Below are 45,845 nucleotides of genomic sequence, written 5' to 3' on the forward strand. Positions count from 1 at the left end.
TTGGTCCCGGTCAGCGTCAGCGTGCTGGCCGTCCCGGCCGCACTCTTGGTCAGTGCACCGGTGCCGGAGATGTTGTTGGCGATCGTGATCGCGGCGTCCGAGCGGTCGATCAGCAGCGTGGCGTTGTTGACGACGGCGCCGGTGCCCAGCGTGCCGGCCGTGCCGCCCGCACCGATGCTGAGCGTACCTGCCGAGATGGTCGTGGTGCCGGTGTAGGTGTTCGTGCCGGTCAAGGTCGCGACGTTGGCCTGGAGCTTGGTCAGCCCGCCCGTGCCCGAGATGTCGTTGGCGACGGTAACGACAGTCGAGCGGCTGATCTGCAAGGTGCCGTTGTTGATCACCGCACCGCTGCCCAGGGATCCGGTCGTCGTGTTGTTGCCGATGCTGAGCGTGCCGGCCGAGATCGTCGTCGTGCCGCTGTAGGTGTGGGCGCCTGTCAGGTTCGTCGTCCCTGCGCCATCCTTGGTGAGGGAACCGGTGGTCGTGCCGATGACACCCGCAAGGGTGAGGGTGCCGGCGCCGCCGACCGTCAGGTCCTGTGCCGCCCCGCCGATCACGCCGTTCAGCGTCAGCGTGCCGGCATCGGAATTGATTCGGGTCGCGCCCGCCAAGGTGATCGCGCCGCCATAGGTATTGGCGCCGGAGATGTTGCGCAGGGCGCCAGCGGCGGAAACGCCGGTCCCATTGAGCGTCAGGGCTTCGGCGCCGACCGTGATGTTGTTCTGCAGCTCGAGCGCGGCGCCGTTCGCCACCGTCACCCCGCCCGCCACGGTACCGAGCGCGGTGGCGTTGCGGATGTTGAGCACGCCCTCCGAGATCGTGGTCGCGCCGGTGTAGGTACTCGCACCCGACAACGTGACCGTGCCCGCCCCATCCTTGGTGAAGGTGCCCGTCGTCGTGCCGATGACGCCGGACATGGTCGTGTTGCCGGCGCCGCCGACCGTGAGATTCTGCGTGGCGCCGCCGACCGCGCCGCTCAAAGTGAGGGTGCCGGCATCGGAGTTGATGCGGGTCGCACCGGCCAGGGTAACGGCGCCGGCCAGGCTGTTGGTGCCCGAGATGTTGCGCAGCGCGCCGCCGGCGGAGATGCCGCTGCCGGCGAGCGACAGCGCCTCGGCCCCGACCGTGATGTTGTTCTGGACCTCCAGCGCCGCACCGCTGGAAACGGTCGTGCCGGCGGCCGTGGTGCCGAGCGCCGTGTTGCGCTGGATGTTGAGCGCGCCGGTCGTGATCGTGGTCGCGCCGGTGTAGCTGTTGGCGCCGCTCAAGGTCGTCGTGCCGGCGCCGAACTGGCTCACCGTGCCGGTCCCGGAGATCACGCCCGAGACCGAAAGCGCGTCGGAGCGGTTGAAGCGCAGGGTACCGCCGGTGGTGACGACGCCGTCCGTGCCCAGCGTGCCGGTCGTGCCGCCCGCGCCGACCTGCAGGATGCCCTCGGTGATCGTCGTGGTGCCGCTGTAGCTGTTGGTCCCGGTCAGCGTCAGCGTGGTGGCGGTTCCCGCCGCGCTCTTGGTCAGCGCGCCCGTCCCGGAGATGTTGTTGGCGACGGTGACCGCGGCATCCGTCCTGTTGAACAGGAGCGTGCCATTGTTGATCACATCGCCCGTTCCCAGGGTGCCGCTCGTACCGCCGCCGCCGACGCTCAGCGTTCCCGCCGAGATCGTGGTCGTGCCCGAGTAGGTGTTGTTGCCGGTGAAGGTGAGGCTTGTTCCGCTGGCGACCGTCGCGCCGGCTCCCGAAATCACCGGCGCGACGGTCGACGTCCCAGTGGCGGTGAGCGTCGACCCGGCCTCCAGCTGCAGGGTGCCGCTGCCCAGGACGGAGGCATTGGCGAGGTTGAAGGCGGATTGAACCGTGTACGTCTGTCCGCCGCCGATCGTAAGTGACCCCGCTGTCAGATCGACCGTGCCGATGGTGAAATTGCCGCCGATGGCCGGCTGGCTGCCCCCGGCGGTGCCAAAAACCGCCGTATCGCCGGCGCTTGGCACGCCATTGTTCCAGTTGGCGGGGGTGCCGTAGTCGGTCGTCCCGCCGGTCTGCCACGTCGAAGTCGACTGGGCACGCGCGATTCCGACGTCCCCGGGGAGGACGCTGAGTACGGCAGCAACACACGCTGCCCGACGCTTCCCGATCGAACGGACCGCCCTGCTGATTGCACTTTTTTTCATTCGAGAGATGCAGATTTGCATACTACAGGAATGACACTTTATTGAATAGCTACTGCGGAATTATTGATATGGATCAGGCGGTTCCGATGAGAATCTAGTTTCTACAGTAAAATCATGGACTTATCCGAAATTTCTCAGCTCGGCTGAACGCCAAGGAGGCAAAATTGTGACCACGCAACCAGCCCTTCCAGGCCCAACCTTCGGTAGAAGAACGGCTGTCACCCTGTGCCTCGGCGTGTTCGTCGGTCCCGCGCTGGCGCAGCAAACCTCGCCTCAAATGTTTCTCGAGGCGATCTATAAGCCTTATCTCGCGAAGGATTTCCCGGGACAGCCGTATCAGGAGGCGAGCCGCTTCTTCGTGCCCGCCCTCGCGCGCACCATGACGGCCGACTTCGCCGCCGCCCGGCGGCGCGGCGATGTCCCGACCCTCAACGGCGACCCGTTCGTCGACGCGCAGGATTGGGAAATCACGAAGCTCGCCATCGCCGTCGTCCCCAAGGGCACGACGGCGGCGACCGGCACGGTCACCTTCGCCAACCTCGGCCAGGCGAAAAAGCTGCTCATCGATCTGGAACAGACCCCTGCCGGCTGGCGCATCGCCGACATCAGGGGTCCGAATGGCGCCCTCAGCGCCCTCTACACCAGGCGCTGAACGGAGAGGCGCTGAACGCCGGCCGGACGGTCAGTGCCGCCAGCTCGTGTCGGTCTTGTCGAGTTTGCGTATGAGGGCGGCGAATTCGAGATCGCCGATGGCGCCGCCACCCTTTTCGGAGAAGCCGTCGACATCGGCGCCCGACTTGGCGGCGAGATTGTCGCCCAGGATGTTGAGCGTGCCGGCGGCGCCTGCATCGAGCTGGATCTGGCACGCCCGCTCCAGGCGATAGAGTCGTATGAACGCCTCCGGCACGGTGCGGCCGGTGGTCAGGATGCCGTGGTTGCGCAGCATCATGGCCTGGTTGTCGCCCAGGTTCTCCAGCAGGCGGCCGCGCTCGTCGAGGTCGAGGCTCGGGCCCTCGTAGTCGTGATACGAGAGCTTGCCGTGGAAGGTCGTGGCCGCCATCGAGATCGGCAGCAGTCCTTCCTTGAGCGCGCACACCGCCATACCGGCGCGGGTGTGGGTGTGCATCACCACCTTGTGGCGCGCAGCGTGGGCCATGTGGACGGCCGAATGGATGACGAAGCCCGCGTAGTTCACGGGATAGTCGGACTTGCCGATGATGTTGCCGTCGAGGTCGATCTTCACCAGGTTCGAGGCCGTGACCTCGTCGTAGTTGAGGCCGAACGGATTGATCAGGAAGTGCGGCTGCTCGCCCGGCACGCGCGCCGTGAGATGGCCGTAGATCAGCTCGGTCCAACCGAAATGGTCGACCAGCCGGTAGGCCGCGGCGAGCTGGCGGCGCAGCACCGCCTCGCCTTCAGCCGGCGGCAGCGAGCCAATGTCGATACCGGTCAGCGGCATGTCCTGGGCGATGTGCATGTCCATGGGCGGTTCCTCCCGGCGGAAACAGGCGAGGGGCAAGCTTAGGCCCGCGCGGTATGCTCCGGCAACAAAAGAGGAAACACCAGATGGCCGAAAAACCGCGCCTCGATACGACACGCCTGCAGAAGATGGCGCAGGCCTATTGGGAAAGTGCGGCCCTGATGGCCGCGGTCGAGCTCGAAGTGTTCACTGCCATCGCCCATGGCCAGGACACGATCGCCGCTGTCGCCAAGGCGGTGGGCATCAGCGAACGCAACGCCGAGCGCCTGCTGACCGTCCTGGTCGCCATGACGCTGCTTGGCCGCGAGGGTGACCGCTTCGCCAACGCGCCCGATGTGGAACGCTTCCTGGTGAAGGGCGCCGACCGCTACGCCGGCCCCTGGATCCTGTTCACCAAGCCGCGCTGGTCGGCCTTCGGCGAACTCTCCAAGCGCCTGCGCAATCCCGAGGAGAACCGGCTCGGCGCCTATGTCGACTTCACGGTCGAGGATGCCCGGCGTTATCACGCCGCCACCTATTCCATCGGCATGGGCGCGGCCCGCCTGTTCAGCCGCAGCGTCGATCTGAACGGCCGCAAGCGCCTGCTCGACCTCGGCGGCGGCTCGGGCGCCTACAGCATCGTGGCGACGCAAACCTTCCCGGGCCTGAAGGCGATCGTGCTCGACCTGCCGCCGGTCACGGTGGTGGCCGACGAATACATCGCGGCCAACAACGCCGCGGACCGCGTCACCACGCTCCCCGGCGATTTCACACGTACCGAGTTCCCCCAGAACATCGACGTCGTGGTGATGGCCAGCAACCTGCCGCAATACGAGCCCGACCTGATCCGCCTCGTGGTCGGCAAGGCCTTCGCCTCGCTCGTCCCCGGCGGCGAGATGCATCTCGTGGGCGAAACCCTGCACGACGACCGGCGCGGGCCGCTCTCCGCCGCCCTGTGGGGCCTCAATGAGGCGATCCAGCACAGCACAGGCCGCGCCCACACCGAATCGGAGGTGAAGTCCTATCTGCAGGGCGCGGGGTTCGTGGACGTCGCCGTCCACCCCTTCGTGCCCGGCGTGCTGTCGCGCATTGCCGGCCGCAAACCCGGCTGATTTGCCCGGGGGTTGCACCGGCCGGGCCATTCGACTATCTGTCGCGTCCGGCCCTTAGCTCCCTTCGTCTAGAGGCCTAGGACGTGGCCCTCTCAAGGCTAAAACACGGGTTCGAATCCCGTAGGGAGCGCCAGCCGGAAACTCAAAAAATTTGGCTGGTATCATGCTTTCCGTGCTGGTGGCGGCGCGAAGATGGGGAAGTGGCATGCAGCATTCACTCATTGCACTCTTGATCTTCCTGGGCTCGCTAGGCGCGGCACAGGCCCAGACGGTCGCCGAGGTCGCGTCGAAATGGGGCCTGCTGGGGACATGGCAAATCGATTGCCGTGCTCCCGTCAGCCGGAGCAACGGCGCCATTACGTATTTGGTGACAGGCGGGAAGCTTCAAATGCAACGCGACTTCGGTGGCGACAAGAACGCCGGCAACGATACCAACACGATCGTCGCGGCGGCGAGAAAGCCGGACGGGACGCTCGAATACACCACGGTCTTTCCATCACTCGGTCAAACCCGCCAGCAGACGGACACGAAAGGGAGCGATGGCCGCAGGCGAGCCCTCTCCAACCGAAACGTGGACACCAACGAATATACGATCAAAGACGGCAAGCTCGTCAGCAACGGCACCGACAGCCTGTGGCAAACCCGCTGCCGTTGAGGAAAGCCGAAAGCGCCTCGACCCGGCGAACCGGGCAATGGTACAAGGACGCGTTCAAACTGAGCTGGTTTGACCTCGGCGCGAACGGCAAGAAGCACCGCGGTCATTGAGTTTTTCCACTTGAGCGCTCAGTCCTGTCGGAAGCGCCAAGCCGGGACGCAAGCAGGCATTCCCTTGGTCTTCGTTACCAGCTCCACCAGATCATCACCCCAGGGCGGCTACGCCGCCGACCTCGCCCTGCTGGCGATCGGCGGCAGCGCGCTCCTGATCGCGATCATCCTGTGGTTCGACAACGCCCAGGGCGGGCTCACCGGCAACGGCGTGTTCAAGAGCCTCGAGCTGAAGGCCTGGGTGGTCGATCCCGCCTCGGCGCCGCTCTATCCCGCGAACTATCTCTTCTATCCGGTCTATGGCGCGCTCTGCCGGGTGCTCGACCTGCTGGGTGTCTTCGCGGGCGACCCGCGGCGGCAGATCACCATCCTGAACGCGGTGAGCTGCAGCCTCTGCCTCTGCGCGGTCTATCTGCTGGTGCGCGCGCTGACGGGCGACCGGCTGGTGGCGCTGCTCGCCGCCCTGTTCCACATCTCGTCCAGCTTCGTGATGTTCCTCGCCATCGTGAACGAGGACATCCTTCCGAGCTACACGCTGCTGTTCGCGTCGATGGCGCTGGGCGCCGTCTGGTTCGCCCGGCCGACGACGGCGCGGGTGGTGGCGGTGGCGGCGCTGTTCAGCCTCGCCTGGCTGTTCGAATGGCGTCTGATGTTCCCCACCCTGCCCGCGATGCTGGTGGCGCTCTGGCTTGGCGAGAAGCATCCGGCGCTGCGCGTCGGCCGGAGCGCGCTGTTCCTCGCCACCATGGCCGCGATGGCGAGCGTGGCGGCGCTCGCCTCGCACGGACACAACGGCGCCGTCGGGCCGCTCGATCTCCTGTGGACGGGCAAGGCCGTGAACTCGGTGTGGGCGGGCTTCACCTGGCCCAAGGTCGGCTACCTGTGGGACGGCATGGTGGCCTATCTGCTGGGCGCCGGGGTGGCGGCGATCCCCGGCATCCCGGGCTGGGACATCTGGCGCTACACCGCCACCGTCTGGATGCTGGCGATCGCCGCTGTGGCGGTGCCGATGCTGTGGCGCGCCCGTCACGACAGCCGCGCCGTGGCGCTCGCCGCCGTGTTCGGCGTCACCTTCGTTGCGGGCTCGGTGTTCAACCTCTATTCCCAGCCGCAGGATCCGCAGATGCAGATCAACGTCATGGCCTGGCTGACGCCGGCCTGGGCGCTGGTCCTGGTGGCGGCCCAGCGGCGTTGGGGCGCCCGGGGACTGGCGGCGCTCGGCGCCCTTACCATCACCCTGCTCGCCTACAACGTCTGGAGCCTGGCGCCGCTGCGCGGCCTCGACGGCAAATGGCAGCAGGCGGTCGAGCGCCTGGAAAAGGAATCCGACCCGGCGCGCACGGTGTTCGTGCTGCATGATTTCGACTGGTCGATGATCTACGCCTCGCTGCACTGGGGAACCGCCGAGCCCGGCGTCGAGGCGCTGGGTCCGGCGCCGCAGGCCCTGCCGAAGTTCAAGTGGATCGGCTTCACGGGCCAGGTGCTGCGCCATCCGGAGTGGACCACCGAGGCCCATGTCGCCGACCTCCGGCGCCAGATCGATCGTGCGCTTGAGCTCGGGTACGACGTGCTGGTGGCCCGGCTGTGGTCGATGGAGCAGAAGCAACTCGAGACCGAGACCGGCATGGTCGCCGACAGCGCCCGCCTGGCCGCGCTCCACCGCCTGCTGCGCACCGACTATGCGGCGACACTCGCCTTCGACGATCCGGTGGCAGGGCCATTCCACCGCTTGCGGCGCGCACCAGGGCGATAGGATCACCCTCTCCTCCCCTTCGCGGAGTCCGCGAAGGGGAGGTGTCGGCCGCATAGGCCGACGGAGGGGTCGGAAGCACCAGTCGCGTCGCTCATGACCCCTCCGTCGGCGTAAGACGCCGACACCTCCCCAGCGTAGCTGGGGAGGAGAAGAGGCGCGGCCGTCCTTACATCGTGGCTTGTTGAATCCGTCGCTCGTCGAGGCCGACCGAGCGCGCCGTCTCGACGATGGCGGCCCAGGTATCGTCGGGCAGCGGCACGCCCTCGGCCAGCCGCTTGGCGCGGGTGCGGGATTCAGGCTCGCCCGGCACCAGCACTTCGCCGCCGGCGCCGGCAGGCTTCGAACTCTTCACGAAGGCCACGTATTTGGCGATGTCGGCCGGGAAGAATCCCGCGGGATCGAACACCCTGGGATCGACGTAGAACGACAGCATGCCGTTGGCGAAGCGGCCGCGCTTGGGGTCGGTGGCGCCGTTGCCGCTGAGCGACCCGCCCAGCATCTCGCACATGAAGGCAAGGCCCGAGCCCTTGTGGTCGCCGAAGGCCTGGATGGCGCCGGTGCCCTTGGCATGCTCGCGCGGGCCGGTCGGGGTGTAGTCACCGTAGAGCAGGTGCGGATCGGCGCTGGGCTTGCCGTCGGGGCCGATCAAGGCGCCGTCGGGCACCTTCTTGCCGCCCTGGCTCGCCACCAGCACCTTGCCTTCGGCCACGATCGAAGTGGCGAAGTCGAGGACCAGCGGGTCCTGGCCGGGCCGCGGGATGCCAACGCAATAGGGCGCCGTCGAGAAGCGCCGCTCGACGCCGCCGTAAGGCGCCACGAGCACGCTGCCCGAGGCGTTGACGAAGTGGATGGAGACGAGTCCCGCCTCGGCCGCCATCTCGGCCCAGTCGCCGACGCGGCCGACATGGCCCGCATTGCGCAGGGTCACGGCGGAGAGGCCGTTCTTGAGGCATTTCTCGATGCCTATGCGAACCGCCTGCGGCGTCACCGTCTGGCCGAAGCCGTACTTGCCGTCGACGACGGCGATCACCGGCGTGTCGATCACGACCTCGACGGTGACATCGGACACCACCGTGCCGTTCTTCTTCTGGACGGCGTAGCGCGGCACGCGCACGACGCCGTGGCTGTCGTGGCCCGAGAGATTGGCGCTGACGAGATAGCGGCCGATGCGGCCGCCCTCCTCCTTGGAGCAGCCGGCCGAGGCAAAGATGTCCGCGACGAAGGCTTCGAGCGCCTCCGCCTTGAGGGTGACCGTCATGTCAGGCCTTGCCGCGCTGGAGGTTGGCGACGTAGCCGCGGTTCCAGGTCGGCGTGATCCAGACCTCGTTGATGCAGATGTGCGCCGGCAGGCAGGCGACGTAGCGGATCAGGTCGCCGACATCCTCGGACTGCGCCATCTTCGCCCGCTCCCCCTTGGTCACCGGCACCGGCCGTTTGTCGAGGATCGGCGTTGCCACCTCGCCCGGCAGGACCACGCTCGAGCGGATGCCGTTGACGCACTCTTCCATGTTGATCGTATGGCTCATGGCCACCACGCCGTGCTTGGCCGCCGAGTAGGCCGGCCCGCTCAGCAGGCTGGCATGACGGCCGGCCATCGAAGAGGTGTGGATCAGGATGCCGTCCTTCTTCTTGCGCATCATCGGCAGCACCGCCGTCGTGCAGTAGAAGGCGCTGGAGAGATTGCCGTCGATCACCTGCTTGGCACTAGCCGGCGTGAGTTTCGCCCATTGGCGCTCGAGGATATTGAGGCCGGCGTTGTTCACCAGGATGTCGCAGCGGCCATATTTCTTCTCGATCGCCTTGGCGATCCTGGTGACGGACGCCGCCTTCATCAGGTCGCCTGCCTGGATGTCGGCCTTGCCGCCCGCCTTCTTGATCGTGGCCACCGTCTCCTGCAGCGGCGCCTTGCGGCGGCCGGTCAGGACCACGGTCGCGCCCTCTTTTGCGAGTGCCACTGCCGCAGCCTGGCCAATACCCGAGCCAGCACCGGTCACCCAGGCGACCTTGCCCGTCAACGAACCCATTACTCTCTCCCCAATCCTGGAAAACGACGACTAGAGCACTTTCCCGGTGCCGTCGTCGATAAGGTGCATGTTGCTGAGGTCGGCTCTCAGCTTCATGGACTGGCCCGCCGTCGCGCCGGCATTGGGGTTGACCCGGCCGCAGATACCGGCGCCGGCAATCGTGAAGTAGACCAGCGTTTCCATGCCCATCGGCTCGTCGACGTCGATCATCATGTCGAAATCGTGCTGGTTGGGCTCGGTGTGCGGGCGCGTCTCGGCGATGTGCTCGGGTCTGAGGCCGAGCACCAAGCCGGCCTTCCCAGCATGGCTGGTGTAGCGCGCTGTGCGGTCGGCGGGCACCGGGAACGAGAGCTTGTCGCTGAGGCGGAGACGGAGCGCACCGGCCGCCTGCTCGAGCTGGCAGGGGATGAAGTTCATCGCAGGCGAGCCGATAAAGCCGGCCACGAACTTGGTGGCCGGGGAATGATAGAGGTCGTTGGGCGTGCCGACCTGCTCGATGACGCCGTGGTTCATCACCACCACGCGATCGGCCAGCGTCATCGCCTCGACCTGGTCGTGGGTGACATAGACGGTGGTGGTGGGGACGAGCTGGTGCACTTTCTTGATCTCGGTGCGCATCTGCACACGCAGCTTGGCGTCGAGGTTGCTGAGCGGCTCGTCGAACAGGAACACCTTGGGATTGCGCACAATGGCGCGACCCATGGCGACACGCTGACGCTGGCCGCCCGACAGCGCTTTTGGCTTACGGTCCAGCAGCATCTCGATGTCGAGCATTCTGGCGGCGTCGTCGACACGGCGCTTGATTTCGTCCTTGGGGAGTTTGCGCAGCTTCAGGCCGAAAGCCATGTTCTCGAACACGCTCATGTGCGGATACAGCGCATAGTTCTGGAACACCATGGCGATGTCCCTGTCCTTGGGCGGCACGTCGTTCACCACGTCGCCGTCGATCCAGATCTCACCGGAGGTGATTTCCTCAAGTCCGGCGATCATGCGCAACGTCGTGGATTTTCCGCAGCCGGAGGGGCCGACGAGCACGACGAACTCGTGATCATCGATCTCCAGGTCGATACCCTTTACCGCCTGGACGTCGCCCTCATACTCCTTGACGATCTTGCGGATCGAAACCTGCGACATGCCGTCTATCCCTTCGTTGCGCCTGCCGTCAGGCCGGCGACATAGTAATCCATCAGGAACGTGTAGATGATGATGGGCGGAGCCGCCCCCATGACGCATGCAGCCATGATCGTGCCCCAGGCGAACACGTCGCCCCGGATCAATTCGCGGACGATGCCGACCGTCAGCACCGCCTGATCCGCGCTGTAGAGATAGGCCAGCGGATACAGAAACGCCCCCCAGCCCACGGTGAAGGCGAAGATGGTGGCGGCGATGATCCCGGGCAACGCCACGGGAATGAAGATCTTCAGCAGGATCTGCGGGTAGCTGGCGCCGTCGATCAATGCTGCTTCATCGAGCTCCTTCGGGATCGAACTGAAATAGCCGATCATGATCCAGGTGCAGAACGGCACCGCGAGCGTGGGAAACAGCAGCACCAAGACCCAGGTGTTGTTGATCAGGCCGAGCGAACCCACGACCTGGAACAGCGGGATGAACAGCAGCGACGGCGGCACCAGGTAGGTCAGGAAAACACCCGTGGAAATCACCTGGCTGCCCTTGAAGCCCATGCGCGACAGGCTGAAGGCGGCGAGGATGGCGATCGTCATGCTGAGGATCACCACCAGCGCCGTGACCCAGACCGAGTTGAAGAAATAGCGTTGGAACTGTTCGTTGGTCACCAGATAGACGAAGTTGTCCAGGGTCGGATTCTGCGCAATCCAGGGGCTGCCCTTCTGCGCCGAGATCTCGGCCGACGACTTCAGGCTCGTCATGATCATGTAGAAGGGCGGGACAAGGAAGATCACCACGAAGACGCTCAGCGCGGCGAAGCTGCCGCGCAGCGCCCAGCGGTTCTGCCGCTCCAGGCTGCCGACCTTGGCCTTGCGCGGGACCGCGTTCGCAGTTGCCGTGACGCCGGTCATGTCGAAATCTCCTTGCTGCGCTTCAGTACGTCGCGCAGCACGAAGAACGCCAGCGTTGCCAGGATCGGGAACATGAACAGGCTGACCGAGGCGCCGCGCGGAATGTTGCCGGACTCGATACCGACGTTGAATGCGTAGGTCGCGAACAGATGGGTGCTGTCCTGGGGGCCGCCGTTGGTCAGGATGCGCACGATGTCGAAGTCGGCAAAGGTGACGATCAGGCTGTAGAGCACGGTGATCAGGATGATGTTCCGCATCATCGGCAGCGTGATGTAGATCAGCTTCTGCCACGCGGTGGCGCCATCGATGGCGGCGGCTTCGTAGAGCTGTTCGGGCACCGACTTGAGGGCCGCGAGATACATGATCATGAAGAATGGCGCGCCGAACCAGGTGTTCACCACGATCACCGCGATGCGCGCGTTCCATGTGGTGCCGAGAAACGGGATGGACTCGAAGCCGAACCAGTTGAGCGTCCAATTGAACGCGGAATAGGACGGGTCGAACAGCCACCACCAGCTAAGCGTGGACAGCGATAGCGGAATCACCCACGGCACCAGCAGCAGGCCGCGCCAGATACGCTGGTTCTTGCCGCGGATATTGTGCATCAGATGCGCTAGGATGAAGCCCAATGTCGCCTTCATGACCACCGCGGTGATCGCGAACAGGCAGGACTGGAAGATCACCAGTTGAAAGGACGGGCGGTTGAGAAGGTAGACGAAATTGTTGAGCCCGACGAAGTGCTCCATCTTGCGGTCGAGCATGCTGAGAAAGATCGCATAAAAGGTCGGATAGACCTTGAGTCCGACGATCAGGACAATGAGCGGCGCGCACAACAGAAGCGCGGTGGTTGAACGTCGCCTCGCCAGCTTCTTCAAGCTGCCCACCCGGCGTGACGCGGACGCCTTCGCCGAGCCCGCGCCGATCACCATTGTGCTACCGTCGGCCATTCAAGTCTCCTCGATCGAGAAGAAGCGACGTTCAGAGCTTCTTGGGCCAATCCCGTCGCGAGAAGGTCCGCCTGACCGGACGGGCACGATGCCGCGGCCGGTCAGGCGTCCACAACACGTCACATGAAGCCTTCGAGCTCACGATTGCCCCAGGCAATGACCTGGTCGATCGACTCGCCCGCCTTCAGCTTGGCCAGCATGGTCGGCGCCGTGCCGCGGTTGTAGATCTGCACCGCGATTTCCGGAGGAGCCGGCATGTGCGCCAGATGCGCGACCGCATTGTGTTGCTTGCGGACCGGGTAGTTGTAGACGGTCCCGACGGGCGGCCCGATCTTGTCCCAAACCTTCGACTCGGACATCTTTGCGAACGGCGGCAGATCGTAGCCCATGACCGCGGTGCTGCGGGCATCGACATTGTCGGGTTGCATCAGGAACTCGATCAGATCTTTCGCCGCACCCTTGTTTTGCGCGAACTGCCAGATGCCCCAGAAGTTCATGCTGTGCGGCTCGAACCGGCCCTTCGGGCCCGACGGTATTGGGAAATGCCAGGTGTCGGCAGCCACCGCCGGTGCATCGCGCACCGCCACGGCCCAGGCCGACGGCGGATTGTAGATGAACGATGCGTTGCCGGCGATCAGCGCGCGGTTGTTCGACCCATCGTCCCAGCTCTGCGCATCGGCCGGCAGGAACTTCACCAGTTTCTGGCAGTATTCCAGCGCCTGGCGGACAGCCGCCGACTTGATCTGGATTTTGCCATTGGCATCAACCAGCTCGGCGCCGAAGGAGGCGAAGATCGACCCCGCCGTATCGACATTGTCCGCCGTGGTGCCGAGGCCGATGCCGAACGGCTTGCCCGCCTTGAAGCAGGCCTCGGCGGCCTTCAGCATGGCCTCGTTGGTCCACGCCTTTGCCTCGGCAGTCTCCGGCACGTCCGCGGCCGGATACATCTTCACGACGTCGATGCCGGCAAATTCCTTCATCATGCTGATACGGGCGGCCGGGCCCTTGTTCTGCGTGCCCCAGCTCGACGGCACGGCAACCCACTTGCCCTTGACCTTGCCCAGGTAGTTGGCCACCGCGTTGGCCTCGCCATTCTTGGCGATCAGCCGGCCGACCACGTCATCGACATTCTCGAGTTTGTCAGCGTGATCCCGCACGTTCCAGTTGCCGATCGTGATGACGTCATGACCGCGGCGGGCCTGCGCCTCGGCGTTGATGGTCAGCAGAGTCTGCCGGCCCTGCGAAGTGATGAAATCGGCCTTCACCTCGACCTTGTTCTTTTCGGAAAAAGCGGCGACCTGCTTCCTCATCTCGACATTGCCGGCCGGCACCCAATGGTCCCAGAAGAATATCGAGACCTGGCCCGCGGCATAGGCGCCCCGGACGAACGGTGCAGTGACCATGGCTGTCGACAGAGCAGCCGTGCCAGCCACGAATCGACGACGATTGACCTTCTTCGAAGCCATCTTCAATTCCTCCCTTGTGCCGTCCAGGTTGGCCGGCTGGTCCCTATTGCCCACGTTACCGCGAAGCGATGGCTCCTTTTTCCGGAGCCTTGCGCGAATGCTATGCACAAGACGCCGCCCAAGCAATGCATTTTGCGGCCAGCAAATGCCGGCGACGCTCTTCTCCCGTCGCGTCTCCGTTGCTAGACCCCTTCAGCATGAACCGAACTCTTGCCCCCAATCCCTGGCTCGCCGCCGTCGAGCCCTCCCCCATCGGTGAAACCAAGCGCTGGGTGCTGGGCCGCAGCTTCCCCACCGAGCGGCCACTGATCGATCTCAGCCAGGCGGTGCCGGGCTATCCGCCAGCAATGGAGATGCGCAAGCATCTTGGCGAACTGCTGCTCGATCCGGCGGTGCACGGCTACACGCCGATCCTCGGATTGCCGATCCTGCGGGAAACCTATGCAGCCCATCTCTCGACTTTCTACGGCGCCCCTATCGGCGCCGACGAGGTCGGCATCACCTCGGGCTGCAACCAGGCGTTCTGCCTGGCGCTCATGAGTCTCGCCAAGGCCGGTGACCAGGTGATCCTGCCCAGGCCGCACTACTTCAATCACGACATGTGGATGCGCATGCAGGGCGTCGAGCCGGTATCGCTCGATTTCCGCCCCGGCTCGGGGGCGGTGCCCGACGCGGAGGACGCGGCGAAGCTGATCGGTCCGCGCACCCGTGCCATCATCCTCATCTCGCCCAACAACCCGACCGGCGCCGTCTATCCGCGCGCGACCATCCACGCCTTCTACGAGCTCGCCAAGCAGCGTGGCATCGCGCTGATCCTCGACGAGACCTACAAGGATTTCTTGCCGGAGGGCGAACGGCCGCACGATCTGTTCGCCGATCCATCGTGGCGCGGCACGCTGGTGCACCTCTACAGCTTCTCCAAGGTCTTCGCGCTGACCGGTTACCGGGTCGGCGGCGTGACGGCCGGGGCGAATCTGATGGCGGAGATCGAGAAGGCGATGGACTGCGTCTCGATCTGCCCGCCGCGCCTCGGCCAGGAAGCAGCCCTCTATGGCCTGCGCAACCTGCTGCCCTGGGCGCGCGAGAACACGAAGGGCTTGAAGGCGCGGGCCGATATGCTGGGCCAGGGCCTCACGCGCTCGAACCGCTGGCGACTGGTCAGCATCGGAGCCTACTTCGCCTATGTCGAGCATCCCTTCGTGGGCCAGCGTTCGACCGACGTATCCAAGCGCCTCGCCGACGAGGAGAACCTCCTGACCATTCCGGGCGACATGTTCGGCGCCGGCCAGGAGCGCTTCGTGCGACTGGCCTTCGCCAATGTCGCCGATGACAGGATTCCCGCCGTGCTGGAGCGTCTGGAACGCTTCGGCGCATAGAAATATCGGAACGGAGCAAGAGATGCCGCAGGCAACGACACCGGATGGCGTGAAGCTCTACTACGAGGAAATCGGCAGCGGCACGCCCATCCTCTTCGTCCACGAATACAGCGGCGACTGGCGCAGTTGGGAACCGCAGATGCGCTTCTTTGCCCGCCGGCATCGCTGCATCACCTATTCCTTTCGCGGTTACCCGGGCTCCGATGTGCCGGAAAGCGCATCAATGTACTCCCAGCAGCATGCCGTCGACGACGCCAGGCATGTGCTCGACCATCTGAAGATCGCCAAGGCGCATGTGGTTGGCCTGTCGCAAGGCGCCTTCGCCACCGCACATTTCGGCCGCTGCTATCCAGACCGGGCCCTTTCGCTGACACTGGCAGGCGTCGGTTCCGGCGCCGGCCGGGACGGCCACGAGCAGTTCAAGAAGAACGCCCAGGCGACGGCGAAGAAAATTCGCGCCGAGGGTATGGCGAAGTACGCCGAGAGCCTGATCGGCAATCCGACACGCTCGCGCTTCAAGCAGAAGGACCCGCGCGGCTTTGCCGAGTTCATCCGCAATCTCGGCGAGCATCCCGATATCGGCGGCGCCAACACCATGGAGAACTACCAGGGCAAGCGGCCGTCGCTGTACGATTTCGAGGATGAGTGGAAGAAGCTCGACCTGCCGACACTGATCATCTGCGGCGACGAGGACGAGCCCTGCCTGCAGCCCAGCCTCTACCTGAAGCGGGTGCTGCCGAACGCCGGGCTCGCGATGTTCGCCAAGACCGGCCACACGGTGAACATCGAGGAACCGGACGCCTTCAACCGCGAGGTCTGGAATTTCATCGCCCTCGCCGAGGCCGGCAAGTGGACGCCGGGCCATCCGGAGGCGATCGGCGCTAGCCCGGTCTGACCGTCACAGCGTGGTTGAGCGGACCGAGGCCGCCGCCGTAGCCCGGTGCGGCCTCGATGGCCTGCCGGACGTAGGCGCGCGCACGGGCGACGGCATCGCGTAGCGACATCTTCTGCGCCAACCCCGTCGCAATTGCGGAGGCGAGCGTGCACCCCGTGCCGTGCGTGTTGCGGCTATGAATACGCGCATCCTCGAAGCGGTCGAAACGTCCGTCGTGGAACAGCAGGTCGACCACGCGATCACCCTCGAGATGGCCGCCCTTCATCAAGACAGCTCTGGCCCCCAGCCGCGCGAGGCGCTCGGCGGCGCGGCGCATGTCGGCCTCGCCCCGAACGGGAAAGCCGGCCAGGACTTCCGCTTCCGGCAGGTTGGGTGTCAGCAGGGTTGCCATCGGCAACAGCACGTCGCGCATTGCCGCTTCGGCGTCGCTCAACAGGAGCCGGTGGGCACCCTTGCTGGCGACCATGACGGGATCGACGACAAGAGGGGTCGAGGGCGCGAGTCTGGCGATCGCACCCGCCACCGCAAGGATCACCTCGGTGCTGTGCAGCATGCCGGTTTTCAATGCATCGGCCCCGATATCCTCCAGAACCACCTCGATCTGCTGCACGATGAAGGCAGGATCGATCGGCACGACGCCATGCACACCCTTGGTGTTCTGGGCGGTGAGCGCAGTGATCGCCGTCGCGGCGAAGCCCGCCATCGCGGTGACGGCCTTGATGTCGGCCTGGATCCCCGCCCCGCCGCCGGAATCCGAGCCGGCGACGATCAGGACTCTACCCTTCACGTGGGACCCTTCATGCCGCTTGCCGGGGAATCGCTTCGATGATCTGGTCGACGACGGAGCGCACGAGGTCCGAGTCGTCGCCCTCGGCCATAACGCGGATCAAGGGTTCCGTTCCAGACTTGCGCACCAGGATGCGACCGTTCTTGCCGAGCTTCTGCTCGGCGGCGGCGATCGCCTTGACGACCGACATCGCGCCCATCGCGGCGTTGGCGTCGCCGACGCGCACGTTCTTCAGGAGCTGCGGCACCGGCGTGAAGGCATGAAAGGTCTCGCTCGCCGGCTTGCCTGTCTTGATCAAGGCCGACAGCGCCTGCAGCGCCGCCATCAATCCGTCACCCGTCGTGGCGTGATCGGTCATGATGATGTGGCCGGACTGCTCGCCACCCAGGTTGAATCCATCGGCACGCATCCGCTCGAGGACGTAGCGGTCTCCCACCTGCGTACGCGCCAGAGACAGGCCGCGCGACCCGAGATAGCGCTCCAATCCGAGGTTGGACATGACCGTTGCAACCACGCCACCACCTGTCAGCAGCCCGTCACGCGCCCACTGGTCGGCAATGATGCCCATCAGCTGATCGCCATCGATCAGCCGGCCATGCTCGCAGACCAGCAGGACGCGATCGGCGTCGCCATCGAGGGCGATGCCGACATGGGCGCCATGCGTGACCACCTGCTCCTGCAGGACAGCCGGATGAGTGGAGCCGCAGTTGCCGTTGATATTGAAGCCATCGGGCGACACGCCGACGCGGATCACCTCGGCGCCCAGCTCCCACAGGACCGTGGGTGCCACCTTGTACGCGGCGCCATTGGCGCAATCGACGACGACCTTCAGCCCCGTAAGATCGAGACCGCGCGCGGCCGAAGCCTTCACGGCCTCGATGTAGCGGCCATCGACGTCGTCGAGCCGCCTGGCACGGCCGATGGCGGCCGATGCGGCGAGTTGCATGCCTTGGGGTGACGCGACGAGCGCCTCGATCTCGCTTTCCACCGCATCGGAAAGCTTGAAGCCGTCCGGGCCGAACAGCTTGATGCCGTTGTCCTCGTAGGCATTGTGCGACGCCGAAATCATCACGCCCATGTCGGCGCGCATCGACCGCGTCAGGAAGCCCACCGCCGGCGTCGGGATCGGGCCCAACAGGAGGACATCGACACCGACCGACAGGAATCCCGCGGTCAGCGCCTGCTCGATCATGTAGCCGGAGAGGCGGGTATCCTTGCCGATGACGGCACGGTTGCGGTGGCCTTCCCGCTTGAACACCTGTCCGGCCGCCATGCCGATGCGCATGGCGATCTCGGCGGTCATGGGGTCGCTGTTGGCGCGGCCGCGCACACCATCGGTGCCGAAGAGGGAACGGGACATGCGTTGAAGCCTATCGCATTGCCGTCGAAACCGCGAGAGCCTGCCGGGTGGCGGCGATGTCGTGCACCCTGACGATGGCAGCGCGCCGCCGTGTCGCCTCGACCGCCAGCCAGACCGAAGCCGGGTCGCGGTCGCGGGGCTCGGCAAGCCCGGTGAGCTTGCCGATGAAGCCCTTGCGGGAAGACCCGACCACCACCGGGTAGCCGGCCTCGGCGAGGCGGCCGGCCCCGGCGATCAACGCCAGGTTTTCGGACACGCTCTTGCCGAAGCCGATGCCCGGATCGAGTGCGATGCGCTCGCGCGCAATGCCGGCCGTCTCGCAGGCCAGGGCCCGCTCGAGCAGGAACCGCCGAACATCCTCGACGACGTCGCCGTAGGCCGCTCCCTCGTACATCTCCTCCGACCGTCCGCGCCGATGCATCAGGACAACGGCCGTGCCGGTCCTGGCCGCCAGCAGCAGCAGTTCCGGATCGTCACGGAGCGCCGAAACGTCGTTCACGATCCGCGCCCCGGCGTCGAGACATGCGCGCGCCACCGCCGCCCGCCGCGTGTCGATCGACACGACCACCTTCTGCCTGGCAAGCGCCGCGACGACGGGAAGAACCCGTCTCAGCTCCTCCTCGGGCGGCGTCGGCCGCGAGCCGGGGCGCGTGGATTCGCCGCCGACATCCACGATGTCGGCGCCCTCCGAGACGAAACGCAGGCCATCGTCGATGGCCTGCGCCGGGTCGAGGCGTTCACCGCCGTCGGAAAACGAATCGGGCGTTACGTTGACGATCGCCATCAAGCGCGGGCGATCGAGCAGAATGCCGGCGTAGACCGCCGTCAAATGCCCGGCTGCGGCTCGGGATTGGCGCCCGGCGCCGGACCGCCGCTGCTGCTGCTGGTCGGGACCGAGGCGCGTCGACGCCGCTCCTGTCCCGCCCCGCCGGTGTCGTCGCGGACGATCTTCTCGCCGCGCAGGACCTGACCGATCTCTTCGGTGCCGAGCGTCTCGTATTCGAGCAGCGCCTTGGCGATCTTGTGCAGTTCGTCGAGGCGTTCCGTAAGGATCACCCGCGCCCGGCCCTCGGCCTCCTCGATGAGGCGGCGGACTTCCTGGTCGATGATCTGCGAGGTCGCCTCGGAAATGTTTTGCGTCTGGGCCACCGAGTGGCCGAGGAACACTTCCTGCTCGTTCGCCTGGTAACGGACGCGCCCGAGTTTATCAGACATGCCGAACGAGGTGATCATGGCCCGCGCTGTCTGGGTCGCCATCTGGATGTCGCTGGCGGCGCCGGTGGTCACATTCTCCGGTCCGAAGATGATGTCCTCGGCCGTGCGTCCGCCGAACAGGATTGCCAGCCGCGACTCGAGGAACTGCTTGGTGTGGCTGAGGTGGTCGCGTTCGGGCAGCTGCATGGTGACGCCCAAGGCGCGGCCGCGCGGGATGATCGTGACCTTGTGCAGGGGATCGCTCTTGGGTACGTGCATGGCGACCAGCGCATGGCCGGCCTCGTGATAGGCCGTGAGCGTCTTTTCCTCGTCGGTCATCGCCATGGAGCGGCGCTCGGTGCCCATCAGCACCTTGTCCTTGGCGTATTCGAAGTCGGCCATGGTGACGAGGCGCTTGCCGACGCGGGCAGCGCGAAGCGCCGCCTCATTGATCAGGTTCGCAAGGTCGGCGCCGGAGAAGCCCGGCGTGCCACGCGCGAGCACCCGCGGATCGACGTCGGGCGCCAACGGCACCTTGCGCATATGGACTTTCAGGATCTTCTCGCGGCCGCCGACGTCGGGGTTCGGCACCACGACCTGGCGGTCGAAGCGGCCGGGCCGCAGCAGGGCGGGATCGAGGACGTCCGGACGGTTGGTGGCGGCGATCAGGATCACGCCTTCGTTGGCCTCGAAGCCGTCCATCTCGACCAGCAACTGGTTGAGCGTCTGCTCGCGCTCGTCGTTGCCGCCGCCCAGGCCCGCGCCACGATGGCGGCCGACCGCGTCGATTTCGTCGATGAACACGATGCAGGGCGCGTTCTTCTTTGCCTGCTCGAACATGTCGCGCACGCGGCTGGCGCCCACGCCCACGAACATCTCGACGAAGTCGGAACCCGAGATGGTGAAGAACGGCACATTGGCTTCGCCCGCGATGGCGCGCGCCAACAACGTCTTGCCGGTACCCGGGGGGCCCACGAGCAGGCAGCCCTTGGGAATCTTGCCGCCGAGACGCTGGAACTTCTGCGGGTCCTTCAGGAAGTCGACGATCTCCTCGAGCTCGGCCTTGGCCTCATCGATGCCGGCGACGTCGTCGAAGGTGACGCGACCGTGCTTCTCGGTCAGCAGGCGCGCCTTCGACTTGCCGAACCCCATGGCCCGGCCGGTGCCGCTTTGCATCTGGCGCAGGAAGAAGATGTAGACGCCAACCAGCACCAGTACCGGCAGCCAGCTCACGAACATACTGCCGAGATTGACGCCCTCCTCGGCCGGACCGGCGTCGACCCGGTCGACGTTCTTGATCAGCATCGGCATGAGCTGCTCGTCGGGCGGCGTGCTCGGGACGTAGGTCGAGAACTTCTGCACACCGTTACGCGGCTCGCGGAACGTGCCCGTGATCGTATTGCCCTGGATGCGGACATCCTGGACCTGGCGCTGTTCGACCGCGCGCACGAAGTCCGAATACGAGACCGTGTTGCCGGCAGTCCTTGTCGCACCGCCCTGAAACACGCTGTAGAGCAGCGCGAGCAGCAGTACGATGACGATCCACAGGGCGGCGTTGCGATTGAACGGGTTCACAGGGTTCTTTTCCGTTGAATGGGGCTTCAATCTACATGGGATGCGGCACGCCCGCCGCAAGCGAAAAATTCAGCCGGAACGAGGGGCTGGCCTCCGTTCCTGCCATTTTCGGGCCACACAATCCAGCGCAGCCGGCGGCTTCCGGGGACCTGCCGGAGCGTCAGACGGCACGCCGACAGCGTGAAATCCTGACCTTTGCCCGATTTGCCGCGGAGAACGGGGGCTGCCAGACGGCGGGCCGCCCGCTCCGTCCTGTCGCGGCGCGGCGCATGATCGCGGCCGCCGACGGCCAGAACGACCCGGCTCAGCAGCCGCGCCTGCAGTTGGGTGCCCAGCCGGCAGAATCCGGTCCGGTCGATGACGGCAGCGCCCACCTGATCGAACTCCAGCGTTTCGACCGCCGCCTGGGCCAGACGTCGTTCGCCTGCCGCGCGGATGCCGCCCTCGCCGGCCGGCGTAGTGTCCGCCGTTGAAGCAGCCGCGCGCAGGCGCGCCCGCTCGAAGCGGAGGTCCACATTCGACGGATCGTCAATCCACGGCACGCCGCGTGCCAGGAGGGTCGCGGTCAACCGCGCCCGCGGCACCGAAAGCAACGGCCGCAGCAGGCGCACGTGTGGCCGTTCGACCAGCGCGGCCATGCCGGCCAGGCCGTCGAGGCCGCTGCCGCGCGCGGCACGCATCGTCACCGTCTCGGACTGGTCATCGGCATGGTGGGCCAGCAGGAGATGCAGGATGCCCTGCCGCCGGCATTCGTCGGACAACAGGCGATAGCGTTCGGTCCGTGCGGCCGCCTGCAGGCCGCTTTGCGGCTTCGGTCCAGACCAGCGAAGGACACGGGCCTCGATACCTAGTCGATGCAACAGGTCGCGCGTGCCGGCCGCTTCCTGTGCCGATGCGGCGCGCAGGCCGTGATCGACGATCAGAGCCATGAGCCGCCCTCCCCGCGCCGTCGCCCAATCCCGCGCCAGCAATGTCAGCGCGAGCGAATCGCGACCTCCCGACACGGCCACGGCGACGACGGGACCGCTCTCGAATGGCTCGAACGGCGCCATCAGGTGTGCGAACGCACCAGGGCTGACTGGTTGGACGTCAGCCGGCTGCGCGTCCGCCGGCGTCAACCGCAACCGTTCTTCTGGCGCTCCTGCACGATCCGCCGCTTCTGCAAATCGGTGGCGCGCGGATAATCCTGCGCGAAGCGCGCGAAGATCGCGCAGGCATCGGGCTTGCGGCCAAGGTTCGCCAGCGTGACGCCGAGCTTCAGGAGATTGTCGGGCCCCTTCGGGCTCGTCTTGTAGGCCTTGTAGCCCTCGGCAAAGGCCGTCATCGCGTTCTGGTAATCGCGGCGCGCATAGTAGGTTTCACCCAGCCAATACTGGGCATTGCCAGCCAGCGCATGTTGCGGATTGCGCTGCACGAAAGTCCGGAACCCCTTCTCGGCGCCGGCATAGTCGCCATCCTGCAACTTCTTGAAGGCATCGTTGTAGACTTGGTCGGCGGCACCTGCGGCCGCTGCGGCCTGCGGTGCCGCGGCGGCAGTCGGCGGTGCAGTCGGGCGCGCACCAGGCGCACCGCCCGGGCGGCCACCGCCCTTTTCGACCTGCTCCAGGCGGAACTCGTAGTCCGCCTGCATCTTTTCCATCTGCTGCTGGAGTTGCTGGTTGCGATACTGCAATTGCTCGATCTGCCCGGTGAGGAGCGAAATCGCCTGCTGCAACTGATTAAGCCGGTCCTCGACATAGACGGGGTCACCCCGTTGAGCGACCGCTGCGGTCGGCAGCGCCAGGGCGACGAGGATCAGGAGCCGTAAGGGCATCTTCATGGCAGGCGATTGTTTCAATTCAAACGCGGCCATTTTCAGGCATGGCCGCCCGGCCTCCAAACGAAAACGCCGGCCGAAGGGCGGCCGGCGCTCGAAACTGTTCCAGGGTCACCTGCAGCCGTGGTGCCCTACTGCAGCGCGGTCACGGCACGACGGTTGCGCGCCCACGCCGCCTCGTCGGAACCGACGGGATCCGGACGTTCCTTGCCGAAGCTGATCGTCTTGATCCGCGCCGCCGGGATGCCTTGTGCAATGAGATACTGGCGGGCCGCGTTGGCGCGACGCTCGCCCAGCGCCAGATTGTACTCGCGCGTGCCGCGCTCGTCACAATGGCCTTCAACTGTGAGCTGGTAGTTGGTGTATTTCTTCAGCCATTCGGCCTGTTTGCCGAGCGTCGCACGTCCGTCTTCACGGATGGTCGACTGGTCGGTGTCGAAGAAAACCCGATCTCCGACGTTCTGGCGGAAGTCGGCAACCGATCCGGGTGTCACGGTCGTGGTTGCCGGCGCAGCCGCCTGTTCGCTACTGCAGGCCGCGATAAGGAACATCGCGGCGATGGCCGTCAAAGCTTTGATCATGCGCATTTTCCATCCACTCCCTGACAACATCGACCCGGGCGCAGGGTACGCTCGGGTCGACAAGAAAAGAATATCCTCAGCTACTGTGGAATCAAGGGCGACCAGGCCGGATCAGATGCATCCGTCGGCGTCGGCACCTGGCGCTCGAAGCGCCCCGTGATGTCGATCTGGTGCAGCGTGACCGAACCGGCACGCCCGCCTGAATTCGGCTGCTGACGGAAGAACATCAGCACGCGGCCGTTCGGCGCCCAGGTCGGGCCCTCGACGAGGAATCCGCTCGCCAGCATGCGCTCGCCGCTGCCGTCGGCCCGCATCACGCCGATGCCGAAGCTGCCGGCGGATATCTTGGTGAAGGCGATGAAGTCGCCGCGCGGCGACCACACCGGCGTTGCATAGCGTCCTTCGCCGAAACTGATGCGGCGATCGCCGCCGCCGCTCGCGCTCATCACGTAGAGCTGCTGCGTGCCGCCGCGATCGGAGTTGAACACGATCTGCGTGCCGTCGTTGGAATAGCAGGGCGAGGTGTCGATCGCCGGCGAATTTGTGAGCCGTTGCAGCGCCCGCCCGCGCACGTCCATCTGGTAGATGTCGCTGTTGCCGTCGGCCGAAATGCTCATCACCACTTTCGTGCCGTCGGGCGAGAAGCGCGGCGCGAAGCTCATGCCCGGGAAGTTGCCGAGCAGCTCGCGTCGGCCACTGTCAACGTTCTGCAGGTAGACACGCGGCTGCTCGTTCCTCTCGCCATACGCCATGTAGACGATTTCCTGGAGCGTCGGCGAGAAGCGCGGCGTAAGGGCGATGGAGCGGCCATCAGTGATGTAGCGGTTGTTGAATCCATCCTGGTCCATGATGGCGATGCGCTTGACGCGGGCGCCGAGCGGTCCGGTCTCGGAGACGTAGGCCACGCGCGTGTCGAAGTAGCCCTCCTCGCCGGTCACGCGCTTGTAGATGGCGTCGGCGATGATATGCGCGAGACGCCGCCAGTTGTTGGGCTGGCTGGTGAAGGAGAGGCCCGTCGCCTGCTGGCCGACGACGACGTCCCACAGCCGGAAATCGACCTTGATGTTGCCGCCCGCCGTCGTGACCTGGCCGACGACGACGCCGGCCGCACCGATCTGGCGCCATTCGGGAAAACGTGGCGGCTGATTTGGATCGATATTCTGCTGGATGAATGTGCTGGGCGCGATCGACCTGAACAGACCGGAGTTCTGCAGATCGTTGCGGACCACGCCGGCGATATCCGCGCCGACCTTGTCGCCCTTGAAGTCGACGATCGCGATCGGCACCGGCTCGAAGCTGGGCTTGGTCATGTCGATGGTGAGCTGTGCGGCGGCAGGCGCCGCCGTGCCGGCAGCCAGCGCAACACCACCCAGGATCGTCTGGCGTCGGGGGAGCATCATGTCGAACCTCGTATTCATGAGCACATTGCCTCTATAGCGCGACATCCATCAGTAGTCGCGTGGATCGAAATTGAAAGTGATCGTGCGCCAGTTGTTGAACTTCTCCGACGAGAGCGGCCACGGCTGGCAACGCGGATTCATGATCGCACGATGAGCGGCGTCGGCGGCGGCGCGATAGGTCGGATCATTGTTGTAGCGCCCAGGCTCCTTGAGATCGGCTTTCACCGGCGTACCGTCCTGATTCATCTGCACGACCAGGGTCACGATCAGCCCGGCCTGATCCTTCACGCCGGCGGGAAAATTCCAGCACGGCCGGATCTTGCTCCGCACACCTTCGATCTCGCTCGCCGTCACCACGGCGGCAAGGTTGGGCGCCGCCGGCGCCTGGCGCGTGACCTGCTGCACCGGCTTGGGCTGCTGCTCCGGAGTCTGGACCTTCTGCGGCGACTGCTTGTTCTTCAGGATGTCGTCGAGAATCGCATCGGCCCGGTCCTGCTTGGGCGGCTGCGGCTTGGGCGGCGGCGGCTTCGGCGGCTCGGGCTTCTTTGCCTCGGGCGCAGGCTTGGGCGGTTCCGGCGGCTTCTCGGCCTTGGGCGGCTCCGGCTCCTTCGGCTTCAGCGCCACGAGATCCTCGACCGGCTTGGCCGGCTCGGGCTTGGGCTTCTCCGCGGGGGTCGGCGGCGGCGGCTTGGCCTCGGCGACCTCGGGCTTCGGCGGCGGCGGTGCCGGCGGCGGGTCGGCGGTCTTGGGCGGCGGCGCCTTGGTCGTTTCCTGCGCGATCGGCACGTCCTTGGGCTGCGGCGGCGGATTGCCGACGGTGGGCGCCGCAGCCTTCTTGTCGATCGCCTCGAATTCGACCATCACCGGTTCGGGCTCGATCGGCGGCGTCCGGCCGAAGAAATCGAGGTTCAGGACCGCCGCCGCCAGAACGAAGACGTGCACCATCGCCGACACGATCGCCGGTGTGCGCATCTCGATGCTGGTGGGAGAACGTCCGACCATCGATTGCTTCGCCTCCAACTTTCTACCGGCGCGGCGCAGGCTGTGGCGCGCGCGGTGCCGGGGCCGGCGTCACCGTGCCACCCCCCTTGCCGAGCTGCTGCGCCTGCTCGCCCAGAAGGCCGAGCTGGCGGAAGCCGCTGTCGATCACCACGCCCATGACCTCCATCATCTTTCCATAGTCCACGGCTTTGTCGCCGCGCATGAACACGCGCTGGTCGGGCTTCTCCTCGTGAACCGCCTTCAGTTTGGCGGCCAACCCGGCGATGTCGTACGGCGTTTCACCCAGGAACACCTCGCCCTTCGAGTTGACCGATACGACCAAAGGCTCGTCCTTGCCGCCGACCTGCTGGGCGCTCGTCTTCGGCAAATCCACGGGCACGCCGACCTGCAGCAGCGGCGCGGTGATCATGAAGATGACCAGCAGCACCAGCATGACATCGACCATCGGCGTCACGTTGATGTCGGCGATCGGACTGAAATTCTGCCGCCGCCGGAACCGGCTGCCGCCGCCTCCGCCGCCGCTGGGAATGATGGCTGCCATCAGACCTGCTCCTCGAGCTGACGCGACAGGATGGTGATGAACTCACCGGCGAACGCCTCGAGCTGGTGGCTGTAGCGCTGCACCTGTCCCGAGAGAATGTTGTAGGCGCCGGCGGCCGGGATTGCCGCGACCAGTCCGATGGCGGTGGCGAACAGGGCTTCGGAAATGCCCGGCGCCACGACGGCAAGCGACGTGTTCTTCGACTGCGCGATATGGCCGAAGCTGTTCATGATGCCCCAGACCGTGCCGAACAGGCCGACGAAGGTGGCGTTGGCGCCGACCGTGGCGAGGAAGCCCAGGCGCTTCTCGATCGCCTCCATCTCGCGCTGGATGGTGACGCTCATCACCTGCTCGATGCGCTGGCGGAGCGCGGCGCGCGCCGTGGCGCTGGTCGCCAGGCCCTTGGAGACCGAGCGGCGCCACTCGCGCATGGCGGCGGCGAAGACGCTCGACATCGGATCGTCGGGCTTGGCGCCGACGCGGTCGTAGAGATCCTCGAGCGAGATGCCAGACCAGAAGGTGTCCTCGAAGGACTGGGCGCTGCGCTTCAGCGTCCGCAACCGGAGGACCTTCTCGAAGATGATCGCCCACGACCAGAAGGACGCGATCAGCAAGGCAATCATCACCGCCTTGACGACCCAGTCGGCCTGCATGAACAGGCCGTAGACCGACATATCGATCGTCCCTGTGCCGCCGCCGAGGGGGGCTCCGGCGACTTGCGCAAACGCGTCCATTTTAGATTCTCCGTTGGTTCAAGAGGGTTATATCCGAATATGGCGTGAGCGGGGCGAGCCGCTCACCACGACCTGGGCCAAGGCAGTCCGCACGTGCGGCGGCAATCGGACCGGCCGGCCGGCCGCGCCCATGCAGGCGACGGTCAGCTCGGCGCGGACCAGGGTTTCTTCACCACGGCGAGCCTGCTGGAGCATATCCAGCGAGGCACCGCGCAATTCACCACAGCTGGTGACGATCTCGATCGACTCGTCCAGCCGGGCGGGCTTCAGATAGTCGATGGCGCAGCGGCGGACGACCCAACTCACGTCGCGCGCCTCGCGCAAGGCGCTGTGCTCGTGGCCGAGCAGCCGGAGCAATTCGGTGCGGCCACGTTCGAGGAAGCGCAGCCAGTTGGCATAGTAGACGATGCCGGCCGCATCGGTGTCCTCGTAATAGACCCGGAGCGGCAGCACATGGGCGCCGTCGGCGATGCGGCCCGAGGTGGGCGCTGTCACGCCTCCTCCGCCGAGCTGCCCGTCGCCAGCAGGTCGAGCTGCTGCTTCTGGTCCTTGGGCACTGCCAGGCCGAGATGGCGGTAACCACCCTCGGACAACAGTCGCCCGCGTGGCGTGCGCATCAGCAGCCCGAGTTGCATCAGGTAGGGTTCGATCACGTCCTCGATCACGTCGCGCTGCTCGGACAGGGCGGCCGCCAGGGTCTCCGCGCCAACCGGTCCGCCGCCGTAGTTCTCGGCGATGCAGCCAAGGTAGCGGCGGTCCATGGCGTCGAGGCCGCGTCCATCGACCTCGAGCCGGACCAGCGCGTCGTCGGCCACTGCCGCATTGACCACGGCATGACCGGCAACCGACGCGAAGTCTCGAACACGGCGCAGCAGGCGGTTGGCCACCCGCGGCGTGCCGCGCGAACGCTTGGCGATCTCCGCTCCGCCGTCTTTGGACATCGACATCTTCAGCACGCGCGCCGCGCGCTGCACGATGGTCTCCAATTCGGCCGGCTCGTAGAACACCATGCGCAGCGGGATGCCGAACCGCTCGCGCAGCGGGCGGGTCATCAGGCCGGAGCGCGTCGTCGCGCCGACCAGTGTGAACGGGGGCAGTTCGATGCGGACCGAGCGGGCGGCCGGCCCCTCGCCGATCATCAGGTCGAGCTGAAAATCCTCCATCGCGGGATAGAGCACTTCCTCGATCGCCGGATTGAGGCGGTGAATCTCGTCGATGAAGAGGACATCGTGCGGCTGCAGGTTGGTCAGCTGCGCCGCGAGGTCTCCCGCCTTCTGGATCACCGGCCCCGACGTGGCGCGGAAACCTGCCCCCATCTCGCGGGCGACGATCTGCGCCAGCGTCGTCTTGCCGAGCCCGGGAGGGCCGTGGAACAGCACGTGGTCGAGCGCCTCGCCCCGCGCCTTGGCCGCGGCGATGAAGATCTTGAGGTTCTCGCGGACCTGCTTCTGGCCGATGAAATCGTCGAGGGTCTGCGGCCGCAGCGCGAGCTCGGCGGCGTCCTCTTCCGCCCGCTTGGGCGCGACCAGCCGATCGGTCGTGGCGTTCATCGCGCCAACTCCTGCAGACCGGCACGAATCACGGCATCGAGCCTGGCATCAGCACCCAGCCGCTGGGTCACGCGCGCCACCGCACCGAAAGCCTCGACCCGGCGATATCCGAGATTGACCAGAGCCGAGACGGCATCCTCGTTGAGCGAGCCGGCAGGCGCCGACGCCGCGGTCTCGGCTGCGTTCGACGCAGGCGAGGCGATGCCGAACGCGGCCGCCTTGTCCTTGAGCTCGGTGGCGAGACGCGCCGCGAGCTTCGGCCCGACGCCGGCCGGACGGCTCAGCGTCGCACGGTCCTGGGCGGCAATCGCGCGCGCGATCTCGTCCGGCGACAGCGTCGAGAGGATCGACAGCGCCACGCGCGCCCCCACGCCCTGGACCGTCGTCAGAATGCGGAACCAGTCGCGTTCGGCGGTCTCCAGGAAGCCGTAGAGCGCGATGGCATCCTCGCGCACGATGGTCTCGACCAGCACCGTCGCCGGTTCGCCGACCACGAGGTTTCGCAAGGTCCGGGCCGACGCCGAGACGAGGTAGCCGACGCCGCCGACATCGACGATCGCGCTGTCGGTGTCGACGGCATCCACCACGCCCTTCAGCTTGGCGATCACAGCGCCGCCTCGATGCGTTTGGCCGTAGCCCGATGATGGGCATGGCAGATGGCGACGGCGAGCGCGTCGGCGGCATCGGCGGTGGCCTCGACGCCGGGCAACAGGCGGCCGACCATCATGGCGATCTGGTGCTTGTCGGCATGGCCCGCGCCGGTCACGGATTTCTTCACGAGGTTGGCGGCATATTCGTAGACCGGCAGGCCAGCCTGCGCCGGCGCCAGCATCACCACGCCGCGTGCCTGGCCGAGTTTCAGGGTCGAGCCGGGATTCGCGTTCACGAATGTCTCCTCGACCGCCGCCTCGAGCGGCCGGTGTGCCGCCACGATGCCTGCCACGCCATCGAACAGCTCCCGCAGCCGTTCGGCCAGGGTTCCCGCGGTCGCCACCTTGACGACGCCGTGGGCGACATGACGCAGGCGGTTGCCGTCGACGTCGATCACGCCCCAGCCGGTCAACCGCAGACCGGGATCGAGGCCGATCAATCTCATGGGGTCACGCTTCAGGCCGCGAACTTCGCCAGGGCATCGTCCGACGCCTCGAAATTGGCGTAGACGTTCTGAACGTCGTCGTTGTCCTCGAGGGCCGCGATCAGGGTGAACAGCGTCTGGACGCTATCGCCCTCGACCGGCGTCGTGGTCTTGGGCCGCCAGGTCAGCTTCGCAGCCGACGGCTGTCCGAGCGATTTCTCGAGCGCCTCGCGCACCGCGTTGAAACTGTCCTGGGCGCAATAGATCTCATGCACTCCCTCCGGCCCCTCGCCGCTCACGACGTCATCGGCGCCGGCGTCGATCGCCTTCTCCAGGACGTCGTCGGGGCTGCCGGCGGACAGCGGAAACCGGAACTCGCCCAGGCGATCGAACATGAACGACACGCTGTTGGATTCACCCAGGTTGCCGCCGTACTTGCTGAAGCTCGACCGGACCTCGCCCGCGGTGCGGTTGCGGTTGTTGGTCAGCGCCTCGACGATCAGCGCCACGCCACCCGGCCCGTAGCCCTCGTACCGGACCTCGTCATAATTGGCGTCCGCGTCCGAGCCCGAGCCGCGCTTGATGGCGCGATCGATCGTGTCGCGGGTCATGTTGGCGTCGCGGGCCGCGATTACCGCCGCGCGCAGGCGCGGGTTGGCGTTGGGATCGGCCGCACCGAGGCGCGCCGCCGTGGTGATTTCACGGATAATTTTGGTAAAGATCTTCGCCCGCTGGGCGTCCTGACGCCCTTTGCGGTGCATGATGTTCTTGAATTGGGAATGCCCCGCCATCGCCCGACAACCAGATTAAGTGACTTGGAGGCTTGGCTATACCACTTCTCGTGGGTTTTGGCAGGATCGCAGACCGTACAAGCGGCGTTGCGGACAAAAAAAGGCGGGGGCCGAAGCCCCCGCTAAAAAACGTCGGAACCTAGATTCCGACGCCCCCTCTAACCTTTGAAGACAGTTCGCCAACGCAGCGAAAAATCGTTTAACATCAAGAGGATGACTAATTTTCCCCAGGCCGTCAATCACCGTCTTTTGACACTTCTAATAGCTACGAACGAGGCCTGTGGGATACAAGATGCTGCGACCTAGCCGGCAGGCGGCAGGCGGCCCCCCAGCCGGAGGGGGCGAACCGACCGGGCCAGGCCGGTCTTGTCGTCGGTTTCTACCACCGCCGCGCACAAAGTGCCCTCGCCTTCGGCCGGCGACAGGCGCTCACCCGGCATCTTCTTGAGGAAACGCTGCACGGCGACGTCCTTTTTCATGCCGATCACCGAATCGTAGTCGCCGCACATGCCGACATCGGTCTGATAGGCCGTACCGCCGGGAAGGATCCAGGAGTCGGCTGTCGGCACATGGCTGTGGGTGCCCAGGACAGCCGACACGCGGCCATCGCAGTAGTGACCGACCGACTGCTTCTCGCTAGTCGCCTCGCCATGAACGTCGACCAGGATGAAGTGCGCCGAGCGGCCCAACCCGTACTTGGCGAGTTCGACATCGAGGGCCCGGAACGGATCGTCGAGGGCGTCCATGAACAGCCGGCACATGACATTGATCACGACGATCTTCTGCCCGCGCGCCGTCTGGAACAGGTTGGCGCCCCAACCCGGGGTGCCGGGCGGAAAATTGATCGGCCGCAGCAGCCGCTTGTCCTGGGAGATATAGGGGATGATCTCCCGCTGGTCCCAGGCATGGTTGCCCGTCGTGATGCAATCGACGCCGGCCTCGTGAAGCTCGGCGCAGATCTTGGCCGTGATGCCGAAGCCTGCCGCTGCGTTCTCGCCGTTCACCACCACGAAATCGAGACCGAGTTCGCGCCGCAGCCGCGGGACCTCCTTGATCACCGCATCCCGGCCGGCACGACCGACGATGTCGCCACAAAACAGAACTTTCATGCGCTAGACAAAGGCGCAAGCGCGCCGGTCGGTCAACATCCAATCGAGGCGCTGGTCGCCTGGCCCGTGCGGCACATCGGGAACGACCTGCGCGTCGAAGCCGACGCCGACCGCCGTTACCTTGCGCGTTGCCCGCAGGCCAAGGAGCGTGCGGTCGTAAAAGCCGCCGCCATATCCCAGCCGCCAGCCCTCCTTGTCACAGGCCAGCAGGGGGACCAGCAGCGCGTCGGGTTCCACCGTCTCGCGCCGCGCAGAAGGTTGCAGGGTGCCGAAGACGCCCGCTTCAAGGGGATCGCCCGGACGCCAGGCACGAAACAGCAGTGGCTGGCCCCGGCCCTGCACGACCGGCAGCGCCAGCTGACAGCCCTGGTTGAACAGCTCGATCATCAAAGGCCGGATGTCGATCTCGTCCTTGATCGGCCAGAAGCCGGAAACGACCGCCGGCGTCTCGATCGGCCGCTCCCGGCGCAGGGTGGCGAGCAGCCCGGCCGCGGCGGTGCGGCGCTCTTCCTCCTCCAGGGCACCGCGCCAGGCAAGCATGGCGCTGCGCAGGGTGCGCTTGGCGTCGATCAGGGTCATGTCGTGAGAAGAAACAAGGTGGGGCGGCTCCACGATGGGCCGATGGTTCGTAAGACCTCCAAGGCCTGCTAGTGCAGGTGGGCACCGTGTGATCGGGACCAAGGTCCCAACCAGGAACAGTTCCCGGGAGTTCTTATTGGCCCCGGGGTTTTAAGCGAACCACGCGCCGCGCAGAAATCCGCCCCACCTTCAATCTAGGCACTCGGGGCGGGCACCGCAATGAGCCCCCGCCAATATGAGCCAGAGCGGGCTTTCAGGCCGCGCCACTCACCTTCCTGGACATCTTGTCGACCCGGGCGGTGATCAGGTCCTCGAGCGCCGTGGCCAGCGTCTCGGCGCTGTCGGTGGCACTCGCGCGGGCATTTTCCGCCGCCTTGGCGACGCCACGGGCCTCGCGGCTCTCCTCGGCCAGCAGGAGGGAGGCGAAGACCATCAGCTTGATTTCGGGGGCGCCCGGCAACTGCTTGCGGAGTTCGCCGACCTTTTCGTCGACATAGGCAGCGAGTTCCTGGACGCGTTCTTCTTCGCCATCGCCACAGGCGAGTTCATAGGTACGATTGGCGATCTGAATCGAAACCTGCGGCATTGTCCGCTACTCCTGTTTTTTGCGCCTTACGGCGTTCGAGGGGATGCGTACTCTGACACGTCGCGCCCGACGAAGCATCACCCGCGTGGGGGAGCCCATGTGGGAGGCCCGCGCAGGGAAGTCCGGCGGACCCGGCTACTCCTGGTCGGCGGCGAGCAAGGAGCGGATATATTCCATCGCCCGCTCCAGCCGCCCTTCGACGTCGATGGCGACTTTCTTCAATTCGTCGTGCTGCTGTTCCAGCTTGTTGAGGCGTTTGGCGAGTTCTTCGGATCGCACCGCTTCGGCCCGCAGGCGCTCCTCGAGCATCGTTTCAAGCCGGCTGAGCGCAACGTCCACGCGGTCCTTCGCACTGGCTGCCTTGGACATCGCCCCCCCGCCGGCGGATCGCAGTGGGTCTCCCGGCTGCATCTGCTCCATGCCGGAAGGATAAGTTGAGCAGCCGGGAGCGGTCAACATCTGGGCCCTGTGGAGCAACGCTCGCCGCAAGATGTTGCCCTCGGGCGAGGTTTTGCGCATTGACGCGCCAAAGTGCGGTCGGCATGTTGCGCGCCGCTCCCAAAAACCATACGGCGCACGCACAAAATGACCGAACAGACCGCCGCCCACCGCGACATGGCGAACGCCATCAGGGCCTTGGCCATGGATGCCGTGCAGCAGGCGGACTCCGGCCATCCCGGCATGCCGATGGGCATGGCCGACGTCGCCACCGTCCTGTTCTCGAAATTCCTGAGGTTCGATGCCTCGGAGCCGAACTGGCCCGACCGCGACCGCTTCATCCTGTCGGCCGGCCACGGGTCGATGCTGCTTTATTCGTTGCTGCATCTGACCGGCTATGCCGACATGACGCTCGACGAGTTGAAGAACTTCCGCCAGCTCGGCAGCCGCACCGCCGGCCACCCCGAGCACGGCCATGCCAGCGGCATCGAGACCACGACTGGCCCGCTCGGCCAAGGGCTCGGCAACTCGGTCGGTTTCGCCATCGCCGAACGCCTGCTCGCCGAGCGCTTCGGCCGCGATCTCGTCGACCACTTCACCTATGTGATCGCCGGCGACGGCTGTCTCATGGAGGGCGTGGGCCAGGAGGCGATCACGCTGGCGGGACACCTCGGCCTCGGCCGCCTGATCGTGCTGTTCGACGACAACGGCATCACGATCGATGGCGCCACCTCGCTCAGCACCTCGGAAGATCACAAGAAGCGCTTCGCCGCTGCCGGCTGGCATGTGCTGTCGGTCGACGGCCATGACGCCGACGCGGTCACCCGCGCCATCCGCAAGGCGCGCAACGTCACCGACAAGCCGTCGCTGATCGCCTGCAAGACGGTGATCGGCTACGGCGCGCCGACCAAGGCCGGCACCGCGGCCACGCACGGCTCGCCACTCGGCAAGGATGAGATCGCGGGCGCCCGGCAGAAGCTCGGCTGGAGCCACGCCCCGTTCGACATTCCCGAGGCGATCTTCTCGGCCTGGCGCAAGATCGGTGCGCGCGGCAAGTCGGCGCGACGCAAGTGGGCCAAACGGCTGGCGTCGGTGGCGCCCGAGGAACGGACGGAGTTTGCCCGCCGCCAACGCGGTGACATTCCCGCCGCGGTCGGCGAGGCGATCAGTGCCTTCAAGGCCAAGGTCGCCGCCGAGAAGCCCGCCTGGGCCACGCGCAAGTCCAGCCAGGAAGTGCTGGAAGTCATCAACCCGGTGCTGCCCGACACGATCGGCGGCTCGGCCGACCTCACCGGCTCGAACAACACCAAGACCGCCACCCTGAAACCGCTTACGCGCAGCGACGCCTCGGGTCGCTACGTCTATTACGGCATCCGCGAGCACGCGATGGCCGCGGCCATGAACGGCATGGCGCTGCACGGCGGGGTGATCCCTTACGGCGGCACCTTCCTGGTGTTCACCGACTATTGCCGCGGCGCCATCCGTCTGTCGGCGCTGATGGGGCTTAGGGTGATCTATGTGATGACCCACGATTCGATCGGGCTCGGCGAAGACGGGCCGACTCACCAGCCGGTCGAGCATCTGGCGGCGCTGCGCGCCATTCCCAACCTCCGGGTGCTGCGCCCGGCCGACGCCATCGAGACGGCGGAGTGCTGGCAGCTTGCGCTCGAGTCGCACCACACACCCAGCGTCATCGCGCTGACGCGCCAGAACCTGCCGACGGTGCGTGGCGCCGGCGACGAAAATCTGTGCGCCCGCGGCGCCTATATCCTGGCGGGCGAGGCTTCGGCCGGCGTCCGCCTGATCGCCACGGGCTCGGAAGTCCAACTGGCCCTCGCCGCGCGCGATCTGCTGGCCAAGGAGGGCGTGGCCGCCGCGGTGGTATCGTTGCCGTCGTGGGAGCTCTTCGCGGCACAGGATGCCTCGTACAGGAACGAGGTCCTGGGCGGCGACGGCACCATTCGCGTCGCCTGCGAAGCAGCATCGGGCTTCGGCTGGGAGCGCTGGCTTGGCAGCCGAGGCGCCTTCGTCGGCATGAAGGGTTTCGGCGCATCGGCCAAGGCCACGGATCTCTACAAGCATTTCGGAATCACCGCCGAGGCGATCGCCGCAGAGGCACGCCGGCTGGCTAATTGACGGAGGAAGACATGGCTGTACGGGTAGCAATCAACGGCTTCGGGCGCATTGGCCGCAACGTCCTGCGCGCCATCATGGAATCGGGGCGCAAGGACATCGAGGTCGTGGCGATCAACGATCTCGGCCCGGTCGAGACCAACGCCCATCTCTTCCGCTTCGACTCGGTGCACGGCCGCTTCAACGGCGAGGTCAAGGTCGACGGCGACACGATCGACGTCGGCCGTGGCAAGATCAAGGTCACGGCCGAGCGTGACCCCGCCAAACTGCCGCACAAGGCGATGGGCGTCGACATCGCGCTCGAATGCACCGGCTTCTTCACGTCGAAGAAGGCGGCCTCCGCCCACATCGACGCCGGCGCCCGGCGCGTGCTGGTCTCCGCCCCCGCCGACGGCGCCGACCTCACCGTCGTCTACGGCGTCAACCACGACAAACTCACCAAGGATCACCTGGTCGTCTCCAACGCCTCGTGCACGACCAACTGCCTGGCGCCGGTCGCCAAGGTGTTGAACGACGCGGTCGGCATCACGCACGGCTTCATGACGACGATCCACGCCTACACCGGCGACCAGCCGACGCTCGACACCATGCACAAGGATCTCTACCGCGGCCGCGCGGCCGCCCTGTCGATGATCCCGACCTCGACCGGTGCCGCCAAGGCGGTGGGCCTGGTGCTGCCGGAGTTGAACGGCAAGCTCGACGGCGTCTCCATCCGCGTGCCGACGCCCAACGTCTCGGTGATCGACTTCAAGTTCGTGGCCTCGCGCAAGACCGATGTAGGCGAGATCAACAAGGCCGTGAAGCTCGCCGCCGCCAACCAGCTCAAGGGTATCCTGGGCTGGACCGACGCGCCCAACGTGTCGATCGACTTCAACCACGACCCGCACTCCTCGACCTTCCACATGGACCAGACCAAGGTCATGGACGGCACCCTGGTGCGTGTCATGAGCTGGTACGACAACGAGTGGGGCTTCTCCAACCGCATGTCCGACACCGCCGTGGCGATGGGCAAGCTCGGCTAGGCTGGCCGTCTTACGGCTGCGATCCCGCGAAACGCCTCCTCGAGCCTCACCGGATTCGGGGGCGGCTGCCAGGCCGATTGCCATTCGACGAGACCCAAAAGGTGGTCGAGCATCAGCTTGGCCGCCTTTTTTGCGTCGCGCGCCAGGATCGCCTTGACGATGTCGGCGTGATCGTGTGGACCGGCGCAGTTGTGGAAGCGCTCCGGCGCCGACAGCGAAAAATGCATGGTCGAGCGCGTCAGCAATCCACGCAGCAGTTTCGAGAGCTGCTCGTTGCCGCAAAGCTCGGCCAGCAGCACGTGGAATTCGCCTGACAGGCCGAACAGCCGGCCGCGATCGTCGTTCCTGACCGCCAGCCGCTCTTCGTTGATGTGCGCCTTGAGGCGCTGCGCCGCGGGCGGCCCGTATCCGGTGCAGAGCCGGCCGACGATGGCGGTCTCCAGCATCGTGCGTACGTCATAGATCTCCCGGACTTCCCCGATCGTGAGCGCGGGCACGAAGGTGCCGCGGTTGGGCACCGCCTCCAGCCAGCCCTCGTGCACCAGCCTGTGCAATGCCTTGCGCACCCTCTCGCGGCTGACCTTGAGGACGCGCGCAAGCGCCGGCTCGCCGAGCTTGGTGCCGGGCAGCAACCGGCCCATCAGCATGGCGCGCCGGATGGCCTCGTAGACGGCCTTGTCCATCGCGACATCACCTTTGCGAGGGCCACGCTTCCGGCGAACAAGGGCCATGGTCAGGCTTGGCAGTAGAATGTGCACATTATGGCCGTATATGTGCACAAAACGAGCCACTCCGCACGATCCATCGTCGCTTTGGAGCCGCCGCGCCACTCTCCCCTTGGCACGCCGCTTGCGTCGTTCTGCTGCAGGAGGCGCGGCATGCAATCGACCCCGGCGGGCCGGACACTCGACGTCGAAGACCTGACCGTACGCTACGGGCAGGCGCTGGCCGTCGATGGCGTGACGCTCGCCATCGAGCCGGGCGAGGTCGTGGCCCTGTTGGGCCCATCCGGCTGCGGCAAGACCACCCTGCTGCGCGTGATTGCGGGCTTCGTCCGCCAGGCTGGCGGCCGGGTACGGGTCGACGGAGCCACCATCGACCACCTGCCCGCCAACCAGCGCAACATCGGCATCGTCTTCCAGAACTACGCGCTCTTCCCGCACATGACCGTGGCGGAGAACGTGGCCTATGGGCTTCACGCTCGCGGCATGCGCGGGCCCGAAGTCCTGGCTCAGGTTTCGCGCTTCCTCGACATCGTGCAGCTCGGCGGCTTCCGCGAGCGCCTGCCGCGCCAGCTCTCGGGCGGCCAGCAACAGCGCGTGGCGCTCGCCCGCGCGCTCGCCGTCGAACCGTCGATCCTGCTGCTCGACGAGCCCTTCGCCGCGCTCGACCGCAATCTCAGGCTCGACATGCAGATCGAGGTCAAGCGCCTGCAACGGACGCTCGGCCTCACGACCATCCTGGTGACGCACGATCAGGACGAGGCGATGAGCGTCGCCGACCGGATCGCCGTCATGAACAGGGGCCGGGTCGAGCAGTTCGACACGCCGGTCGCGATCTACGACCGGCCGCAGACCCTGTTCGTCAACGGCTTCATCGGCACGACCAATCTGCTCAACGGCCGGGTCGCGGCGCTCGACGGCGGCACCGCCACCGTCGCCCTCGACGCCGGCGCCACGCTGCGGCTGCCTGCGCCGACGGGTCTCTCAACCGGCGCCCCCGTGATGCTGTCGGTGCGGCCCGAGCAACTCGCGTTGTCGCAAGTGCCGGGCCCGGAGAGCTGGCGCATCGAACGCGGCCTCAGCCTGCCGCTCGGCGCCCAGCTCGTGCACGAGGCCCGCACCACCGATGGCGCCTCGCTCAAGATCGTCGAGCCGCGACGCGCCTCGCCAGCCGACGCCGCCCGCATCTACTGCATGCTCGCTGCCGATGCCCACCCCACCCTGTTCCCGCGTTCCACCTGACAACCACGGAGTTCCTCTCATGTTCAGCCGCAGATCCCTGCTCGCCGGCGCCACCGCGCTCGGCGGCACCTCGCTCCTCCCCTCGCTTGCCCACGCCAAGGGCATCGTCACGGCCGCGACCTATCCCGGAAGTTGGGAAGAGGCCTACCGCACCGTCGTCGCGCCGGCGCTCAAGAAGGCGCACGACATCGATCTCGAATTGCAGCCGCTGTACGCGGTCGACCAGATCGCCAAGGTGAGGGCCGCCCGCGGCGCGCCGCCGTTCGACGCCTTCGTGCTCGACCCCGGCCCCCGCATCACCGGCATCGACGGCGGCCTGTTCGAGAAATTCGACGGCAAGAAGATCAGCAACGCCTCAAAACTGCCGGCCGGCATGATCGACGAATGGGGCATCTGCGTTGGCGCCCAGGTGGTGGGCATCGGCTACAATCCCAAGAAACTGCCCAAGCCCAAGGGCTGGAAGGACTTGCTGAGCGATCCCTGGGTGTCGCGGCTCGGCATCACCGGCTTCCAGACTACCTTCGGCACCGTGTCGCTGATCGAGATCGCCAAGGCGTTCGGCGGCTCGGAGACCAATGTCGAACCCGCTTTCGTCGAGCTGAAGAAGGTGCTGCCCAAGATCGCCGCGGTCGGCAATCCCGCCGCCATGGCCGGGCTGCTGCAGCAGGGCCAATGCGACATCACCTATACCAACATCCAGACGGTCGCGATCCTCAAGAGCCGCGGCGTCGACATCGAGTTCGTCAAGCCCGATAGCGGGGCGGTGGCCTTCTTCACCACCATGCACATCGCCAAGGGCGCCGCCGACGCCGAGAACGCCTACAAATACTTCGACACCGTCGTCAGCAAGGCCGTCGGCGATGCGCTCGTCCAGCCGCCGCACAACTTCATCCCGGTGAACAAGGAAGTCGTGCTGCCGCCCTCGCTGCCGATGACCAACCTCGACGAGATGTCGACCTACGTCCGTCACGACTGGTCGAAGATCAACCCGCTGCGCGCCGCCTGGATCGAGAAGTTCAACAAGGAAATGGCGAAGTGAACAAACTGGCCGAGTGGCAGCTCACGCTGCCACTCGCCCTCGCCTTCGCCGCGATCTTTCTGGCGCCGCTCCTCATGCTGGTCGGCGTCAGCTTCTTCAACGACGACAAGATCACCGAGCCGGGCTTCGCCCAGTGGGCGAAGTTCTACGGCGATCCCTTCAGTTACAAGGTGATCGGCGACACGATGTTGCTCGGCGTCAAGACGGTTTGCGCGACCATCTTGGTTGGCTACCCGCTGGCGCTGGTCTATCTCGACGCGCCTCAGCGCCTGCAGAAGGTGCTGATCTTCATCATCGTGATGCCGCTCCTGCTCTCGGTCGTCGTCCGCACCTTCGCCTGGATCGTGGTGCTGGGCCGCGAGGGCGTCGTGAACCAGCTCCTGCTCTCCCTCGGCATCATCTCCGAGCCGCTGCGCCTGCTGCAGACCGAGCTCGGCCTCGTGATCTCGCTGACGCAGATCGAGATGCCGCTGATGCTGCTGCCGCTGATCAGTGTGATGTCGCGCCTCGATCCCAACCTGCGCGACGCCTCGGCGGCACTCGGCGCTTCGCGCTGGCGTACGCTCTTCACCGTCATCGTGCCGCTCAGCATGCCGGGGCTGGTGGCCGGCTGCCTGCTGGTCTTCGCGAGCTCGACCACGGCCTTCATTTCCCAGACCGTAATCGGCGGCGTGCGGCTCATCTACCTGCCGCTCCTGATCTGGCAGCAGTCCCTGGTCGTCTTCAACTGGCCGTTCGCCGCCGTGGTCTCGATCTCGCTGCTGGTCTCCGTGCTCACCGTCGTGAGCGCTCTCTCATGGCTCGGTCGCCGCTCGGGCGGATACGTCCATGGGTAGGCGGCACAGCCTCGCGGACCTCTCCTACGGCCTCGCGATCGGCACGCTGGCCGTGCTGGCACTGCTGATCATCGTGGCGCCGGTGGTGATCGTGTTGACCACTTCGTTCACCGAGGGCCGCTCGCTAAAATTCCCGCCGACCGGCTTCTCGCTGCAATGGTATGAGGCACTGTTCGATCCCTCGAAGTCGCGCCAGATCCACCGCGCCGTCTCGAACTCGCTCGAGGTCGCGGCCTGGTCGACCGCGTTCGGCGTCCTGTTCGGCGCGCTTGCCGCCCTGGGCCTAGCCCGCAGTCGCAACAGGCTTGCGCGGGTGGCCGACAGCTTCTTCATGTCGCCGCTGGTGCTGCCCGGCCTCACCTTCGGCCTGGCAGCCCTGATGTACTTCACCCTGATGGGCTTCCGGCCATCGCTCAACCTCATCATCGCCGGCCACATGATCGTGACCGTGCCGTTCATCCTGCGGACCACTGCAGCCAGCCTGTCGCAGCTCGATCCCGCGCTGAACGATTCCTCGCAGAGCCTGGGCGCGAGCTGGCTCTACACGATGCGGCGCGTCACCCTGCCGCTGATCGCGCCGGGCATCATGGCGGGCGCCTTCCTCGCCTTCATGGCCTCGATCGACAATGTGCCGGTCTCGCTCTTCCTCTCGACCGCGCGGACCGACATGCTGCCGATCCGCATGTGGGGCATGATGGAATCGACGCTCGATCCCCGGATCGCCGCCGTGTCGGGCGTATTGATCACCGTGGCCTTTCTGCTGATGCTGATCATGGAATGGACGGTGGGCCTCACCCGCCGCATGCGCGAGTAGAAGCGCGATTGGGGAGTCACCATGGAAATCGTCCCGCAGCCCTTGACCAAGGAGGCCTTCGCCCCGTTCGGCGACGTGATCGACGTGCCGGACGCAGCCGGCCGCACCTACTACGAGGATGCGCTGGGCAACCTGCGGCCGACCGCACATGCCAGCCTCTCGGTCAGCCTGAAGCCCGAGACGCCGGAGCGGCCGCTGAGGGCCGACCTTCTGGAACGCCACCAATTCTCGTCGCAGACCTTCATGCCCCTCGATGTCGGCCGCTGGCTGATCGTGGTGGCACCGCACGCAAAGGCGGGCGGCCCAGACCTCGCCGGGGTGCGCGCCTTCATCGCCACTGGCAAGCAGGGCGTCACCTATCGGCCCGACACCTGGCACCACGGCCTCACCGTGCTCGACCGGCCCGGCCGCTTCGCCGTCTTCATGTGGCGTGACGGCACCAAGGGCGACGAGGAATTCGTGCCGGTGGCGCCCTTCACCATCCGCATTCCCTGATCCGGAGCCCGCGATGCCTTACGACGTCCGTCGCGATTTCATCGGCTATGGCGCCCATCCGCCGGACCCCAAGTGGCCGAACGGTGCACGCCTCGCGGTGAACTTCGTGATGAACTACGAGGAAGGCTCGGAACCCTCGATGCAGGACGGCGAGGGCCACACCGAGATCGGCCTCAGTGACGCCAGCCGCATGGGCCAGTCGATCAAGGGCCGCGACCTCGCCGCCGAAGGCCTGTTCGAATACGGCAGCCGGGTCGGCTTCTGGCGCCTGATGCGACTCTTCCAGGAGCGCGGTCTGCCGATGACGATCTTCGGCTGCGGTCTGGCGCTCGAGCGCAATCCGCAAGCCTCGGAGGCGATCAAGAAGTCGGGCTTCGACGTCTGCTCGCATGGCTGGCGCTGGATCAAGCATTACGAACTCGATGAGGCCACGGAGCGCGAGCACATCAGGAAGGCGATCACCGCCATCGAGAAGATGACCGGCGAACGGCCGCTCGGCTGGTACTGCCGCTATGGGCCCGGCGTGAACACGCGGCGTCTCGTCATGGAAGAAGGCGGGTTCCTGTACGACAGCGACTATTACGGCGACGAGCTGCCGTTCTGGGTCACCGTCGACGGCAAGGCCCAACTCGTGGTGCCCTACTCCGTCACCAACAACGACGGCCAGTTCGGCGCCGCCATCGGCACCTCGGACCAGTGGTTCTCCTTCGTGCGCGACGCCTTCGACATGCTCTATCGCGAGGGGGCGACGGCGCCGAAGATGATGTCGGTCGGCCTGCACATGCGGCTGATCGGCCATCCGGCGCGCGCCGTCGGCCTGGAGCGGCTGCTCGACCATATCCAGAAGCATGCCGGCGTCTGGGTCACCCGCCGCGTCGACATCGCCCGCCACTGGATCAAGACCCATCCCTATCCGGGCAAGGGGCTGAATGAGTGACAAAGGCCCATAGGCCTTTGTCATCCCGAGCGAAGCGAGGGATCTTTGAAGCAACAGGAAAGGTCCCTCGCTACGCTCGGGATGACACCGGTGTATTGTTGCGACCATGGGACCCGTAATTTTGGTCAGGGACTGGCGGCAGACAAAGGCCGCGCTAGCGGCTGCGCGCGACGAGGGCCGCGCACCCATCCTGCTGACGCCGGAGAATGCGGCCGCGACCTACGGCGCGGGATACCTGGCGGCGCTTCAGGATCGCGCGCGCGAAGAGTTCCCCGACGTGGCCTTCACCCTGATCGTCGATTGCGGCGACACGCCGGGCTATGCGCTGGCCTGTCTGCGCGCCGGCGTACGGACCATCTCGATGTCGCCGCCCAACGACAAGATCGCCGACATCGCCCGGCAGATGGGGGCTGAACTGGTAAGGAGACCGACATGAGCTGGCAGCCGACGCGCGACCTCGTGGGCTATGGCCCCAACCCGCCCGATCCGAAATGGCCTGGCGGCGCCCGCGTCGCGATCAATTTCGTCATGAACTATGAGGAAGGCTCGGAGCCTTCCATGCAGGACGGCGAAGGCTATACCGAGACCGGCCTCACCGAATCCTCGACCTCGTCGGTCGGCATGAAGGGTCGCGATCTGGCTGGCGAGAGCATGTTCGAGTTCGGCAGCCGCGTCGGCTTCTGGCGCATCATGCGCGCCTTCCAGGAACGCGGCCTGCCGCTCACCGTCTTCGGTTGCGCGCTGGCGCTGGAGCGCAACAAGCTGGCGGCAGAAGCGATCCGCAAGTCCGGCTTCGACGTCTGCTGCCATGGCTGGCGCTGGGTGCGCCACTTCCAGCTGAGCGAAGCCGAGGAGCGCGACCATATCCAGAAGGCGATCAAATCCCTGAAGCAGACGGTGGGCGACCGCCCGGCCGGCTGGTATTGCCGCTACGGACCCAGCGTCAACACGCGCCGCCTGCTGGTCGAGGAAGGCGGCTTCACCTACGATTCCGACTACTACGGCGAGGAGCTGCCCTTCTGGCAGACCGTCGAGGGCAAGCCGCACCTGGTCGTGCCCTATTCGCTCACCAACAACGACGGCAAGTACGCCGCCGGCATGGTCCATTCCGACCAGTGGTTCAGTCTCGTCCGCGACGCCTTCGACGTCCTCTATAAGGAGGGCGCCACGGCGCCCAAGATGATGTCCGTCGGCCTGCACATGCGGCTGATCGGCCATCCGGGCCGCATAGCGGGGCTTTGGCGCTTCCTGGACCATGTCCAGAAGCACCAGAACGTGTGGGTGACTCGCCGGATCGACATCGCCAACCACTGGAAGGCGACGCACCCCTACAACGGCAAGGGCCTGAACGAGTAAGGCGCTCCGCAGGAGCGCCTGGCGGCGTGTAGCGCTGCAGCGAAGCGAAGCGCGGGCGCCGCGCGCTGCAGAATGGGTCGAGATGTCGAAGACGCGCTCAGCCCTTCGCGCGCCCGGCGACCATGCGTACCTTGCCGGGTGCGGCGAACCAGATCGAGACGGCACCCAGCACGCTGAAGCCCAGCGCCACGGCGAAGCCCGTCGCGTACGTGCCCTGGACGTCGTACAGCACGCCGGTGACCCAGGGCCCCGCCGCGCCTCCGGCCAGCAACGAGACCATGAGCAGGCTGAAGATCGAGCCGAAGTGCGGACCTTCGAATATCTCGGCCACCACCGCGCCCATCAAACTGGTGAAGGAGTAGCCCAGCACGCCCTGCGACAGGACCATGACATAGAGCAGCGGTTCCGACGGTCCGGCGGCGAGCGCCAGGAGTGCTGCGTAACAGATCGCGAAGCCCATCGCGGCGATGCTCCAGACGATCTCGCGGCCGATGCGGTCCGAGAGTGCGCCAAGCAGGATCTGGCCCGGAATGCCGACCATCGCCACGAGGCCTAGCGACCAGGCCGCCTGCATCGGACTGAAGCCGATCTCGACCAGGTACTTCGTCTGGTGCACCTGCACCGCATACCAAGCATAGCCCCCGCAGAAAAAACCGATGCAGAGCCACCAGAAGCGGTGCGTGCGGATCGCCCTGGCGACCGTCCATTCGATCGCCGTCCAGTGCGGATCGACGATGGCGGCCGCGCGACGCGCGGCGGCGACGCCGGGTTCCTTCGCGCCGTCGGGCAGCAAGCCGAGATCCTGAGGCCGCTTGGTCACGATCAGGTTGATCGGCAGCAGCACGAACAGGGTCATGAGCCCGAGTGCCCAGCAGGCGCTGCGCCAGCCGTCCTTCAGGATGATTGTCTGCAGCCAGGGCAAGATCAGGATCGCGCCGACACCCACGCCGGAAAAGGCGAGTCCGATCGCGAGCGCGCGGCGGCGCACGAACCAGTTCGGCAGGTACTGCGATTGCACGGAAAAGCTCATGCAGTTGGCCCCCGCGCCGACCAGCACGCCGAGCGTCGCGTAGAGCTGCCACGGCGCGTGCATCATCGTGGCGCCCAGCAATCCCGCCGCCGTCAGCACGACGCCGACCTCGATCACGAAGCGCGGTCCGCGCTTGTCCATGACGCGGCCGACCACCGGGCTGATCACGGCGGAGACCAGGAAGCCGAAGGAGAAGGCGCCAGCCGCCAGGCCGCGATCCCAGCCGAACTCGTCGACGATGGGCGGGAACATCAGCGAGAAGGCCGTGCGGGCGGTCACGCTCACCGCCACGGTCAGGAAGGCGACCACGATGATCACCCAGCCGAAGAAGAACGGGAGGCGCGCCGCGAATGGCACCGGCGACACTTGAGGCTGCACTGATATTTCCTTATCCGTTTCGCCAGCCGCGTTGTGGCTTGAAGGGGAGGCCAACCTGTCCACAGCTCCGCGGCGGGGTCAACGACGTGGCAGGTAGTCGGCCGCTCCGGGGCTTGAACCGGTCTCCCGGCACCGCTATCACCGCGCGGTCAGGCCAGAATGGACCAAATGGGAGCCAGGACGTGAAGATCACCCGCAGCGTCAAGAAGATCCTCGACAACTACGAGAGCGACAATCCCGGCACCAAGGGCAATCTCGCGCGCATCCTGATGCACGGCCGCCTGGGCGGCTCGGGCAAGATGGTGATCCTGCCTGTCGACCAGGGCTTCGAGCATGGCCCGGCCCGCTCCTTCGCGCCCAACCCGGACGCCTACGATCCGCACTACCACTACCAGCTTGCGATCGATGCCGGCCTGAACGCCTATGCCGCCCCGCTCGGCCCGCTCGAGGCCGGCGCCGACACTTTCGCCGGTGCCATCCCGACCATCCTCAAGGTCAACAGCGCCAATTCTCTGTCGACCAACAAGGACCAGGCCGTCACCGCCTCGGTGATGGATGCGCTCAAGCTCGGCTGCGCCGCGATCGGCTTCACGATCTATCCCGGCTCGGAAGACCAGTACGAGATGATGGAAGAGATCCGCGAGATGTCGGAGGAGGCCAAGTCGGTCGGCCTCGCCGTCGTCATGTGGTCCTATCCGCGCGGCGGCAAGCTCGACAAGGCG

The 45,845-nt window shown here is 66.2% G+C and carries 47 protein-coding genes, 1 tRNA gene and 1 other RNA gene; 18 read left to right on the plus strand and 31 right to left on the minus strand.

The window, feature by feature from the left end:
* Positions 1–1,988 (minus strand): autotransporter-associated beta strand repeat-containing protein (locus EPO55_RS14540; RefSeq protein ID WP_296337647.1); only part of this gene is annotated, 1,988 nt, incomplete at its 3' end.
* A 415-nt stretch (positions 1,989–2,403) separates the two neighbouring features.
* Between EPO55_RS14540 and EPO55_RS14545 the strand changes: the two genes are divergently transcribed.
* Complete coding sequence (locus EPO55_RS14545; RefSeq protein WP_296337649.1) at positions 2,404–2,820, plus strand: DUF3828 domain-containing protein; 417 nt, start codon at positions 2,404–2,406, stop codon at positions 2,818–2,820.
* Positions 2,821–2,850: 30 nt separating this feature from the next.
* On the opposite strand, the gene EPO55_RS14550 is transcribed toward EPO55_RS14545, so the two are convergent.
* On the minus strand, positions 2,851–3,651 hold the full coding sequence (locus EPO55_RS14550; RefSeq protein WP_296337650.1) for a class II aldolase/adducin family protein: 801 nt from the start codon (positions 3,649–3,651) through the stop codon (positions 2,851–2,853).
* An 83-nt stretch (positions 3,652–3,734) separates the two neighbouring features.
* Between EPO55_RS14550 and EPO55_RS14555 the strand changes: the two genes are divergently transcribed.
* From EPO55_RS14555 to EPO55_RS14570, 4 genes are all read left to right on the plus strand, one after another.
* A complete protein-coding gene (locus EPO55_RS14555; protein ID WP_296337651.1) occupies positions 3,735–4,739 on the plus strand; it encodes a methyltransferase in 1,005 nt (334 codons plus the stop codon).
* Between the two features lie 57 nt (positions 4,740–4,796).
* A tRNA-Glu gene (locus EPO55_RS14560) sits at positions 4,797–4,872 on the plus strand.
* A gap of 30 nt (positions 4,873–4,902) precedes the next feature.
* Positions 4,903–5,394, plus strand: a complete 492-nt coding sequence (locus tag EPO55_RS14565; RefSeq protein ID WP_296337653.1) for a hypothetical protein — start codon at positions 4,903–4,905, stop codon at positions 5,392–5,394.
* Positions 5,395–5,568: 174 nt separating this feature from the next.
* Positions 5,569–7,257 carry a hypothetical protein gene (locus EPO55_RS14570; RefSeq protein WP_296337654.1) on the plus strand — a complete coding sequence of 563 codons (1,689 nt, stop codon included), beginning with the start codon at positions 5,569–5,571 and terminating at the stop codon, positions 7,255–7,257.
* Between the two features lie 166 nt (positions 7,258–7,423).
* Here the strand turns inward: EPO55_RS14570 and EPO55_RS14575 are convergent, their stop codons facing one another.
* The 6 genes from EPO55_RS14575 to EPO55_RS14600 all read right to left on the minus strand — a co-directional run bounded on the left by EPO55_RS14575 (position 7,424) and on the right by EPO55_RS14600 (position 13,730).
* Positions 7,424–8,515 carry a malate/lactate/ureidoglycolate dehydrogenase gene (locus EPO55_RS14575; protein ID WP_296337655.1) on the minus strand — a complete coding sequence of 364 codons (1,092 nt, stop codon included), beginning with the start codon at positions 8,513–8,515 and terminating at the stop codon, positions 7,424–7,426.
* Between the two features lies 1 nt (position 8,516).
* Positions 8,517–9,281, minus strand: coding sequence for an SDR family oxidoreductase (locus tag EPO55_RS14580; RefSeq protein ID WP_296337656.1), 765 nt, complete (start codon positions 9,279–9,281; stop codon positions 8,517–8,519).
* Between the two features lie 30 nt (positions 9,282–9,311).
* Entirely contained in the window at positions 9,312–10,415 is a 1,104-nt protein-coding gene (gene ugpC, locus EPO55_RS14585; protein WP_296337657.1) for a sn-glycerol-3-phosphate ABC transporter ATP-binding protein UgpC, read from the minus strand.
* Positions 10,416–10,420: 5 nt separating this feature from the next.
* A complete protein-coding gene (locus tag EPO55_RS14590; RefSeq protein ID WP_296337658.1) occupies positions 10,421–11,317 on the minus strand; it encodes a carbohydrate ABC transporter permease in 897 nt (298 codons plus the stop codon).
* Complete coding sequence (locus EPO55_RS14595) at positions 11,314–12,264, minus strand: sugar ABC transporter permease (RefSeq protein WP_296337659.1); 951 nt, start codon at positions 12,262–12,264, stop codon at positions 11,314–11,316. The genes EPO55_RS14590 and EPO55_RS14595 overlap by 4 nt, the downstream gene beginning before the upstream one ends.
* A 119-nt stretch (positions 12,265–12,383) precedes the next feature.
* Entirely contained in the window at positions 12,384–13,730 is a 1,347-nt protein-coding gene (locus EPO55_RS14600) for an extracellular solute-binding protein (RefSeq protein ID WP_296337660.1), read from the minus strand.
* A 197-nt stretch (positions 13,731–13,927) separates the two neighbouring features.
* Here EPO55_RS14600 and EPO55_RS14605 point away from each other — a divergent pair, with 197 nt between their 5' ends.
* Positions 13,928–15,106, plus strand: coding sequence for an aminotransferase (locus EPO55_RS14605; RefSeq protein WP_296337662.1), 1,179 nt, complete (start codon positions 13,928–13,930; stop codon positions 15,104–15,106).
* Positions 15,107–15,128: 22 nt separating this feature from the next.
* On the plus strand, positions 15,129–16,001 hold the full coding sequence (locus tag EPO55_RS14610; protein ID WP_296337663.1) for an alpha/beta hydrolase: 873 nt from the start codon (positions 15,129–15,131) through the stop codon (positions 15,999–16,001).
* Here EPO55_RS14610 and thiD read toward each other — a convergent pair.
* The 21 genes from thiD to EPO55_RS14715 form a co-directional block, all read right to left on the minus strand.
* Positions 15,988–16,788: a bifunctional hydroxymethylpyrimidine kinase/phosphomethylpyrimidine kinase gene (thiD, locus tag EPO55_RS14615; RefSeq protein ID WP_296337665.1), complete on the minus strand. Its 801-nt coding sequence runs from the start codon at positions 16,786–16,788 to the stop codon at positions 15,988–15,990. The two genes, EPO55_RS14610 and thiD, sit on opposite strands and share 14 nt — an antisense overlap.
* A gap of 10 nt (positions 16,789–16,798) precedes the next feature.
* Positions 16,799–18,148, minus strand: coding sequence for a phosphoglucosamine mutase (gene glmM, locus EPO55_RS14620; protein WP_296337666.1), 1,350 nt, complete (start codon positions 18,146–18,148; stop codon positions 16,799–16,801).
* 10 nt (positions 18,149–18,158) lie between these two features.
* The gene (gene folP / locus EPO55_RS14625) at positions 18,159–18,977 is read right to left on the minus strand and encodes a dihydropteroate synthase (protein WP_296337667.1); all 819 of its coding nucleotides are present in this window, start codon (positions 18,975–18,977) and stop codon (positions 18,159–18,161) included.
* Positions 18,974–20,917: an ATP-dependent zinc metalloprotease FtsH gene (gene ftsH, locus EPO55_RS14630; RefSeq protein ID WP_296337668.1), complete on the minus strand. Its 1,944-nt coding sequence runs from the start codon at positions 20,915–20,917 to the stop codon at positions 18,974–18,976. The genes folP and ftsH overlap by 4 nt, the downstream gene beginning before the upstream one ends.
* A 26-nt stretch (positions 20,918–20,943) precedes the next feature.
* On the minus strand, positions 20,944–21,969 hold the full coding sequence (gene tilS / locus EPO55_RS14635) for a tRNA lysidine(34) synthetase TilS (RefSeq protein WP_296337669.1): 1,026 nt from the start codon (positions 21,967–21,969) through the stop codon (positions 20,944–20,946).
* Positions 21,970–22,031: 62 nt separating this feature from the next.
* Entirely contained in the window at positions 22,032–22,769 is a 738-nt protein-coding gene (ybgF, locus tag EPO55_RS14640) for a tol-pal system protein YbgF (RefSeq protein WP_296337670.1), read from the minus strand.
* A gap of 95 nt (positions 22,770–22,864) precedes the next feature.
* Positions 22,865–23,284, minus strand: a complete 420-nt coding sequence (gene pal, locus EPO55_RS14645) for a peptidoglycan-associated lipoprotein Pal (protein ID WP_296337699.1) — start codon at positions 23,282–23,284, stop codon at positions 22,865–22,867.
* 110 nt (positions 23,285–23,394) lie between these two features.
* Positions 23,395–24,714: a Tol-Pal system beta propeller repeat protein TolB gene (gene tolB / locus EPO55_RS14650; RefSeq protein WP_296337672.1), complete on the minus strand. Its 1,320-nt coding sequence runs from the start codon at positions 24,712–24,714 to the stop codon at positions 23,395–23,397.
* A 48-nt stretch (positions 24,715–24,762) separates the two neighbouring features.
* The gene (locus EPO55_RS14655; RefSeq protein WP_296337674.1) at positions 24,763–25,716 is read right to left on the minus strand and encodes a hypothetical protein; all 954 of its coding nucleotides are present in this window, start codon (positions 25,714–25,716) and stop codon (positions 24,763–24,765) included.
* Positions 25,717–25,738: 22 nt separating this feature from the next.
* The gene (locus EPO55_RS14660) at positions 25,739–26,257 is read right to left on the minus strand and encodes an ExbD/TolR family protein (RefSeq protein WP_296337675.1); all 519 of its coding nucleotides are present in this window, start codon (positions 26,255–26,257) and stop codon (positions 25,739–25,741) included.
* Positions 26,257–26,991: a protein TolQ gene (gene tolQ / locus EPO55_RS14665; protein ID WP_296337676.1), complete on the minus strand. Its 735-nt coding sequence runs from the start codon at positions 26,989–26,991 to the stop codon at positions 26,257–26,259. The genes EPO55_RS14660 and tolQ overlap by 1 nt, the downstream gene beginning before the upstream one ends.
* Before the next feature lie 27 nt (positions 26,992–27,018).
* The gene (ybgC, locus tag EPO55_RS14670) at positions 27,019–27,486 is read right to left on the minus strand and encodes a tol-pal system-associated acyl-CoA thioesterase (protein WP_296337677.1); all 468 of its coding nucleotides are present in this window, start codon (positions 27,484–27,486) and stop codon (positions 27,019–27,021) included.
* On the minus strand, positions 27,483–28,541 hold the full coding sequence (gene ruvB, locus EPO55_RS14675) for a Holliday junction branch migration DNA helicase RuvB (RefSeq protein WP_296337678.1): 1,059 nt from the start codon (positions 28,539–28,541) through the stop codon (positions 27,483–27,485). Before ruvB ends, ybgC begins: the two co-directional genes overlap by 4 nt.
* The gene (ruvA, locus tag EPO55_RS14680) at positions 28,538–29,149 is read right to left on the minus strand and encodes a Holliday junction branch migration protein RuvA (RefSeq protein ID WP_296337679.1); all 612 of its coding nucleotides are present in this window, start codon (positions 29,147–29,149) and stop codon (positions 28,538–28,540) included. Before ruvA ends, ruvB begins: the two co-directional genes overlap by 4 nt.
* Positions 29,146–29,637 carry a crossover junction endodeoxyribonuclease RuvC gene (ruvC, locus tag EPO55_RS14685; protein ID WP_296337680.1) on the minus strand — a complete coding sequence of 164 codons (492 nt, stop codon included), beginning with the start codon at positions 29,635–29,637 and terminating at the stop codon, positions 29,146–29,148. Before ruvC ends, ruvA begins: the two co-directional genes overlap by 4 nt.
* 11 nt (positions 29,638–29,648) lie before the next feature.
* Complete coding sequence (locus EPO55_RS14690) at positions 29,649–30,407, minus strand: YebC/PmpR family DNA-binding transcriptional regulator (protein ID WP_296337681.1); 759 nt, start codon at positions 30,405–30,407, stop codon at positions 29,649–29,651.
* Positions 30,408–30,709: 302 nt separating this feature from the next.
* Positions 30,710–31,516 carry a TIGR00282 family metallophosphoesterase gene (locus EPO55_RS14695; RefSeq protein WP_296337682.1) on the minus strand — a complete coding sequence of 269 codons (807 nt, stop codon included), beginning with the start codon at positions 31,514–31,516 and terminating at the stop codon, positions 30,710–30,712.
* A gap of 3 nt (positions 31,517–31,519) precedes the next feature.
* Positions 31,520–32,095, minus strand: coding sequence for a 5-formyltetrahydrofolate cyclo-ligase (locus tag EPO55_RS14700; RefSeq protein ID WP_296337683.1), 576 nt, complete (start codon positions 32,093–32,095; stop codon positions 31,520–31,522).
* A gap of 22 nt (positions 32,096–32,117) precedes the next feature.
* Positions 32,118–32,275: non-coding RNA, 6S RNA (gene ssrS / locus EPO55_RS14705), on the minus strand.
* A gap of 73 nt (positions 32,276–32,348) precedes the next feature.
* A complete protein-coding gene (locus tag EPO55_RS14710) occupies positions 32,349–32,681 on the minus strand; it encodes a cell division protein ZapA (protein ID WP_296337684.1) in 333 nt (110 codons plus the stop codon).
* Positions 32,682–32,816: 135 nt separating this feature from the next.
* Positions 32,817–33,140, minus strand: coding sequence for a hypothetical protein (locus EPO55_RS14715; protein WP_296337685.1), 324 nt, complete (start codon positions 33,138–33,140; stop codon positions 32,817–32,819).
* Between the two features lie 126 nt (positions 33,141–33,266).
* Between EPO55_RS14715 and tkt the strand changes: the two genes are divergently transcribed.
* Both tkt and gap read left to right on the plus strand, forming a co-directional pair.
* Positions 33,267–35,255, plus strand: a complete 1,989-nt coding sequence (tkt, locus tag EPO55_RS14720) for a transketolase (protein ID WP_296337686.1) — start codon at positions 33,267–33,269, stop codon at positions 35,253–35,255.
* A gap of 11 nt (positions 35,256–35,266) precedes the next feature.
* Positions 35,267–36,274 carry a type I glyceraldehyde-3-phosphate dehydrogenase gene (gap, locus tag EPO55_RS14725; protein ID WP_296337687.1) on the plus strand — a complete coding sequence of 336 codons (1,008 nt, stop codon included), beginning with the start codon at positions 35,267–35,269 and terminating at the stop codon, positions 36,272–36,274.
* Here gap and EPO55_RS14730 read toward each other — a convergent pair.
* The gene (locus tag EPO55_RS14730; protein WP_296337688.1) at positions 36,271–36,957 is read right to left on the minus strand and encodes a GntR family transcriptional regulator; all 687 of its coding nucleotides are present in this window, start codon (positions 36,955–36,957) and stop codon (positions 36,271–36,273) included. The genes gap and EPO55_RS14730 overlap by 4 nt on opposite strands.
* 195 nt (positions 36,958–37,152) lie before the next feature.
* Here EPO55_RS14730 and EPO55_RS14735 point away from each other — a divergent pair, with 195 nt between their 5' ends.
* The 8 genes from EPO55_RS14735 to EPO55_RS14770 all read left to right on the plus strand — a co-directional run bounded on the left by EPO55_RS14735 (position 37,153) and on the right by EPO55_RS14770 (position 43,715).
* On the plus strand, positions 37,153–38,238 hold the full coding sequence (locus EPO55_RS14735; protein ID WP_296337689.1) for an ABC transporter ATP-binding protein: 1,086 nt from the start codon (positions 37,153–37,155) through the stop codon (positions 38,236–38,238).
* A gap of 19 nt (positions 38,239–38,257) precedes the next feature.
* On the plus strand, positions 38,258–39,277 hold the full coding sequence (locus EPO55_RS14740; RefSeq protein WP_296337690.1) for an extracellular solute-binding protein: 1,020 nt from the start codon (positions 38,258–38,260) through the stop codon (positions 39,275–39,277).
* Positions 39,274–40,113 (plus strand): ABC transporter permease, encoded by an 840-nt coding sequence (locus EPO55_RS14745; RefSeq protein WP_296337691.1) that lies wholly within the window; start codon positions 39,274–39,276, stop codon positions 40,111–40,113. Before EPO55_RS14740 ends, EPO55_RS14745 begins: the two co-directional genes overlap by 4 nt.
* On the plus strand, positions 40,106–40,927 hold the full coding sequence (locus EPO55_RS14750; RefSeq protein WP_296337692.1) for an ABC transporter permease: 822 nt from the start codon (positions 40,106–40,108) through the stop codon (positions 40,925–40,927). Before EPO55_RS14745 ends, EPO55_RS14750 begins: the two co-directional genes overlap by 8 nt.
* A 21-nt stretch (positions 40,928–40,948) precedes the next feature.
* A complete protein-coding gene (locus EPO55_RS14755; protein WP_296337693.1) occupies positions 40,949–41,422 on the plus strand; it encodes an ureidoglycolate lyase in 474 nt (157 codons plus the stop codon).
* Positions 41,423–41,435: 13 nt separating this feature from the next.
* Complete coding sequence (locus EPO55_RS14760) at positions 41,436–42,359, plus strand: polysaccharide deacetylase family protein (RefSeq protein WP_296337695.1); 924 nt, start codon at positions 41,436–41,438, stop codon at positions 42,357–42,359.
* 106 nt (positions 42,360–42,465) lie between these two features.
* A complete protein-coding gene (locus EPO55_RS14765; RefSeq protein ID WP_296337696.1) occupies positions 42,466–42,795 on the plus strand; it encodes a hypothetical protein in 330 nt (109 codons plus the stop codon).
* Entirely contained in the window at positions 42,792–43,715 is a 924-nt protein-coding gene (locus tag EPO55_RS14770; RefSeq protein WP_296337697.1) for an allantoinase PuuE, read from the plus strand. The genes EPO55_RS14765 and EPO55_RS14770 overlap by 4 nt, the downstream gene beginning before the upstream one ends.
* Before the next feature lie 97 nt (positions 43,716–43,812).
* Here EPO55_RS14770 and EPO55_RS14775 read toward each other — a convergent pair whose 3' ends face one another.
* Positions 43,813–45,123 (minus strand): MFS transporter, encoded by a 1,311-nt coding sequence (locus EPO55_RS14775; RefSeq protein ID WP_296337698.1) that lies wholly within the window; start codon positions 45,121–45,123, stop codon positions 43,813–43,815.
* 182 nt (positions 45,124–45,305) lie between these two features.
* On the opposite strand from EPO55_RS14775, the gene EPO55_RS14780 reads away from it, so the two are divergent.
* On the plus strand, positions 45,306–45,845 hold a 540-nt coding region (locus EPO55_RS14780; protein WP_363719148.1), incomplete at its 3' end, for a class I fructose-bisphosphate aldolase.

Origin of the sequence: Reyranella sp., from assembly GCF_004296935.1 — a bacterium.
Classification (GTDB): domain Bacteria; phylum Pseudomonadota; class Alphaproteobacteria; order Reyranellales; family Reyranellaceae; genus Reyranella.

What these genes read in the sequence shown, in the direction of transcription:
- tolQ (WP_296337676.1), bottom strand. Translation starts at nt 26,991, where the DNA reads ATGGACGCGTTTGCGCAAGTCGCCGGAGCCCCCCTCGGCGGCGGCACA.
- tilS (WP_296337669.1), bottom strand. Translation starts at nt 21,969, where the DNA reads ATGGCGCCGTTCGAGCCATTCGAGAGCGGTCCCGTCGTCGCCGTGGCC.
- EPO55_RS14550 (WP_296337650.1), bottom strand. Translation starts at nt 3,651, where the DNA reads ATGGACATGCACATCGCCCAGGACATGCCGCTGACCGGTATCGACATT.
- EPO55_RS14595 (WP_296337659.1), bottom strand. Translation starts at nt 12,264, where the DNA reads ATGGCCGACGGTAGCACAATGGTGATCGGCGCGGGCTCGGCGAAGGCG.
- glmM (WP_296337666.1), bottom strand. Translation starts at nt 18,148, where the DNA reads ATGTCCCGTTCCCTCTTCGGCACCGATGGTGTGCGCGGCCGCGCCAAC.
- EPO55_RS14555 (WP_296337651.1), top strand. Translation starts at nt 3,735, where the DNA reads ATGGCCGAAAAACCGCGCCTCGATACGACACGCCTGCAGAAGATGGCG.
- EPO55_RS14730 (WP_296337688.1), bottom strand. Translation starts at nt 36,957, where the DNA reads ATGGACAAGGCCGTCTACGAGGCCATCCGGCGCGCCATGCTGATGGGC.
- ruvB (WP_296337678.1), bottom strand. Translation starts at nt 28,541, where the DNA reads ATGAACGCCACGACCGATCGGCTGGTCGCGCCCAAGCGGGCGGAAGAG.
- EPO55_RS14610 (WP_296337663.1), top strand. Translation starts at nt 15,129, where the DNA reads ATGCCGCAGGCAACGACACCGGATGGCGTGAAGCTCTACTACGAGGAA.
- EPO55_RS14710 (WP_296337684.1), bottom strand. Translation starts at nt 32,681, where the DNA reads ATGCCGCAGGTTTCGATTCAGATCGCCAATCGTACCTATGAACTCGCC.
- ybgF (WP_296337670.1), bottom strand. Translation starts at nt 22,769, where the DNA reads ATGGCCGCGTTTGAATTGAAACAATCGCCTGCCATGAAGATGCCCTTA.
- gap (WP_296337687.1), top strand. Translation starts at nt 35,267, where the DNA reads ATGGCTGTACGGGTAGCAATCAACGGCTTCGGGCGCATTGGCCGCAAC.
- EPO55_RS14655 (WP_296337674.1), bottom strand. Translation starts at nt 25,716, where the DNA reads ATGGTCGGACGTTCTCCCACCAGCATCGAGATGCGCACACCGGCGATC.
- EPO55_RS14575 (WP_296337655.1), bottom strand. Translation starts at nt 8,515, where the DNA reads ATGACGGTCACCCTCAAGGCGGAGGCGCTCGAAGCCTTCGTCGCGGAC.
- EPO55_RS14605 (WP_296337662.1), top strand. Translation starts at nt 13,928, where the DNA reads ATGAACCGAACTCTTGCCCCCAATCCCTGGCTCGCCGCCGTCGAGCCC.
- EPO55_RS14600 (WP_296337660.1), bottom strand. Translation starts at nt 13,730, where the DNA reads ATGGCTTCGAAGAAGGTCAATCGTCGTCGATTCGTGGCTGGCACGGCT.
- EPO55_RS14695 (WP_296337682.1), bottom strand. Translation starts at nt 31,516, where the DNA reads ATGAAAGTTCTGTTTTGTGGCGACATCGTCGGTCGTGCCGGCCGGGAT.
- EPO55_RS14690 (WP_296337681.1), bottom strand. Translation starts at nt 30,407, where the DNA reads ATGGCGGGGCATTCCCAATTCAAGAACATCATGCACCGCAAAGGGCGT.
- EPO55_RS14740 (WP_296337690.1), top strand. Translation starts at nt 38,258, where the DNA reads ATGTTCAGCCGCAGATCCCTGCTCGCCGGCGCCACCGCGCTCGGCGGC.
- ruvC (WP_296337680.1), bottom strand. Translation starts at nt 29,637, where the DNA reads ATGAGATTGATCGGCCTCGATCCCGGTCTGCGGTTGACCGGCTGGGGC.
- EPO55_RS14700 (WP_296337683.1), bottom strand. Translation starts at nt 32,095, where the DNA reads ATGACCCTGATCGACGCCAAGCGCACCCTGCGCAGCGCCATGCTTGCC.
- EPO55_RS14660 (WP_296337675.1), bottom strand. Translation starts at nt 26,257, where the DNA reads ATGGCAGCCATCATTCCCAGCGGCGGCGGAGGCGGCGGCAGCCGGTTC.
- EPO55_RS14770 (WP_296337697.1), top strand. Translation starts at nt 42,792, where the DNA reads ATGAGCTGGCAGCCGACGCGCGACCTCGTGGGCTATGGCCCCAACCCG.
- EPO55_RS14755 (WP_296337693.1), top strand. Translation starts at nt 40,949, where the DNA reads ATGGAAATCGTCCCGCAGCCCTTGACCAAGGAGGCCTTCGCCCCGTTC.
- EPO55_RS14580 (WP_296337656.1), bottom strand. Translation starts at nt 9,281, where the DNA reads ATGGGTTCGTTGACGGGCAAGGTCGCCTGGGTGACCGGTGCTGGCTCG.
- EPO55_RS14750 (WP_296337692.1), top strand. Translation starts at nt 40,106, where the DNA reads ATGGGTAGGCGGCACAGCCTCGCGGACCTCTCCTACGGCCTCGCGATC.
- tkt (WP_296337686.1), top strand. Translation starts at nt 33,267, where the DNA reads ATGACCGAACAGACCGCCGCCCACCGCGACATGGCGAACGCCATCAGG.
- tolB (WP_296337672.1), bottom strand. Translation starts at nt 24,714, where the DNA reads ATGATGCTCCCCCGACGCCAGACGATCCTGGGTGGTGTTGCGCTGGCT.
- EPO55_RS14715 (WP_296337685.1), bottom strand. Translation starts at nt 33,140, where the DNA reads ATGTTGACCGCTCCCGGCTGCTCAACTTATCCTTCCGGCATGGAGCAG.
- EPO55_RS14735 (WP_296337689.1), top strand. Translation starts at nt 37,153, where the DNA reads ATGCAATCGACCCCGGCGGGCCGGACACTCGACGTCGAAGACCTGACC.
- EPO55_RS14565 (WP_296337653.1), top strand. Translation starts at nt 4,903, where the DNA reads ATGCTTTCCGTGCTGGTGGCGGCGCGAAGATGGGGAAGTGGCATGCAG.
- ugpC (WP_296337657.1), bottom strand. Translation starts at nt 10,415, where the DNA reads ATGTCGCAGGTTTCGATCCGCAAGATCGTCAAGGAGTATGAGGGCGAC.
- EPO55_RS14590 (WP_296337658.1), bottom strand. Translation starts at nt 11,317, where the DNA reads ATGACCGGCGTCACGGCAACTGCGAACGCGGTCCCGCGCAAGGCCAAG.
- pal (WP_296337699.1), bottom strand. Translation starts at nt 23,284, where the DNA reads ATGTTCCTTATCGCGGCCTGCAGTAGCGAACAGGCGGCTGCGCCGGCA.
- EPO55_RS14765 (WP_296337696.1), top strand. Translation starts at nt 42,466, where the DNA reads ATGGGACCCGTAATTTTGGTCAGGGACTGGCGGCAGACAAAGGCCGCG.
- EPO55_RS14760 (WP_296337695.1), top strand. Translation starts at nt 41,436, where the DNA reads ATGCCTTACGACGTCCGTCGCGATTTCATCGGCTATGGCGCCCATCCG.